The 56,997-nt window shown below is 72.4% G+C and carries 48 protein-coding genes, 1 tRNA gene, 1 other RNA gene and 2 pseudogenes (2 of these 52 running past the window's edge); 25 read left to right on the top strand and 27 right to left on the bottom strand.

Annotated features, from left to right (window positions below; all coding sequences use genetic code 11):
* The 6 genes from lipA to ABD652_RS06365 form a co-directional block, all read left to right on the top strand.
* A protein-coding gene (lipA, locus tag ABD652_RS06390) for a lipoyl synthase (RefSeq protein ID WP_344719378.1) crosses the window boundary here: on the top strand, nt 1-55 show its 3' portion. Its footprint begins 953 nt before the window's first position; 55 of the gene's 1,008 nt are visible here — the last part of the coding sequence; its start codon lies off the left edge, out of view; the stop codon is at nt 53-55.
* Between the two features lie 126 nt (nt 56-181).
* Nucleotides 182-988, top strand: coding sequence for a DUF4191 domain-containing protein (locus ABD652_RS06385; RefSeq protein WP_344719375.1), 807 nt, complete (start codon nt 182-184; stop codon nt 986-988).
* Between the two features lie 425 nt (nt 989-1,413).
* Complete coding sequence (gene rpsD / locus ABD652_RS06380) at nt 1,414-2,043, top strand: 30S ribosomal protein S4 (RefSeq protein WP_344719373.1); 630 nt, start codon at nt 1,414-1,416, stop codon at nt 2,041-2,043.
* Between the two features lie 211 nt (nt 2,044-2,254).
* Nucleotides 2,255-4,966, top strand: a complete 2,712-nt coding sequence (gene alaS, locus ABD652_RS06375) for an alanine--tRNA ligase (RefSeq protein ID WP_344719370.1) — start codon at nt 2,255-2,257, stop codon at nt 4,964-4,966.
* Nucleotides 4,967-4,968: 2 nt separating this feature from the next.
* Nucleotides 4,969-5,493, top strand: a complete 525-nt coding sequence (ruvX, locus tag ABD652_RS06370) for a Holliday junction resolvase RuvX (protein WP_344719368.1) — start codon at nt 4,969-4,971, stop codon at nt 5,491-5,493.
* A gap of 120 nt (nt 5,494-5,613) precedes the next feature.
* Complete coding sequence (locus ABD652_RS06365) at nt 5,614-6,534, top strand: hypothetical protein (RefSeq protein WP_344719366.1); 921 nt, start codon at nt 5,614-5,616, stop codon at nt 6,532-6,534.
* Here the strand turns inward: ABD652_RS06365 and ABD652_RS06360 are convergent.
* The 13 genes from ABD652_RS06360 to ABD652_RS06300 all read right to left on the bottom strand — a co-directional run bounded on the left by ABD652_RS06360 (nt 6,498) and on the right by ABD652_RS06300 (nt 21,396).
* On the bottom strand, nt 6,498-8,792 hold the full coding sequence (locus ABD652_RS06360) for a RelA/SpoT family protein (protein WP_344719447.1): 2,295 nt from the start codon (nt 8,790-8,792) through the stop codon (nt 6,498-6,500). The two genes, ABD652_RS06365 and ABD652_RS06360, sit on opposite strands and share 37 nt — an antisense overlap.
* Nucleotides 8,793-9,014: 222 nt before the next feature.
* The gene (secF, locus tag ABD652_RS06355; protein WP_344719363.1) at nt 9,015-10,202 is read right to left on the bottom strand and encodes a protein translocase subunit SecF; all 1,188 of its coding nucleotides are present in this window, start codon (nt 10,200-10,202) and stop codon (nt 9,015-9,017) included.
* A complete protein-coding gene (gene secD / locus ABD652_RS06350; protein WP_344719361.1) occupies nt 10,202-12,196 on the bottom strand; it encodes a protein translocase subunit SecD in 1,995 nt (664 codons plus the stop codon). Before secD ends, secF begins: the two co-directional genes overlap by 1 nt.
* A 118-nt stretch (nt 12,197-12,314) precedes the next feature.
* Complete coding sequence (locus ABD652_RS06345; RefSeq protein WP_344719359.1) at nt 12,315-12,689, bottom strand: preprotein translocase subunit YajC; 375 nt, start codon at nt 12,687-12,689, stop codon at nt 12,315-12,317.
* A gap of 156 nt (nt 12,690-12,845) precedes the next feature.
* On the bottom strand, nt 12,846-13,925 hold the full coding sequence (gene ruvB / locus ABD652_RS06340; RefSeq protein ID WP_344719445.1) for a Holliday junction branch migration DNA helicase RuvB: 1,080 nt from the start codon (nt 13,923-13,925) through the stop codon (nt 12,846-12,848).
* 71 nt (nt 13,926-13,996) lie between these two features.
* Nucleotides 13,997-14,641, bottom strand: coding sequence for a Holliday junction branch migration protein RuvA (ruvA, locus tag ABD652_RS06335; RefSeq protein ID WP_344719356.1), 645 nt, complete (start codon nt 14,639-14,641; stop codon nt 13,997-13,999).
* 87 nt (nt 14,642-14,728) lie between these two features.
* Nucleotides 14,729-15,445, bottom strand: coding sequence for a crossover junction endodeoxyribonuclease RuvC (ruvC, locus tag ABD652_RS06330; RefSeq protein WP_344719354.1), 717 nt, complete (start codon nt 15,443-15,445; stop codon nt 14,729-14,731).
* Nucleotides 15,445-16,203: a YebC/PmpR family DNA-binding transcriptional regulator gene (locus tag ABD652_RS06325; protein WP_344719352.1), complete on the bottom strand. Its 759-nt coding sequence runs from the start codon at nt 16,201-16,203 to the stop codon at nt 15,445-15,447. Before ABD652_RS06325 ends, ruvC begins: the two co-directional genes overlap by 1 nt.
* A gap of 224 nt (nt 16,204-16,427) precedes the next feature.
* Nucleotides 16,428-17,039 carry a phosphatidylinositol phosphate synthase gene (pgsA, locus tag ABD652_RS06320; RefSeq protein ID WP_344719349.1) on the bottom strand — a complete coding sequence of 204 codons (612 nt, stop codon included), beginning with the start codon at nt 17,037-17,039 and terminating at the stop codon, nt 16,428-16,430.
* On the bottom strand, nt 17,039-17,710 hold the full coding sequence (locus ABD652_RS06315; protein WP_425574550.1) for an HIT family protein: 672 nt from the start codon (nt 17,708-17,710) through the stop codon (nt 17,039-17,041). The genes pgsA and ABD652_RS06315 overlap by 1 nt, the downstream gene beginning before the upstream one ends.
* A 6-nt stretch (nt 17,711-17,716) precedes the next feature.
* Nucleotides 17,717-19,711, bottom strand: coding sequence for a threonine--tRNA ligase (thrS, locus tag ABD652_RS06310; RefSeq protein WP_344719440.1), 1,995 nt, complete (start codon nt 19,709-19,711; stop codon nt 17,717-17,719).
* Between the two features lie 263 nt (nt 19,712-19,974).
* Nucleotides 19,975-20,901 carry an Fpg/Nei family DNA glycosylase gene (locus ABD652_RS06305; protein WP_344719347.1) on the bottom strand — a complete coding sequence of 309 codons (927 nt, stop codon included), beginning with the start codon at nt 20,899-20,901 and terminating at the stop codon, nt 19,975-19,977.
* 21 nt (nt 20,902-20,922) lie between these two features.
* Complete coding sequence (locus ABD652_RS06300; protein ID WP_344719345.1) at nt 20,923-21,396, bottom strand: ribose-5-phosphate isomerase; 474 nt, start codon at nt 21,394-21,396, stop codon at nt 20,923-20,925.
* A 204-nt stretch (nt 21,397-21,600) separates the two neighbouring features.
* On the opposite strand from ABD652_RS06300, the pseudogene ABD652_RS06295 reads away from it, so the two are divergent.
* Both ABD652_RS06295 and ABD652_RS06290 read left to right on the top strand, forming a co-directional pair.
* A pseudogene (locus ABD652_RS06295) lies at nt 21,601-22,065 on the top strand (OsmC family protein); the annotation flags it as partial.
* 420 nt (nt 22,066-22,485) lie between these two features.
* Nucleotides 22,486-22,962 carry a globin gene (locus tag ABD652_RS06290; RefSeq protein ID WP_425574553.1) on the top strand — a complete coding sequence of 159 codons (477 nt, stop codon included), beginning with the start codon at nt 22,486-22,488 and terminating at the stop codon, nt 22,960-22,962.
* 114 nt (nt 22,963-23,076) lie between these two features.
* Here the strand turns inward: ABD652_RS06290 and ABD652_RS06285 are convergent, their stop codons facing one another.
* Nucleotides 23,077-23,757, bottom strand: coding sequence for a DUF8185 domain-containing protein (locus ABD652_RS06285; protein WP_344719342.1), 681 nt, complete (start codon nt 23,755-23,757; stop codon nt 23,077-23,079).
* Between the two features lie 75 nt (nt 23,758-23,832).
* On the opposite strand from ABD652_RS06285, the gene ABD652_RS06280 reads away from it, so the two are divergent.
* Together ABD652_RS06280 and ABD652_RS06275 are read left to right on the top strand one after the other, a co-directional pair.
* Nucleotides 23,833-24,867 carry an acyl-CoA thioesterase gene (locus ABD652_RS06280; RefSeq protein WP_344719340.1) on the top strand — a complete coding sequence of 345 codons (1,035 nt, stop codon included), beginning with the start codon at nt 23,833-23,835 and terminating at the stop codon, nt 24,865-24,867.
* Nucleotides 24,868-25,166: 299 nt separating this feature from the next.
* Nucleotides 25,167-26,636: a glyceraldehyde-3-phosphate dehydrogenase gene (locus ABD652_RS06275; protein ID WP_344719436.1), complete on the top strand. Its 1,470-nt coding sequence runs from the start codon at nt 25,167-25,169 to the stop codon at nt 26,634-26,636.
* 100 nt (nt 26,637-26,736) lie between these two features.
* Here ABD652_RS06275 and ettA read toward each other — a convergent pair whose 3' ends face one another.
* Together ettA and ABD652_RS06265 are read right to left on the bottom strand one after the other, a co-directional pair.
* Complete coding sequence (gene ettA / locus ABD652_RS06270; protein WP_344719337.1) at nt 26,737-28,419, bottom strand: energy-dependent translational throttle protein EttA; 1,683 nt, start codon at nt 28,417-28,419, stop codon at nt 26,737-26,739.
* A 207-nt stretch (nt 28,420-28,626) separates the two neighbouring features.
* Nucleotides 28,627-29,211, bottom strand: coding sequence for a single-stranded DNA-binding protein (locus tag ABD652_RS06265; RefSeq protein WP_344719335.1), 585 nt, complete (start codon nt 29,209-29,211; stop codon nt 28,627-28,629).
* Nucleotides 29,212-29,438: 227 nt separating this feature from the next.
* Here ABD652_RS06265 and ABD652_RS06260 point away from each other — a divergent pair.
* The 3 genes from ABD652_RS06260 to ABD652_RS06250 all read left to right on the top strand — a co-directional run bounded on the left by ABD652_RS06260 (nt 29,439) and on the right by ABD652_RS06250 (nt 32,441).
* Nucleotides 29,439-29,511 (top strand) — tRNA-Arg (locus ABD652_RS06260).
* A gap of 10 nt (nt 29,512-29,521) precedes the next feature.
* Nucleotides 29,522-31,054, top strand: coding sequence for a DUF2079 domain-containing protein (locus ABD652_RS06255; protein ID WP_344719434.1), 1,533 nt, complete (start codon nt 29,522-29,524; stop codon nt 31,052-31,054).
* A 112-nt stretch (nt 31,055-31,166) separates the two neighbouring features.
* Nucleotides 31,167-32,441 (top strand): glycosyltransferase, encoded by a 1,275-nt coding sequence (locus tag ABD652_RS06250; protein WP_344719333.1) that lies wholly within the window; start codon nt 31,167-31,169, stop codon nt 32,439-32,441.
* 23 nt (nt 32,442-32,464) lie between these two features.
* Here the strand turns inward: ABD652_RS06250 and rnpB are convergent.
* Nucleotides 32,465-32,880, bottom strand: an RNA gene (gene rnpB, locus ABD652_RS06245) — RNase P RNA component class A.
* Nucleotides 32,881-32,950: 70 nt separating this feature from the next.
* Nucleotides 32,951-33,820, bottom strand: coding sequence for a metal-dependent hydrolase (locus ABD652_RS06240; protein WP_344719331.1), 870 nt, complete (start codon nt 33,818-33,820; stop codon nt 32,951-32,953).
* A gap of 206 nt (nt 33,821-34,026) precedes the next feature.
* Between ABD652_RS06240 and ABD652_RS06235 the strand changes: the two genes are divergently transcribed.
* Entirely contained in the window at nt 34,027-34,800 is a 774-nt protein-coding gene (locus ABD652_RS06235) for a YaaA family protein (protein WP_344719329.1), read from the top strand.
* Here ABD652_RS06235 and ABD652_RS06230 read toward each other — a convergent pair.
* Together ABD652_RS06230 and ABD652_RS06225 are read right to left on the bottom strand one after the other, a co-directional pair.
* Entirely contained in the window at nt 34,787-35,236 is a 450-nt protein-coding gene (locus tag ABD652_RS06230) for a reverse transcriptase-like protein (RefSeq protein WP_344719327.1), read from the bottom strand. The genes ABD652_RS06235 and ABD652_RS06230 overlap by 14 nt on opposite strands.
* A 102-nt stretch (nt 35,237-35,338) precedes the next feature.
* Entirely contained in the window at nt 35,339-36,286 is a 948-nt protein-coding gene (locus tag ABD652_RS06225) for a Nif3-like dinuclear metal center hexameric protein (protein ID WP_344719325.1), read from the bottom strand.
* 133 nt (nt 36,287-36,419) lie between these two features.
* Between ABD652_RS06225 and msrA the strand changes: the two genes are divergently transcribed.
* The 3 genes from msrA (at nt 36,420) to epsC (ending at nt 38,724) form a co-directional block, all read left to right on the top strand.
* The gene (gene msrA / locus ABD652_RS06220; RefSeq protein WP_344719323.1) at nt 36,420-37,031 is read left to right on the top strand and encodes a peptide-methionine (S)-S-oxide reductase MsrA; all 612 of its coding nucleotides are present in this window, start codon (nt 36,420-36,422) and stop codon (nt 37,029-37,031) included.
* A 120-nt stretch (nt 37,032-37,151) separates the two neighbouring features.
* Nucleotides 37,152-38,084 carry a cysteine synthase A gene (gene cysK / locus ABD652_RS06215; protein ID WP_425574549.1) on the top strand — a complete coding sequence of 311 codons (933 nt, stop codon included), beginning with the start codon at nt 37,152-37,154 and terminating at the stop codon, nt 38,082-38,084.
* 52 nt (nt 38,085-38,136) lie between these two features.
* On the top strand, nt 38,137-38,724 hold the full coding sequence (epsC, locus tag ABD652_RS06210; protein ID WP_344719319.1) for a serine O-acetyltransferase EpsC: 588 nt from the start codon (nt 38,137-38,139) through the stop codon (nt 38,722-38,724).
* Between the two features lie 147 nt (nt 38,725-38,871).
* Here epsC and gndA read toward each other — a convergent pair whose 3' ends face one another.
* From gndA to zapE, 3 genes are all read right to left on the bottom strand, one after another.
* Complete coding sequence (gene gndA / locus ABD652_RS06205; protein WP_344719317.1) at nt 38,872-40,314, bottom strand: NADP-dependent phosphogluconate dehydrogenase; 1,443 nt, start codon at nt 40,312-40,314, stop codon at nt 38,872-38,874.
* A 265-nt stretch (nt 40,315-40,579) separates the two neighbouring features.
* Nucleotides 40,580-41,491 (bottom strand): polyphosphate kinase 2, encoded by a 912-nt coding sequence (ppk2, locus tag ABD652_RS06200; RefSeq protein WP_153143732.1) that lies wholly within the window; start codon nt 41,489-41,491, stop codon nt 40,580-40,582.
* 240 nt (nt 41,492-41,731) lie between these two features.
* Nucleotides 41,732-42,790 carry a cell division protein ZapE gene (gene zapE / locus ABD652_RS06195; protein ID WP_425574548.1) on the bottom strand — a complete coding sequence of 353 codons (1,059 nt, stop codon included), beginning with the start codon at nt 42,788-42,790 and terminating at the stop codon, nt 41,732-41,734.
* A gap of 168 nt (nt 42,791-42,958) precedes the next feature.
* On the opposite strand from zapE, the gene ABD652_RS06190 reads away from it, so the two are divergent.
* The gene (locus tag ABD652_RS06190; RefSeq protein ID WP_344719312.1) at nt 42,959-43,840 is read left to right on the top strand and encodes a sulfurtransferase; all 882 of its coding nucleotides are present in this window, start codon (nt 42,959-42,961) and stop codon (nt 43,838-43,840) included.
* 59 nt (nt 43,841-43,899) lie between these two features.
* Nucleotides 43,900-44,340, top strand: a complete 441-nt coding sequence (locus ABD652_RS06185; RefSeq protein ID WP_425574552.1) for a SufE family protein — start codon at nt 43,900-43,902, stop codon at nt 44,338-44,340.
* Between the two features lie 29 nt (nt 44,341-44,369).
* Here the strand turns inward: ABD652_RS06185 and ABD652_RS06180 are convergent, their stop codons facing one another.
* Nucleotides 44,370-45,839, bottom strand: a complete 1,470-nt coding sequence (locus ABD652_RS06180; RefSeq protein WP_344719308.1) for an alpha/beta hydrolase family protein — start codon at nt 45,837-45,839, stop codon at nt 44,370-44,372.
* Nucleotides 45,840-46,091: 252 nt separating this feature from the next.
* Between ABD652_RS06180 and msrB the strand changes: the two genes are divergently transcribed.
* The 6 genes and pseudogenes from msrB (at nt 46,092) to ABD652_RS06150 (ending at nt 52,455) form a co-directional block, all read left to right on the top strand.
* A complete protein-coding gene (msrB, locus tag ABD652_RS06175; protein WP_153143728.1) occupies nt 46,092-46,556 on the top strand; it encodes a peptide-methionine (R)-S-oxide reductase MsrB in 465 nt (154 codons plus the stop codon).
* Between the two features lie 7 nt (nt 46,557-46,563).
* A pseudogene (locus tag ABD652_RS06170) lies at nt 46,564-47,469 on the top strand (threonine aldolase family protein); the annotation flags it as partial.
* A 256-nt stretch (nt 47,470-47,725) separates the two neighbouring features.
* Nucleotides 47,726-48,460: a DUF3000 domain-containing protein gene (locus ABD652_RS06165; protein ID WP_344719304.1), complete on the top strand. Its 735-nt coding sequence runs from the start codon at nt 47,726-47,728 to the stop codon at nt 48,458-48,460.
* 7 nt (nt 48,461-48,467) lie between these two features.
* Entirely contained in the window at nt 48,468-49,712 is a 1,245-nt protein-coding gene (locus ABD652_RS06160; protein WP_344719302.1) for an HRDC domain-containing protein, read from the top strand.
* Between the two features lie 103 nt (nt 49,713-49,815).
* Nucleotides 49,816-51,945, top strand: a complete 2,130-nt coding sequence (locus ABD652_RS06155) for a 3-hydroxyacyl-CoA dehydrogenase NAD-binding domain-containing protein (protein WP_344719300.1) — start codon at nt 49,816-49,818, stop codon at nt 51,943-51,945.
* 51 nt (nt 51,946-51,996) lie between these two features.
* Nucleotides 51,997-52,455 carry a Rieske (2Fe-2S) protein gene (locus tag ABD652_RS06150; RefSeq protein WP_344719298.1) on the top strand — a complete coding sequence of 153 codons (459 nt, stop codon included), beginning with the start codon at nt 51,997-51,999 and terminating at the stop codon, nt 52,453-52,455.
* A gap of 13 nt (nt 52,456-52,468) precedes the next feature.
* Here ABD652_RS06150 and ABD652_RS06145 read toward each other — a convergent pair whose 3' ends face one another.
* The 3 genes from ABD652_RS06145 to acnA form a co-directional block, all read right to left on the bottom strand.
* A complete protein-coding gene (locus ABD652_RS06145; protein ID WP_344719296.1) occupies nt 52,469-52,972 on the bottom strand; it encodes a hypothetical protein in 504 nt (167 codons plus the stop codon).
* Between the two features lie 101 nt (nt 52,973-53,073).
* Nucleotides 53,074-55,125, bottom strand: a complete 2,052-nt coding sequence (gene dxs, locus ABD652_RS06140; protein WP_344719294.1) for a 1-deoxy-D-xylulose-5-phosphate synthase — start codon at nt 55,123-55,125, stop codon at nt 53,074-53,076.
* A gap of 293 nt (nt 55,126-55,418) precedes the next feature.
* Nucleotides 55,419-56,997, bottom strand: partial view of an aconitate hydratase AcnA gene (acnA, locus tag ABD652_RS06135; protein WP_344719292.1) — the 3' portion only. 1,244 nt of this gene lie beyond the right edge of the window; only the last 1,579 of its 2,823 coding nucleotides appear in the window; its start codon lies off the right edge, out of view — the gene reads right to left on this strand; the stop codon is at nt 55,419-55,421.

Raw genomic sequence — 56,997 nt, 5'->3', positions numbered from 1 at the left:
GCCCTCCGGGACCACCAAGCAGGAGGCCGCCACGCTGGTCGCCGCCGGTCACTGAGGTCCGGGCGCCGCGCCGCGGCGCCCCGCGTCCGACGACGGCGCGCGCGGCGGTCCGGGCGGCTGTCCGGGCGGCGTCGGCTCGGAGGCGGAGACCGCGGCAGTTCTCCGCTAGACTGGAGGGACTATGGCACCAGCTGACTCCCCCGAATCCCAGGTCTCCTCGCGCGCCGACGCCAAGGCCGAGCTCAAGAAGCTCCGGGCCCGGCAGAAGGCGGATCAGAAGGAGAAGAAGGCCCGGAAGAAGGCCAAGCCCTCGCAGAAGGAGGGCCTCTTCTCCCGCCTGAAGCAGGTCTTCTCGATGACGCGCGCCCACGACCCGAACATCGGGTGGTGGATGGCGCTGGCCTTCCTGGTCGCCTTCGGCGTCGTCGCCCTGCTGGTCGGCCTGCTGCTGAACACCCTCACCGGCGTCCTCGTCGGCCTGCCGGTCGGCGTCCTGGCGGCGATGTTCGTGATGAACCGGCGCGCCGAACGGGCGGCCTTCGCCCGCATCGAGGGGCGCCCGGGGGCGGCGGCCGCCGTGCTCGGGACGCTGCGCCGCGGCTGGGTGGTCACCGAGGAGCCGGTCGCGATGGACCAGAAGACCCAGGCGGCGGTGTTCCGCGCCGTGGGACGCCCCGGGCTGGTGCTGGTCACCGACGGCGGCACCCAGGCGGTGCGCAAGCTCGTGCAGAAGACCCGCAAGCGGTTCACCCCGATCCTCCGCGACACCGGGGTGCCGATCCACGTGATCGAGACCGGCAACGGCGACGGCCAGGTGCCGCTGCCGAAGCTGACCAAGGAGATGAAGAAGCTCGACAAGTCGCTGAGCAAGCACGAGGTCAGCGCCCTGGAGAAGCGCCTGGCGGCGCTGCCGATCAGCCGGCCCCCGGTGCCGCACGGCGTCGACCCGTATCGCGTCCGGCCCGACCGCAAGGCGATGCGCGGCTGAGCCCGACCGAGCCTGGCTGATCCTGGTCGGCACGGCGACGACCGGCCCGGGAGGCCGCGCCCCATCGGCGCGGACTCCCGGGCCGAGCTGTATCCGAGCGGAGTCCCGGGCGCTCAGGATCCATGCTAGGATGGTCTGCTGTCTGGCAGGCGCCGGACAACTCCGCAGCGGGTCGCCCCGGCGAGCCGCTCCTCGATCTCGCATGCTCCTCCTCCGATCCGTCGGGAGGATGTGTGCCGATCCGGCGCCGCAGGTCGGCGAGCATTCGGCAGCTCGCGCTCTCCGGCAGGGATCCCGGAGGCCAGGAGGCCGCCCGTCACGGCGTCGTGCAGTCCGCTCCTGAGGAGGAGTCCCTGGGCTGCCGCGTCGTGTGCCGCGGGCGGCGGATCAACACGATGCCGACGAACAGAAAGGCAACACAGACCATGCCCACCTCTCCCCTGCGCAGCCGCCGCACGGTGAAGGCGTCGCGCGCGCTCGGCGTCGCGCTGACTCCGAAGGCCCAGAAGTACCTGGACCGCCGTCCGTACGGCCCCGGCCAGCACGGCCGCACCCGTCGTCGCGCCGACTCCGACTACGCCGTCCGCCTGCGCGAGAAGCAGCGCCTCCGCGCCCAGTACGGCATCCGCGAGGTGCAGATGCTGCGGTACTACGAGGAGGCCAACCGGCGTGAGGGTCGGACCGGCGAGGTGCTCATCCAGCTGCTCGAGACGCGTCTCGACGCCCTGGTGCTGCGCTCCGGCTTCGCCCGCACCATCGCCCAGGCCCGTCAGTTCGTGGTGCACCGCCACATCACCGTCAACGGCAAGCGCGTGGACATTCCGTCCTTCCGCGTGAAGCCGGGCCAGACCGTCCAGGTCCACCAGCGGTCCGAGAAGTTCGAGCCGTTCCAGGTCGCCGCCTCCGGCGCGCACCAGGACGTCCTGCCGGCCGTCCCGGGCTACCTGACCGTCGAGATCGACAAGCTGCAGGCCACCCTCTCCCGCCTCCCCGAGCGGTCTGAGGTCCCCGTGACCTGCGAAGAGCAGCTGGTCGTCGAGTACTACGCCCGCTGATCCCCGTCGATCGGGACCGCACGGTCCCGGACGATCGCACGCAGGCCGAGAGCCCGTCGTGGACCGCCGTCGAGCGGCCCGCGGCGGGCTCTCGCCGTATCCGCCCGCCGGGCGACGAGCCCGGGAGGCGGGCGCGGTGGTGCACGGGTAGACTTGGCCGGGCGCCGTGGGCGCGATGACCGCTTCGTCAGCAGGAGGACTCCAGGAACCCATGAAGACTGAGGACATCACCCGGACGTGGTACGACTACTTCGCCGCGCAGGGCCATGAGCGCGTCCCCTCGGCGTCGCTGATCTCGCCGGACCCGTCGGTGCTGTTCACCATCGCCGGCATGGTGCCCTTCATCCCCTACTTCCTGGGCACCGAGAAGCCGCCCTACGATCGCGCGGTCTCGGTGCAGAAGTGCATCCGCACCGCCGACATCGAAGAGGTCGGCAAGACCGCCCGGCACGGAACCTTCTTCCAGATGTGCGGGAACTTCTCCTTCGGGGACTACTTCAAGGAGAAGGCCATCCCGATGGCCTGGGAGCTGCTGACGACGTCGCCGGACGGCGACCCGGAGACCGGCCGGCGCGGCTTCGGCCTGGACCCGGAGCGCCTCTGGATCACCGTCTACGAGGACGGCGAGGAGCGCGACGACGAGGCCCGCCGCATCTGGGAGGACGTCGTCGGCGTGCCCCGTGAGCGCGTCATCGGCACCGGCAAGGCGGACAACTACTGGAACACCGGCCAGCCCGGCCCCGGCGGCCCCTGCTCGGAGATCTACTACGACCGCGGTCCGGCCTACGGCGCCGACGGCGGCCCCGCCGTGGACGAGACGCGGTTCATCGAGCTGTGGAACCTGGTGTTCATGGAGGAGCGGCTCTCCGAGGTCCGGTCGAAGACCGACTTCGACGTGGAGGGCCCGCTGGACCGGAAGAACATCGACACCGGCCTGGGCCTGGAGCGGCTGGCGATGGTCCTGCAGGGCGTGGAGAACATGTACGAGACCGACCAGGTCCGCCCGGTGCTCGACCGTGCCGCGGAGCTGGCCGGGGTCACCTACACCTCCACCGAGGACCCCGCCGACCCGAACCATTCCACCGACGTGCGGCTGCGGATGATCGCCGACCATGTGCGCAGCTCGCTGATGCTCATCAGCGACGGCGTGCGTCCGTCGAACGAAGGCGGCGGCTTCGTGCTGCGCCGGCTCATCCGCCGGGTGATCCTCGGGATGCGGCTGCTCGGCGTCGAGGAGCCGGTCTTCGGAGAGCTCGTCCGCGTCTCCCGCGACTCCATGCAGGGCGTCTACCCGGAGGTCGCGACCACCTTCGAGACGATCCGCAGCGTCGCCGAGAAGGAGGAGCAGTCCTTCCTGCGCACCATCTCCGCCGGCACCGCGAAGCTCGAATCGGCCGTGTCCTCCGCGAAGTCCTCCGGCACCTCGCTCTCCGGCGCCGACGCCTTCGCCCTCCACGACACCTACGGCTTCCCCATCGACCTCACCCTGGAGATGGCCGCCGAGGCCGGGGTCAGCGTCGACGAGGGACAGTTCCGCGCGCTGATGGCCGAGCAGCGCGAACGCGCCCGCGCCGACGCCAAGGGCAAGAAGTCCGGCCACGCCGACACCGCGCTCTACCAGCAGCTGCTGGCCGGCCGGCCCACGCACTTCACCGGCTACACCGAGCACACCACGGAGTCTCGCGTCCGCGGCCTGCTGGTCGACGGCGCCTCGGTGGACCGCGCCTCGGCGGGCCAGGACGTCGAGATCGTCCTCGACGCCACACCGTTCTACGCCGAGGCCGGCGGACAGGCCCCGGACTCCGGCCTGATCACCGGCGACGGCTTCGAGCTGCGGGTCACCGACGTCCAGTCCCCCATCGGCGGACTCTCGGTCCACCGCGGCCGGGTCATCTCCGGCGAGGTGCCCGTCGGCGCCGAGGCGCTCGGCGCCATCGACGTCCGCCGGCGCCGGGACGCGCAGAAGGCCCACTCCGCCACCCATCTGATCCATGCGGCGCTGCACGATGTGCTCGGCCCCGAGGCCGTCCAGGCCGGCTCCTTCAACAAGGAGGGGTACCTGCGCTTCGACTTCACCGCCGCCGAGGCGATGAGCGACGGCGCCCGCCAGGAGCTCGAGGAGATCACCAACCTCGCCATCCGCGACGACCACGAGGTCAGCACCGAGGTGATGTCGCTGGACCAGGCCAGGGAGCGCGGCGCGATGATGCTCTTCGGCGAGAAGTACGGCGACCAGGTCCGCGTGGTGGAGATGAACGGGCCGTGGTCCCGCGAGCTCTGCGGCGGCACCCACGTCTCCTCCACTGCGCAGGTCGGCACGCTGGCGCTGCTCAACGAGGCTTCGGTCGGCTCGGGCAACCGCCGCGTCGAGGCGCTGGTGGGCATGGACGCCTTCCAGCACTTCGCCGCCGAGCGCACGCTGGTCAGCCAGCTCACCGACATGCTCAAGGTCCCGTCCGACCAGGTGCCCGACCGCATCTCCGCGACGCTGCAGAAGCTCAAGGACACCGAGCGCGAGCTGGAGCGGCTGCGCGCCGAGCAGCTGCGCGCCCAGGCGGGCCAGCTGGTCGAACGCGCCGTCGACGCCGACGGCGTCGACGTCCTCGCCCACGACGCGGGCGCGGTCTCCTCCGCCGACGACCTGCGCCAGCTGGCCATGGACCTGCGCCAGCGCTTCGGCTCCCGGCCGGCCGTCATCGCGCTGGCCGGCCGGTCGAACGACCGGCCGCTGATCGTCGTCGCCACCACGGCCGAGGCCCGCGAGTCCGGCGTCGCCGCCGGCGCGCTGGTCAAGGAGGCCTGCGGCGTGCTCGGCGGCGGAGGCGGCGGCAAGCCGGACCTCGCCCAGGGCGGCGGCCAGGACGTCTCGACGATCCCGGACGCGCTCGACGGCGTGGTGCGCTCGGTGCGGGCGCGGAGCTGACCATGGCCGAGGAGCCTGGCGACGGCCCGACGGCCGGAGAGCCCGGCCGTGCCGGGGTGCGGCTGGCCGTCGACGTCGGCGAGGCCCGCGTCGGGGTGGCCGCCTCCGATCCGGACGCGCTGGTCGCCACGCCGGTGATGACGCTGCGCCGGGATCCCCGCCGCGGCTCGGATCTGCGCATGCTCACCCGCATCGCCGCCGACCGCGGCGCGGCGGCGGTGTATGTCGGGCTGCCGCTGTCGCTCTCCGGCGAGGAGACCGAGTCCACGCGCAAGGCCCGCGAGTACGCCGCCGCGGCCGCCGGACGGTTCGCCGCGGCGGGGCTGGGCACCACAGTGCATCTGGTCGACGAGCGGCTCTCCACCGTCTCGGCGGCCCAGAAGATGCGCGACTCCGGGGTGGCCTCGCGCGATCAGCGCGAGGCCATCGACCAGGCTGCGGCGGTGGAGATCCTCACCCAGGCGCTGGAGATCCGGGCGGCCCAGGGGGTCGAGCCCGGGGCTCCCGTCGACGCCTCCGGCGGCTGAGCGACCGCGACGGCTCCGCACGGGCGCCGGCGTGCCGGCCCGACGGCGCGACACGCCGTGCTCTCCACAGGTTCGGTCCGGCCACTCCCCCGGTCATGATCTGTCCGGCACGATGGTGTCATGTCAGTCACACCATCGATCGCCGAGCACAGTCCTCCGCCCGCCCCGGCCGCTCGCCGCCGCGCGCTGGCCGCCGACGTCGCCGGTCCGGCGGCCTTCGGGCTCGACCCCGGAGGCCCCCACGGTGCACCGGCCCTCGATCCGACCGTCGCCGACGAGATCCCCGGCGTGGCGCCGACGATCATCGGCACCCGGCTCGCCGAGGGCACGCTGTATCGACCGGGCCGGCCCTTCACCGCCGCGGAGCTCCAGTCGCTCATCGCCGACGGGGCGCTGCATCGCGTCGTCGCCGACGTCCACGCGCCGATCGGGGTGCGCCCCTCGATGAGCCTGCGGGCGCGGGCGATGAACCTGCTGCTGGCCGATTCTCCGGGCGTGGACCCGATCGTCTGCGGCGAGGCCGCCGCCTGGGTCCATCACGGCGGCGCCGCGCCGTCGCGGCTGACTGTGGTGACCCGCACCGCCCACCGCGTCCGCCGCTCCGCCGGCCTGGCCTGGCAGTTCCATCAGGTCGGCCTGGACGACGAGGATGTGATGGAGGTGCGCGGCCTGCCGGTGACCACGCCGCTGCGCACCGCCGGGGACCTCTTCCTCGGCGTGGGCACCTCCGGCGGACGCCGGAGCCTGGACGACCATCCGAAGATGCCCCCGCTGCCGCCGTTGAGCTTCGAGTCGTCGGCGCAGGAGCGCGCCGCGCTGCTCGCCGACGCCCTGGAGGACACCCCCGGCGAGGCGTGGTCGCGGCGCGGCCATCTGCTCGGACGCATGCTGGACCCCGAGGAGGGCGCGGTGACCGTCGAGGAGCTCGTCGAACATCTCCTCGACCGCGTCTGCTCGCGCCGCGACGATCCGGCGCGGGCGGCCCGCATCGAGGAGACCGCGGCTCAGTGCGCCTCGCGCCGCTTCCCCACCGTCCGGTAGACGTCGTAGACGCCGTCGATCCGGCGCACCGAGTTCAGCACATGGTTCAGGTACCGCGGGTCGCCCATCTCGAAGGAGAAGCGCGAGATCGCCACCCGGTCCCGGGAGGTCTGCACCGTCGCCGAGAGGATGTTCACCCGCGACTCGGCCAGCACTCGAGTGACGTCGGAGAGCAGCGAGGTGCGGTCGAGCGCCTCGACCTGGATCTCGACCAGGAACACCGAGGACTTCGTCGGCGCCCACTCCACCTCGACCAGGCGCTCCGGCTCCTGGCGCAGCTGGTCCACGTTGCGACAGTCGGAGCGATGCACCGACACGCCCTGGCCGCGGGTGACGAAGCCCTCGATCTCGTCCGGCGGCACCGGAGTGCAGCACCGGGCGAGCTTGACCATCACGTTGCCCGCCCCCTTGACCACCACGCCGGCGTCCGAGTACTCCGAGGCCGGAGTGATGGGCCGGGTGATCGGCGTGGTGTCGTGCTCCTCGGACTCGTCCTCCTCCGTCTCGAAGAGGGCGGTCAGATGCTCGATCACGTTCTGCGTGGAGACGTGGTTGTCGCCCACGCCTGCGTAGAGCCCCGAGATGTCGGAGTAGTGCAGCTCCTCCGCGACGGCGGCGAGGACGTCCGGGTTCATCACCTTCTGCAGCGCCAGGTTGGACTTGCGGATCGCCTTGGTCAGCTCGTCCTTGCCGCGCTCGATCGACTCCTCGCGCCGCTCCTTGGAGAACCACTGACGGATCTTGTTGCGCGCCCGGGCGCTCTTGACGAACTGCTGCCAGTCGGCGCTGGGGCCCGCGCTCTCGGCCTTGGAGGTGAAGATCTCCACCCAGTCGCCGTGCTGCAGCTCGGAGTTCAGCGGCACCAGCTTGCCGTTGACGCGCGCGCCGATGGTCTTGTGGCCGACGTCGGTGTGGATCGCATAGGCGAAGTCCACCGGGGTCGCCCCCGCCGGCAGCGCCATGACTTCGCCCTTCGGGGTGTAGACGAAGACCTCTTTGGTGTTGATCTCGTAGCGCAGCGATTCGAGGAACTCGTCGGGATCGGTGGTCTCCGACTGCCAGTCCACGAGAGAGCGCAGCCATCCGATGTCGGCGGTGGTCTGGCTCTGCTGCGTCGCCGACTCCGGCGTGGGGCCGCCGGCGGTCGACGGGGCGCCCGCGGCGCCGGCTCCCGAGGCTCCGGCGGACTGCTTGTACTTCCAGTGCGCGGCCACGCCGTACTCGGCGCGCCGGTGCATCTCATAGGTGCGGATCTGGATCTCGACCGGCTTGCCCTGCGGGCCGATGACCGTGGTGTGCAAGGACTGGTACATGTTGAACTTCGGCATCGCGATGTAGTCCTTGAACCGCCCCGGCAGGGGGCTCCACCGCGCATGCAGCGTGCCCAGCGCGCCGTAGCAGTCGCGCACCGAGTCGACGAGCACCCGCACGCCCATCAGATCGTGGATGTCGTCGAAGTCCTTCCCGCGCACGATCATCTTCTGGTAGATGGAGTAGTAGTGCTTGGGGCGGCCGGTGATCGTCGCGGCGATGTTCGCGCCGTCGAGGTCCTCGGCGATCGTCGAGCGCACCTGGCCCAGGAACTTCTCGCGCTGCGGCGTCCGGTCGCCGACCAGACGCACGATCTCCTCATAGACCTTCGGATAGAGCGCGGCGAAGGAGAGATCCTCGAGCTCCCACTTGATGGTGTTCATCCCCAGCCGGTGGGCCAGCGGGGAGAAGATCTCCAGCGTCTCCTTCGCCTTGCGGGCGCTGGACTCGGCCGGCACATACCGCCAGGTGCGCGCATTGTGCAGGCGGTCGGCCAGCTTGATCATCAGCACGCGGATGTCCTTGGCCATCGCCAGGACCATCTTGCGCACCGTCTCCGCCTGCGCGGCGTCGCCGAACTTCAGCTTGTCCAGCTTCGTCACCCCGTCGACCAGCAGCGCGATCTCGTCGCCGAAGTCGGCGGTGAGCTGCTCGAGGCTGTAGTCGGTGTCCTCGACGGTGTCGTGGAGCAGCGCCGCGGCCAGCGTCGAGCCGGTCAGCCCCAGTTCGGCCAGGATGGTCGCCACCGCCACGGGGTGGGTGATGTAGGGGTCGCCGCTCTTGCGCTTCTGCTCGCGATGCCGCTCCTCGGCCACGGCGAAGGCCCGGCGGATCAGCGGGACGTCCTGCTGCCCGTCGTTGGCGCGCATCGCCCGCAGCAGCGGCTCCAGCAGCGGTTCCCCGCCGTCGGTGTCCACCACGCCCACCGCACGCGCACGTCGGGTCACCGGGGGCGAGGGCGGGCTGGCCGCCGTCACCGGATCGGCGTTTCCTGAGCGCGCAGGGCGGGCGCCGTCGTCGTTCACCAGTGCGTACCTGCTCTCCACGGACTCCGGGGGATCGACGGCCGGTCGACGCGAGGGACCGCGCCCCGCAGGACCGCGGCCGCGGCGCCGGCCGACCGGATGGTCTTCTCACGTGTGGCCGATTGTACCCCTGACCAGCGCCCCTCAGCGCACGGAGGGGCCGTCGGCGTCGTCCGCGGCGGGCCCGCCGTCGTCTTCGCGCGGCTCCTCGGAGCCCTCGGTCCCGGTGATGACGATCTCCAGCTCCGGCTCCTCGTCGTCCTCCTCCGGCTCCGGCTCCGGCAGCGGCGGGAACGACGTCACGCGCCCGTCGGCGTCCAGCGGGGTGCCCGAGGAGGTGACCCGGCCGATCTCGCGCTCCTCGCGCAGCGCCAGCACCTCGCGGGTGTGGGCGACGACGTCGGCATCCCGGCCGCGCATCCAGCCGTAGAGCGGCGCCTGCACGAAGAGCGTGGCGACCGTGCCGACGATGATGCCGACGAAGAGCGCCAGGGCGATGTCGCGCAGCGTGCCGGCGCCGAGCAGCCAGGCGCCGATGAACAGGATCGAGCCGACCGGCAGGATGCCCACCACCGAGGTGTTCAGCGAGCGGACCAGCGTCTGGTTCACCGCCAGGTTCACCCGTTCGCCGAAGGTCTGGTCCTTCTGGTCGAAGAGCCCGCGGACGTTCTCGCGGACCTTGTCGAAGACGACCATGGTGTCGTACAGCGCGTAGGACAGGATGGTCAGGAACCCGATGATCGCACTCGGGGTGACCTCGAACCCGGTGGCCGAATAGATGCCGGCCGTGGTGGCGACGACGAAGCCCAGTCCGACGATCGCGGCCACCGACATCTTCCAGGTGCGGAAGTACAGCGCCATGTAGAGCGTGACCATGATCAGGAAGATCGCCAGGCCCAGCAGCATCTGCTCGGAGACGTGCTCGCCCCAGGAGGGCCCGATGTAGTTCGAGGTCACCTGGTCCGAGCTCGCCGAGTAGGCCTCCTGCAGGGCGTCGGCGGCCTCGAGCGTCTGCTCGTCGTCGAGCTGGGCGGTGCGCACCTGGATCGTCCCCGGGGCGATGTTGGTGACCACGACCTCCTCGTCGGTCACCGGCTCCATCGCCTCCTCGCCGGGGGCGACGTCGGTGTTCGAGATGTCGGAGATGGTGAACTCCGAGCCGCCGGTGAACTCGATGCCCAGGTTGAAGCCGCCGCGGGCCAGCGGCACCGTCGCCGAGGCGAGCACCAGCAGCGCGGCGATGAGGAACCACAGCCGCGACCGCTGGATGAACGGATGCGACCGTTCGCCGGTGTAGAGCTGGTTGCCGACAGTGGCGAATCGCGCGGCCATCAGCGCTCCTCCTCTTCCTCGCCGGCAGTCGGAGACCGTCCGGCTCGTCTGCGGCGCAGCCGCCGCCGTTCGGCGATGGTCAGCGCGGACCAGTCCACCTCGTCCTCGACGTCCTCGGCATCGTCGGAGCCGCCGGCGTCCTCGGCGTCTCCGGTCCGGGCCGGCTCAGGGCCGGCGGAGGGCTCCGAGGCCTCGGTCCGCGTCCCGGCGGCACGCTCGGCGTCGCCGGCGTCGGCCTCCTCGTCCGGACGCGCCGAGGCGCCGACCGGCACCGGAGCCGGCGCATCCTCCGGCATGGTCGCCGCCCGCGGAGTGCGCGGCGTGCTGCGGAAACGGCCCGCGCCGCGGTAGAGCACCTCGACGCCGAGCTCGTCCGCCGACAGCCCGGAGAAGCGTCGTCCGGCGGCGAAGAAGCGTCGTCGGGCCAGCAGCTGCATCAGCGGGTGGGTGAAGAGGAAGACCAGGATCACGTCGATCAGCGCGGTCAGGCCCAGCGTGAAGGCGAAGCCGCGGACGTTGCCCACGGCCACCAGATAGAGCACGACGGCGGCGATGAGGTTGACCGCCTTCGAGGCCAGGATCGTCCGCCGGGCACGCTCCCAGCCGGACTCCACCGAGCCGGCCAGCGAACGTCCTTCGCGCAGCTCGTCCTTGATGCGTTCGAAGTAGACGATGAACGAGTCAGCGGTCAGACCGATCGAGACGATCAGTCCGGAGATGCCGGCCAGCGAGAGCCGGTAGCCTTCGGCCCAGCCCAGCAGCGCGATCGCCCACCAGGTCAGCACTCCGGCGACCACCAGCGAGGAGATGGTGACCAGGCCCAGGGCCCGGTACTGGACCAGCGCGTAGCCGGCCACCAGCACCAGGCCGATGATGCCGGCGATGAGCCCGTAGCGCAGCTGGTCGGCGCCCAGGGTGGCCGAGATCTGCTGCTCGGACTCGATGGAGAAGCTGATCGGCAGCGAGCCGTAGCGCAGCTGCTCGGAGAGGCTCTCCGCCTCGTCCTCGGTGAAGCTGCCGCTGATCTCGGCGTTGCCGTCGGTGATCACCGCATTCGAGCCGGGGGCCGAGACCACCTGACCGTCGAGGACGATGGCGAACTGGTTGCGCGCCCCCTCCAGCCCGGTGAGCCGCTGGGTGACCTGGTGGAAGTCCTCGGCGCCGGCTCCGTCGAAGCTGAGGTTGACCACCCAGCCGCCGGTGGTGTTGCCCTGCGGGCCGCGTTCCATCCCGTAGCTCGCGTCGTCGAGGTTCGTGCCGGAGACCTCCTGCGGGCCGAGCAGATAGGTGCGTCCGGTCTTCGGGTCGCAGCTGATCAGCGGCTCGTCGTCGGCGATCTCGGTGCGCTCCTCGACGCTGAGGTCGCGGGAGCAGGAGTGGTTCTCGAAGCGGGCGGCCAGCTCCGGAGTGACCCAGTTCGGGTCCGAGGCGTTCTCCGGCTCGGCGTCGGGCTCCTCGAAGTCCGAAGGCTGAGCCTCCTGGTCGGAGTCCTGGGACTCGGACTGGGCGACCTGCGCCTCGAGGCTGGCGCGCTGGTCCTCGGTGAGGACGCTGTCGTCCTCGTCGTCCTCGTCGAGCAGCTGCTGCATGTGCTCGGGGTCCGTGCCGGTCTGCAGCACCGGCCGGAACTGCATGTCGGCCGAGGCCTGGATGAGCTCGCGGGTCTCCGCGTCCGGGGTGCCCGGCATGCTGACCACCACGTTCTGGTCGCCCTGCGTGGCGATCTCGGCCTCGGAGACGCCGCTGCCGTCGACGCGCTGGCGGATGATCTCCACCGCCTGCTCGAGCTGCTCGTCGTCGAGCTGCTCATCGCCCTCGGTATGGGGCGAGAGCACCATCTGCGTGCCGCCCGAGAGGTCCAGGGCCAGCAGCGGCTCCCACTGCGCCTTGCCCTGGGTGGCGCCGTAGGTGAGCAGACCGCCCATCCCGAGGACGAGCACCAGCAGTCCGATCAGGGCGGCGCGTGCCCGCGTCGCCGGTGTGCTTCTGGCCATGTGGCTCGGTCAACCTTCCGCGTCACGAGGGAGTGGAATGCGGGGCGCGGCGGGATCCCGCCCGCACACGCACCACGGCCCGCGGCGGCGTCGCCGGCGGGCCGTGGTCAGGCGAGGATCAGCTGTGGTCCTCGTCGGTGCTCTGCCCGTCGGCGGCCTCGGGCGACGGCGCCGGGGTGAGCACGTGCTGGACGGCGGCCAGCTGCACGTCCACCCGGTCTCCGGAGCTGAACTCGAGGCTCACGCGCTGCCGCTCCTCGTCGCGGAGGACCACCGTGCCGACCATGCCGCCGGCCGTGGCCACCTCCGCGCCGACCACTGCGCCGCTGACCGCCGCCGCCTGGGCGTCCTTCATCTTCTTTCCGCGGCGGAAGGTGAGGATCATGAAGATCGCCAGGATGGCGATCATGATCAGGATGAAGGGGTCGAAGCCTCCCGCGCCGCCGTCGCCGCCGGCGGCGAGGATCTGGGTCGAGGTCGTCAGTGCGTTCACAGGTTCGGGCCAATCTGTCGAGGGGTCGTCTCGGTCCGGGCACCGCCCGGACGCTCCGGGCCGGGTATGCGAACCGGTCCGGTCAGGCCGCCGAGGCGCTCCCCGAGGCGGGGAGGATCATCGGCCGGGGCCTCTGCCATTCAACCGACGAGACTATCAGCCCTCGGTGGTCGGACCCGGGGAGCCGGCCGAACGTCCGCTGTGCGCGGACGACGGCGAGGCCGGCGGCGACGAGGCCGTGGACCCGGCCCCGCCGAGCGGCGCCCCCTGCTCCGGCGGCTCGAGACCCAGGTGCCGCCAGGCGGCCTCGGTGGCCACCCGGCCGCGGGGTGTGCGGGCCAGCAGCCCTTCGCGGACCAGGTAGGGCTCGGCGACGGTCTCCACCGTCTCGGTCTCCTCGCCGACCAGGATGGCCAGCGTCGACAGGCCGACGGGCCCGCCGCGGAAGGTCGAGCAGAGAGCCTCGAGCACGGCCCGGTCCAGCCGGTCGAGGCCGCGTCGGTCGACTTCGTAGGTGTCCAGCGCCTCGGCGGCCGCGTCGTCGTCGACCAGGTCGACCTCGTGCACCAGCGCCCAGTCGCGCACCCGCCGCAGCAGCCGATTGGTCACCCGGGGCGTGCCCCGGGAGCGCGAGGCGATCTCGGCGAAGCCGGCGTCGGTGGCCTGCACCTGCAGCAGCTCCGCGGAGCGGCGCAGCACATGCTCGAGCTCCCCGACGCCGTAGTACTCCAGGTGGCCGGTGAAGCCGAAGCGGTCGCGCAGCGGACCCGGCAGCAGCCCGGCCCGGGTGGTCGCCCCGACCAGCGTGAACTGCGGCAGCTCCAGCGGGATCGAGGTGGCCCCGGCGCCCTTGCCGACGACGATGTCGACCCGGAAGTCCTCCATCGCCATGTAGAGCATCTCCTCGGCCGGCCGCGCCATCCGGTGGATCTCGTCGACGAAGAGCACCTCCCCCTCGGTCAGCGACGAGAGGATCGCGGCGAGGTCGCCGGAGTGCTGGATCGCCGGCCCGGAGGTCACCCGCAGCGAGGCGTCCATCTCCGCGGCGATGATCATCGCCAGCGTCGTCTTGCCCAGCCCCGGCGGGCCGGAGAGCAGCACGTGGTCGGCCGCCGCGCCGCGCAGCCGCGAGGACTGCAGCACCAGCGACAGCTGATGGCGGACCGTCTGCTGACCGACGAAGTCCCCCAGCGCCTTCGGCCGCAGCGCGGCCTCCATGGCCTTCTCCTCCGCCATCGGCGCGGCGTCGACGACCTCGCGCGACGGGTCCCGCCCCTCCGTCGACGGCAGGGGCTGCTCCTCGGCGCTCATCGCGTCGGACCTCCCAGGCTGCGCAGCGTCTGCCGGAGCACCTCGGAGACGGCGGCCTCGGCGAGCTCGGGCCGGGCCTGCAGCTCCTTCTCCACCGCCGTGCGGGCGTCCTTCTCGGTCCAGCCGAGCGAGGTCAGCGCCTCGCGCACCTGCTCCCGGACCTGCTCGCCGGCGGCCTCGGCGCCGTCGGAGTCGCCCGCGGAGTCGCCGGCGGCAGAGGGCTCCTCCGCGGGCTGCTCGATGACCAGCTTGCCGGCCAGCTCCAGCAGGATCCGCTGGGCGGTCTTCTTCCCGATGCCCGGCACGCGGGTGAAGGCCGCCGTGTCGGACTCGGCGATGGCCGTGCGCACCTCGGCCGGGGTGTGCACGCTCAGCACCGCCAGCGCGAGCCGCGGGCCCACTCCGGAGATGGAGAGCAGGCTGGTGAAGATCTCCCGCTCGCCGGCCTCGGCGAAGCCGAAGAGCAGCGGGGCGTCGTCCTGGCGCGGCACGAAGCTGGTCAGCAGACGGGTCTCGGAGCCGGCCCGCAGCTCGGTCAGCGTCTGCGGGGTCGCGCTCACCTCGAGCCCGAAGCCCGAGACCTCGACCACGGCATGGTCGAGTCCCACCTGCAGCACCTCGCCGCGGATCGAAGAGATCATCGTCCACCATTCCTCGGAGACCATCGGACGGACATCATTCGCAGATGTCTTCGAACAGCCTACCGTCGCCGAGCGGATCGTCGCGGGTCAACGCGCCCGACGGCCCCGGGACACGCCGGGAGCTCCCGGCGAGGAGCGGCCGTCCGCGGCGCGCCGCTCGGCCTCGGCCCAGGCCCGCTGCGCCGGGGTGGCCTCGCGCGGCTGCCGCGCGGCGGCCTGCTGGGCGGCCGTCCGCGCCCCCTGGTGGGTCCGGGTGCCGGCGGACATGTCGTGCCGGGTGCCGACCCCGGAGCGCCAGGCGTGGCAGATGGCCACGGCATAGGCGTCGGTGGCGTCGACCGGCTTCGGCAGCTCGTCCAGCCGCAGGATCCGCTGGACCATGCGGGCGACGGCGTCCTTGGCCGCCGCGCCGTCGTCGGTCACCGCCGCCTTGACCTCCGAGGGCGTGTGCCAGGCGACGGGGATGCCTCGGGCTGCCGCGGCGGCGATGACCACGCCCGAGGCCTGGGCGGTGCCCACCACGGTCGGGGCGTTGTTCTGCGCGAAGACCCGCTCGATGGCGAGCACGTCGGGGGCGTGGACGTCGAGCAGCCGCTCGGCGGCGCGCTGGATCGCCAGGATCCGCTCGGCCAGATCCTGTTCCGAGCGCGTGCCGGCGACCTCGACGGCCACGGAGGCGCCGGTGCGGTCCGGGCGCATCTCCACCACGGCGAAGCCGCAGCGGGTCAGCCCCGGATCGACGCCGAGGATGCGCTGGGCGACCAGCGATCCGGCGGCGGTCCCGCGCACCGGCGCGGCGCTCATCAGCTCTCGGCGTCGAGCGCGGCCATCGTCTCCGCGCTCAGATCGGCGTTGGTGTGGATGTTCTGCACGTCGTCGACGTCCTCCAGGACGTCGTAGATGCGCAGGAACTTCTTCGCCGCGGCCAGGTCGAGGTCCACTGAAACGTCGGAGACGAAGGCGACGTCATCGTTGTCGTGCTCGATGCCGGCCTCGCGCAGCGCGCCGACGACGTCGCTGAGGTCCTGCGGCTCGCAGCGGATGTCGAAGGTCTCGTCGTTCTCGATGACGTCGTCCACGCCGGCCTCCAGGACCGCGGCGAGCACGTCGTCCTCGGACATCCCGTTCTTCGGCAGCGTGACGATGCCGCGCCGCTGGAACATATAGGCCACCGAGCCGGGGTCGGCCATCGTGCCTCCGGCGCGGTTGACGGCCGTGCGCACCTCGGAGGCCGCCCGGTTGCGGTTGTCGGTGAGGCACTCGACCATCAGTGCCGAGCCCTGCGGGCCGCGGACCTCGTAGAGGATCTCCTCGTACTCCACCGCATCGCCGGTCAGTCCGGCGCCGCGCTTGATCGCGCGGTCGATGTTGTCGTTCGGCACCGAGTTCTTCTTGGCCTTCTGGACCGCCGTCTCCAGCGCCGGGTTGCCGTCGGTGTCGGGGCCTCCGCTGCGCGCGGCCACCTCGATCTGCTTGGTGTAGCGCGCGTTGATCTTGGCCCGCTTGGCATCGACCGCCGCCTTGCGGTGCTTGGTGTTGGCCCATTTGGAGTGGCCGGCCATAGTTCTCCGTTCTCGACGAGGTGGAAGACAGGTCCGCGCCGGAGTGCGGCGCGTGCCGGGCGGGCGCACCGTGGCCGGTGCCGCGCCGCACCGGGCGCGCTCCCCGGCGTCGAGTCTGTCCTCCAGCCTACCGTCGTCGGCGAGTCGATGCCGAAGCGCGCGCCGCGACGGCGCCGACCGGACGGGATCCGCTCCGGGATCCGCTCCCGCTCCGGCCTGCGCGGTCAGTCGCGCTCCGCGGCCTGGGAGCGCACGGCGAGGATCCGCTGGAGGACGGTGGCCGCCGAGGCGGCGGCCAGCACGCACAGCACCACCAGCAGCACGGTGGAGGGCAGTCCCAGTCCGGTGAACCCGGTGAAGACCAGCGTGACCACCAGCCGCTCGGTGCGCTCGGCAAGGCCGACGTCGGCGGTGAAGCCCAGCGCCTCCGCCTTCGCCCGCACGTAGGAGACCAGATGGCCCAGCACCAGGCAGGCGCCGGCGGCGACGCCGATGCCCGGCTCGCCGCCGACGGTGAACGCCCAGATCAGCAGGCCCAGGAAGATCGATCCGTCCTGCAGGCGGTCCAGCGTCGAGTCCAGGAAGCCGCCCAGCACCGAGGCGCTGTCGGTGCTGCGCGCCAGCAGCCCGTCCAGCAGGTCGGAGAAGACGAACACCGTGATGACCACAGTGCCCCAGAACAGCTGATCCAGCGGATAGAAGATCAGCGCGCCCAGGCACACCCCGGCGGTGCCGATCAGCGTGACCATGTTCGGGGTGACGCCCAGCCGGTGCAGCTGCTCCGCGACCGGGCCGAAGACCCGGGCGGCGGTGCCCCGGGCGCGGCGCGAGATCATCAGCGCGGTCGCCCGTCGTCGGCGGACGCGTCGTCGCCCGCCGGCCCGGCGGCGAGGGTCTCCTCCGCCTGCTCCCAGGCGTCGCGGATCATCGCGTGGGTCTCCCCCAGCGTCTGCGCCATGTTCTTGGTGCGGGCGATGATCGGCAGGAAGTTGCCGTCGCCGCCCCAGCGCGGGACCACATGCTGGTGCAGATGCGCCGAGATCCCGGCGCCGCCGACCTTGCCCTGGTTGATGCCCAGGTTGAATCCGCCCGGCTCGGCCGTCGCCCGCAGCGCGGTCATCGCCACCTGGGCCAGTCGGGTGAACTCCACCGTCTCCTCGGGGGTCAGGTCGGTCAGGTCCGCCACATGCCGGTAGGGGCAGATGAGCAGATGCCCGGGGTTGTACGGGTACAGGTTGAGCAGCACGTAGCAGCTCCGGCCGCGGTGGACGATCAGCGCCTGCTCGTCCGCGCGCCGCGGCCCCTCGCAGAAGGGACAGTCCGCGGCCGAGGACACCTGGTCCTGGCCGCGCTGCATATAGGCGATCCGGTGGGGATTCCAGAGCCGCTCGAAGCCGTCGGGCACGCCGGCGGGGGTGAAGTCGTCCTCACCACCGCCGACGTCCTCGACGGCGTCGGCGGCGTCGCCGTCGTCCGCGCTCCCCTCAGTCTGCCGCTGGCTGGTCACCGCCGTTCAGACCTCCCGCTGCTCGATCGTGGTCACGATGCGCTCGATCGCCTCCTCGACCGGCACCTGGTTCTCCTGCTCGCCGTCACGGAAGCGGAAGGAGACGGCGTCGGCGTCGTGGTCGTCGCCGCCGGCGATGAGCACGAACGGCACCTTGTCCTTCGAGGCGGTGCGGATCTTCTTCGGGAAGCGCTCGGTGCCGTCGTCGAGCTCGGCGCGGACTCCGCGGGTCTTCAGCCGCTTCACGATCTCGGCCAGGTAGTCGTTGAACGGCTCGGCCACCGGCAGCGCGCGGACCTGGACCGGCGCCAGCCAGGCCGGGAAGGCGCCGGCGTAGTGCTCGACGAGCACGCCGAGGAAGCGCTCGATGGAGCCGAACTTCGCCGAGTGGATCATCACCGGCTCCTGACGGGTGCCGTCGGCGGCCTGGTACTCCAGGCCGAAGCGCGCCGGCTGGTTGAAGTCGTACTGGATCGTCGACATCTGCCACGTCCGGCCCAGCGCGTCGCGGGCCTGCACCGAGATCTTCGGCCCGTAGTAGGCCGCTCCCCCGGGGTCCGGGACGAGCTCGAGGCCGGTGTCCTCGGCCACGCGGCGCAGCACCTCGGTGGCCTCGGCCCACTGCTCGTCGGTGCCGATGAACTTGTCCGACCCCTCCTCGCGGGTGGACAGCTCCAGGTAGAAGTCGTCGAGGCCGAAGTCGCGCAGCAGCGAGAGCACGAAGCCCAGCAGGTGCTCGACCTCCGCCGGAGCCTGCTCGCGGGTGACATAGGAGTGCGAGTCGTCCTGGGTCATGCCGCGCACGCGGGTCAGCCCGTGCACCACGCCGGACTGCTCGTAGCGATAGACCGAGCCGAACTCGAACATGCGCAGCGGCAGCTCGCGGTAGGAGCGACCGCGCGAGCGGTAGATCAGGTTGTGCATCGGGCAGTTCATCGCCTTCAGGCGGTACTCCTGCCCCTCCTTGGTGACGGTGCCCTCGGCGTCGCGCTCCTCGTCGACATGCAGCGGCGGGAACATCGAGTCCGCGTAGTACGGCAGGTGGCCCGAGGTGTGGAAGAGCACGTCCTTGGAGATGTGCGGGGTGCCGACGTACTCGAAGCCCTCCTCGATGTGCCGGCGGCGGACGTAGTCCTCCATCTCCCGCTTGATGATCCCGCCCTTGGGGTGGAACACCGGCAGACCCGAGCCCAGCTCGTCGGGGAAGGAGAACAGGTCCAGCTCGACGCCGAGGCGGCGGTGGTCGCGCCGCTCGGCCTCGGCCAGCCGCTCCTTGTAGGCCGTCAGGTCCTCCTTGGTCGGCCACGCGGTGCCGTAGAGGCGCTGCAGCTGCTGGTTGTTCTGGTCGCCGCGCCAGTAGGCGGCGGCCGAGCGCATCACGGAGAAGGCGTTGGCGATGAGCTTGGTGTGCGGCAGGTGCGGCCCGCGGCAGAGGTCGGCCCAGACGCGCTCGCCGTTCCGGTCGACGTTGTGGTAGATCGTGATCTCGCCGCCGCCGACCTCGACGCCGGCACCCTCGGCGGCCTCGTCGGCGTCGTCGCCGGCGCCCAGCAGCTCGAGCTTATAGGGCTCGGCGGCCATGGCCCGCTTCGCCTCCTCCTCGGAGACGACCTCGCGCTCGAAGCGCTGGCCCTGGTTGATGATCTTCTGCATCGCCTTCTCGATCTTCTTCAGATCCTCCGGCGTGAAGGGCTCGGCGACGTCGAAGTCGAAGTAGAAGCCGTCGGTCACATAGGGTCCGATCCCCAGGGTGGAGCCGGGGAAGAGCTGCTGGACCGCCTGGGCCATGACGTGCGCGGCGGAGTGGCGCAGCACGTTCAGTCCGTCCTGCTCGGTGATGTCCACCGGCTCGACGGCGGCGCCGGCGGGGATCTCACGGGAGAGGTCCTGCAGCTCGCCGCCCACCCGCATGACCACTGTGGTCTTCTGACCCGCGAACAGCGCGGCGCCGGTGGTGCCCGCCTCGACGCTGGTCTCCTCCCCGGAGACGGTGATGGTCATGCTCTCGGACCCGGCGTGCTGCGACGCGGGGCTGGCGGACACGTTCTCGGACACTTGGAACGGTTCTCCTCACGGTTCGACCGATGCTGGCGTTTCTCCCCCTGGGGCGGCGGGCCGCGCGGCGCGACGGCCGACGCCGGCGACAGCGGCCGCGGACGGCGCGCACGGGGGACGCCGACGATTCTACGGGACGCGCCGTCGGCATGCGTCCTCGAGGCCCTCCGTCCGGCGCTTGTCCGGCGGCGCGTCTGCGGCGCAGCGGCTCATCCCTGGCAGCCGGGGCACCAGTACAGCGAGCGCCCCTGCAGCTCGCGGACCGCCAGCACCGTCCCGCAGCGCAGACACGGGCTGCCCTGGTGCTGGTAGACCCAGTGGCGCCGGGCGGGGTCGTGGCGCGAGGCGTCCTCGGGCCGCAGCGTGCGGATGACGCCCTCGGCGACGCCGTCGCGCAGCTGGGCGCCCAGGCGCCGCCAGAGTGCGGCCACCGACTCCGCGGAGAGCTCGGCGGCCGGCAGACTCGGGTCCAGCCGTTCCAGGAAGAGCGACTCGGCCCGATAGATGTTGCCCACTCCGGCGACGATCGACTGGTCCATCAGCGCCTGGGCGATCGGGATCCTCCGGCGGGCGAGCCGGCGGGCGAAGGTCTCGAGGCCCGACGGTCCGGGATCGGGGTCGGCGGCGTGGGCCTGTGCGGCGTCGGGATGGGCGACGTCGGCACGCTCGCGGAGCGGATCCGGGCCCAGCCGGGCGACGACGCGCTCATACTCCGGCACGCTGAGCACCGCGCAGGTGGCCGGTCCGCGCAGGTCGGCCCAGCCGTGCTCGGTGCGGAGCCGGGCGCGCACCGCCCCGCGCGGCGGCTCGGGGACGACCCAGCCGTCCTCGTCGCGGCGCACCGTCGGGGGCTCGAGCCGGGCCCGCGGGGCGCCCAGCGTCGGGGCGCCGGCGAAGTGCTCGTCGCCGCGGAAGCTGACGGCTCCGTAGAGCCCGAGGTGGACCTGCCAGATGTCGGGGCCCAGATGGACGAAGAGCTGCTTGCCCCAGGCCTCGGCGCGCTGCGGGACGCGGTCGTCGAGCCGCCCCGCCCCGGCGGCGAAGCGCCCCTGGGGCGAGCTGACGCGCCAGCGCCGTCCGACGAAGAGGTCCTCGATCTGGGCGGCGAGGCGGTGGAGGGTGTGACCTTCAGGCATGCGGCGGGCGGGTCGGGGCGATCAGTCCAGGATCTCGCCGGTGCGCTCGTAGTGGGCGATCTTGCCGAGGCGCCGGGCATGGCGATCCTCCCCGCTCCAGGCGGCGCCCAGGAAGGCCTCGACGATCGCGGCGGCCTCCTGCAGGGTGTGCTGGCGGCCGCCCAGGCCGACGACGTTGGCGTCGTTGTGCTCGCGCGCCAGACGGGCGGTCTCCACGTTCCAGGCCAGCGCCGCGCGGATGCCGCGGACCTTGTTGGCGGTGATCTGCTCGCCGTTGCCGGAGCCGCCGAGCACGATGCCCAGCGCCTCCCGCCCCTCGGCCTGCTCGGCGGCCACCGCCTCGGCGGCGCGGAAGCAGTAGGCCGGGTAGTCGTCCTCGGCGTCGTAGACCGCGGGGCCGTGGTCGACCATCTCGTAGCCCCGATCCGCCAGATGCGTCACCAGATGGGCGGAGAGCTCCATGCCGGCGTGGTCGGTGGCGATGTGGACGCGCATGTCAGATGAGTTCCTCTCGGAGCCGGGATTCGGACCACTGACATCCTATGCGCACCCCGGCCCCGCCGCCGCGTCCCCGGCCGCCGCCCGTTCTCCGGAGCGTCCGGTCCCTGCGAGTCGTCACCGACGCCGGTCTCGGCGGTATCGTGGGCCCACCCCCGACGACGGTCCGCGGCCGTCGCACGACCCCGCCACGAGGAGAGCATGGACATCCAGCAGCACACGTTCGCCGTGGAGGTCAGCTGGTCGGATCCGGCCGGCACCGCCGACCCGCGCGGCTACACCCGGGAGCACGCCGTGCGCGCAGTGCTCGGGCCCCGCGACGTCGAGCGCGGACTGCGCGCCCCCGAGCCGCTGACCGGCTCGGCGGCCCGCGCCTTCCACGGCGACGCCGAGCAGTGGAATCCCGAGCAGCTGCTGCTCGCCGCGCTGGCCCAGTGTCATGCCCTGTCATATCTGCACGCCGCGGCCGAGGCCTCGCTGGTCGTCACCGCGCTGACCGTCACCGGCTCGGCGGAGCTGCGCATGGAGCCCGGCGGCGGAGGGCGGGTCACCGGGGCGGTGCTGCGCCCGGCCGTGGAGCTGGCCGACGCATCCCGCCGCGCCGAGGCCGACGCGCTGCACGCCGTCGCCGCCGAACGCTGCGTGATCGCCCGCAGCGTCGACTTCCCGGTCACCCATGAGCCGGTGACGCCGGCGTCGCAGGCCTCGCGGCGGCCGGCCGCGTCGACGACGCAAACGGGCTCAGCATCGGGCACAGCATCGAGCACGGCATCGAGCACGGCCGACGACCAGCAGCTGCCGACCTTCTCCCGCCGCCTGGGCGCGCCGATCGCCACGCTGGCCCCGGTCGGCAAGCCGCCGTCGCAGGTCACCGGCCTGCCCGCGCGCGGCCAGGACGAGGAGGCCCGGCGCCGCGGCGCCGAGCACGACCAGCAGACGCGACAGGATGGAGCACCCATGGCCGACGACGACCGTCGCGACGACGCGCAGGAGGCCGAGGCCGCCCCGGGCCCGTCGGGCACGACCGGCGGGCCGGGACCCTCCGGCCCGTCGGGTTCGTCCGGTTCCTCCGGATCCTCCGCCGACCTGGGGTACCTCCCGCCGCCCGGCGGCGGGTCCGGCCCGCAGCCGATCCGCCCGACCGCGCCGTCGCGCTCGGCGGAACCGGCCTCCGGGGCGACCCCCGGCGGCGAGCAGCAGTCGTTCTACGAGGCCGTCGGCGGGCACGAGACCTTCGCCCGCATCGTCGAGGTCTTCTACGAGCAGGTGGCCGAGGATCCGGACTTCCGTGCGCTCTATCCCGAGGAGGATCTGGAGCCGGCCAAGCGGCGGCTGCTGATGTTCCTCGAGCAGTACTGGGGCGGGCCGCGGACCTACCAGGAGGAGCGCGGCCACCCGCGGCTGCGGATGCGCCACATGCCGTTCCAGGTGGATGCCTGGGCGCGCGACACCTGGCTGCGCTATATGCGCCGCGCCGTCGACGCCGTCGAGCTCTCGCCGCTGCACGACGAGATCCTCTGGGACTATCTCTCCCGGGCGGCGCACTCGATGGTCAACAGCTGAGCCGAGACGCCTCCGGGCCCGGCGGCACCCTGCCGGCCCCCGACTGCCGGCCCCCGGCTGCCGGAGCCTGGCTGACGGGCTCTGCCTGACAAGCCCGGACGGACCCGGCCGGGCTCAGAGCCCGCCGGAGGTCCGGCAGAGCACGAAGCCGCCGGCCGAGGACAGCCGCACCCAGCGGCCCAGCCGGTGGACCACAGTGGTGCCGCCGGCGCCGCGGGCGGTCAGGAAGCCCAGCGCATGGGAGCCGAAGGCCGCCCCGGCGGGGATCTCGACTTCGGCGACGGCGTCCTGCGCGCCGGGCTCCATGCCCCGGCCCCAGACGCGCTCGCGGACCTGCTCGACGACGGCCGCGCCGGCGGTGTCGGGGACGACGTCGGTGATCTCGGAGACGCCGGACTCGGCGGCGTCGCGGACGGTGTCGTCGGAGAGCGTGCCGGCCGGCTCCCACCCCGAGCGCGGCGGGGTCACCGCCGCCCAGGGCACTGTCATCCGGCTCGGCGGCAGGGGCAGCTCGACGTCGGCCGGATCGAGGCGGGCGATCCGCTCGGTGACGGCGTTGAGCTCGACGGTGACGTCGGCCTCCGAGGTCTCGGCCAGCGCCATGGTCCGCAGCCCCAGCACCGCCGGCAGCCGGCCGACCAGCGAACTGGGCGTCATCACCGGCACCCAGGCGGCCAGCACCGACCCCACCGCCTGCAGGCGGATCCCCTGCTCCTGGATGCGGCGGGCGCGGCCCACATAGGTCGACAGGTCCTGCAGGGAGACGGCTTCGGCGAATCGCAGCGCTTCGGTCATAGGATTGATTCTGTCATCCCCGCCCGCACCCTGGCCCGCCGAGGCCCCGATGAGACCCCTCCGGAAGGACGTCGCATGCCCTCCCCCCGCTATCAGGTCCCCTCGCCCGACGAGGCCGTCGCCCAGCTGGTGGGGATGCTGGACCTGGAGGAGCTCGAGCCGCTCTCCGGTCCGCGCGGCTCCGAGGACCGCTTCCTCGGTCCGGTCTTCGACCAGGCGTTCTGGCGCGTCTTCGGCGGTCAGGTCGTCTCGCAGGCGGCGATCGCGGCGATGCGCACCGTCGACCCGGAGCGGGTGATCCACTCGGTCCACGGATACTTCCTGCGACCCGGCGATGCGACCCAGCCGATCGAGATCGCCGTGGAGCGGCTGCGCGACGGCGGCTCCTTCTCCGCCCGGCGCAGCCAGGCCTACCAGGGCGGCAAGCCGATCCTGTCGATGATCGCCTCCTTCCAGCGCCCCTCGCCCGGGCCCTCGCACCAGCGGGAGATGCCCGCCCACATCCCGGATCCGGATCAGCTGCCGACGCCCGACGAGCTGGTCGGCCACGTCGACCATCCGGTCATGCAGGAGTGGGCCCGCGGCCGCCCCTTCGAGATCCGCCATGTCGACCGCCCCGTCTATCTGGAGGCCGACCGGACCCCGCGGGCGGCGAACGCAGTGTGGATGCGGGCGCGGGCCCCGTTGCCCGACGACCGCCGGCTGCACCGGGCGGCGATCCTCTACGCCTCCGACTACACGCTCCTCGAGCCCATCCTGCGCCGCCACGGGCTCTATTGGGCCAAGCCCGGGATCAAAGTCGCATCGCTGGACCACGCGATGTGGTGGCATCGCGAGGCCCGCGCCGACGAATGGCTGCTCTACGTCCAGCAGAGCCCCAGCGCGCAGAGCGCCCGGGGGTTGGCGACCGGCTCCATCTACAACCGCGACGGCGCGCTGGTCGCCTCCGTCGCCCAGGAGGGCATGGTGCGCCGTCCGCAGGGGCTGAAGCCCCGTGTCCGCGAGCGGCTGCAGCGGTCGATGACCCGCAGCTCGGCGGTCCAGCGCAGTCTGGAGCAGCAGTACGGCCCGATCTGGGACGCCCGCGCCGCCCACGAGCCGCTGCAGTGAGCGCGGCCGGTCCCGGGCACCGCGGGGCCGGCCGCTCCCCCGCGGTCCCGACACATCCGACGCGCCGTGCACTCGTCGCCCTCCCGTCGCCCTAGACTGGTCCCCGGCGATGGTGCCGATGCTTCTCCGTCCGTCTGCGGCCCTGCCGCGAGCCGGCCGGGACGAGTCTGCCCGCGCCGACGCCGCGGCGGCTCGACGGCGAGCCGCCGGCACCGCGGACGGGCCCTCCGTCCGCGACGCACCGGGCGGCGACCGCCGCCCCTGACTCCGACAATGACGTCGTGCAGGAAGGACGAACTGTGCTCGACCGCGCAGATGAGCATCTTCGACGCTGGCAGCAGCGCGAATCCACGGCCGAAGAGATGATCCCGCTGATCGGCCGCCTCTACCGGGACAACAACGTCGTCACCAGCATCTACGGACGGCGGCTGGTCAATCAGTCCGCAGTGGACATCCTCCGCGCCCACCGATTCGCCCGGCAGGTCGACGAGACCGAGCTGCCGATGGAGCAGACGCTGCCGCTGATGCAGGCGCTGACCCGGTTGGATCTGGGGGCGGCCCGCCTCGACATCGCCCGGCTCAACGCCCGCTTCCAGGCCTCCGGCCGCGAGGACCTGGAGCAGTTCCTCCGCGAGGAGCTCGACGAGCTGATCGGCCGGGGCGGCCAGGGACGCGCCGCGCCGCAGGACGTCGTCCTCTACGGCTTCGGTCGCATCGGCCGGCTGATCGCGCGGATCCTCATCGGGCGGGCCTCCTCGGCCTCCGGGCTGCGACTGCGGGCCATCGTGGTGCGGAAGGGCTCGGAGGACGACCTCGCCAAGCGCGCCTCGCTGCTGCGCCGCGACTCGGTGCACGGGCCCTTCGACGGCTCGATCCGGCTCGACGAGGAGCGCGGGGCGATCATCGCCAACGGCACCTGGATCCAGGTCATCCACGCCGAGGACCCCGCCGACGTCGACTACACCGCCCACGGCATCGAGGATGCGGTGGTCATCGACAACACCGGCCGGTGGCGCGACGAGGAGAACCTCAGCCGGCATCTGCAGTCCCCCGGCGCCTCCCGCGTGGTGCTCACCGCTCCGGGCAAGGGGTCGCTGAAGAACATCGTCTACGGCGTCAACCACGATCAGATCGACGACGAGGACCGGATCCTCTCGGCGGCCTCCTGCACCACGAATGCGATCACGCCGATCGCGGCCGTGATGCACGATCGTTTCGGCATCGACCACGGCCATGTCGAGACGGTGCACTCCTACACCAACGACCAGCACCTGATCGACAACTTCCACCGCGGCGAGCGTCGCGGCCGCTCGGCGGCGCTGAACATGGTGCTCACCGAGACCGGCGCGGCGAAGGCCGTGGCCAAGGCGCTGCCGGAGCTCTCCGGGAAGCTGTCCGGCAATGCGATCCGGGTGCCCACCCCGGACGTGTCCATGGCGATCCTGAACCTGGAGCTCGACGAGAGCCCCGGATCGGCCGAGGAGCTGAACCGGCTGCTGCGCCGCGAGTCGCTGGAGGGCACGATGCATCGGCAGATCGACTACATCGACTCCGCCGAGGTCGTCTCCTCCGATCTGGTGGGCTCGCGGGCCGCCGGCGTCGTCGACGGGCTGGCGACCATCGTCAACGGCGACCAGGCCATCCTCTACGTCTGGTACGACAACGAGTTCGGCTACTCCTCGCAGGTCGTCCGGGTGGTCGAGCACATGACCGGCTCGATCCCGGAGAAGTACCCGGCCGTCGAGCAGCTCGAGGGCGTCGGCGCCTGATCACCGGGCGCGGCGCAGGCCGTGGTCCTCCGCAGAGACGGCTCGGGCCCCGCCGACCATCGTGATGGTCGGCGGGGCCCGAGCTGTCGGTGCCGGAGCCTCAGCCGCGGGTGAGCTTGCGGTGGGTGACCCGGTGCGGCCGGGCCGCGTCGGCGCCGAGCCGGTCGATCTTGTTCTCCTCGTAGGCCTCGAAGTTGCCCTCGAACCAGTACCAGTTCGCCGGATCCTCCTCCGTGCCCTCCCAGGCCAGGATGTGGGTGGCGACGCGGTCGAGGAACCAGCGGTCGTGGGAGACGACCACGGCACATCCGGGGAACTCCAGCAGCGCGTTCTCCAGCGAGCCCAGCGTCTCGACGTCGAGGTCGTTGGTCGGCTCGTCGAGCAGCAGCAGGTTCCCGCCCTGCTGCAGGGTGAGCGCCAGGTTCAGCCGGTTGCGCTCACCGCCGGAGAGGACTCCGGCCTTCTTCTGCTGGTCCGGCCCCTTGAAGCCGAAGGCCGCGACGTAGGCGCGGGAGGGCATCTCCACGTTGCCGACCTGGATGAAGTCGTGCCCGCCGGAGACGACCTCCCAGAGGCTCTTCTCCGGATCGATGCCGCCGCGCGACTGGTCGATGTAGGAGGTCTTCACCGACTCGCCGACGGTCATCCTGCCGCCGTCGAGCTCCTCCTGGCCGATGATCGTCTTGAACAGCGTGGACTTGCCGACGCCGTTGGGGCCGATGACGCCGACGATGCCGTTGCGCGGCAGGGAGAAGGACAGTCCGTCGACCAGGATCCGGTCCCCGAAGCCCTTCTGCAGGTTCTCGGCCTCGATGACCTGGGTGCCCAGCCGCGGGCCCGGCGGGATCTGGATCTCCTCGAAGTCGAGCTTCTTGGTGCGCTCGGCCTCGGCGGCCATCTCCTCGTAGCGGGCCAGACGAGCCTTGGACTTGGTCTGCTTGCCCTTGGCGTTCGAGCGGACCCACTCGAGCTCCTCGCTGAGGCGCTTGGCGAGCTTGGCGTCCTTCTTGCCCTGGACCTCCATGCGCGCGCGCTTCTTGTCCAGGTAGGTGGAGTAGTTGCCCTCGTAGGGGTAGAGCCGGCCGCGGTCGACCTCGCAGATCCACTCGGCGACGTGGTCCAGGAAGTAGCGGTCGTGGGTGACGGCCAGCACGGCGCCCTCGTAGTCGGCCAGGTGCTGCTCGAGCCACAGCACCGACTCGGCGTCGAGATGGTTGGTCGGCTCGTCGAGCAGCAGCAGGTCCGGCTTGGAGAGCAGCAGCTTGCACAGCGCCACACGGCGCCGCTCACCGCCGGAGAGCACCGTTACGTCGGCGTCGCCGGGCGGGCAGCGCAGCGCGTCCATGGCCTGCTCCAGCTGGGAGTCGAGGTCCCAGGCGTTGGCGGCGTCGATCTCGCCCTGGAGCGTGCCCATCTCCTCCAGCAGGGCCTCGAAGTCGGCGTCCGGATCGGCCATCTGCGCCGAGATCTCGTTGTAGCGCTGCAGCTTCTCGAAGATCTCGCCGACGCCCTCCTGGACGTTGCCCAGGACGGTCTTCTCCTCGTTCAGCGGCGGCTCCTGCCGCAGGATGCCCACCGAATACCCCGGGGACAGGCGAGCCTCACCGTTGGACGGCTGGTCCAGTCCCGCCATGATCTTCAGGATCGTGGACTTTCCGGCCCCGTTGGGACCGACGACGCCGATCTTCGCTCCGGGGTAGAACGACATCGTGACATCGTCGAGGATGAGCTTGTCGCCCACCTTCTTGCGGGCTTTGACCATGGTGTAAATGAACTCTGCCATGCCCCCAGGCTAGTCGGCCCGACCCGGCTGCGGCGAACGCCGCACCGGCTCGCCGGCTCGGGCCGACCGGCCGGGCGTGCTCCAGGCGTGCTCCGGGCATGCTCCGGGCATGTTCCGGAGCCCGCTCCGCCGGCGTCGGCGACTCCGTGCGACGACGATGCGGCGCCCCACGACGCCCCACGACGCCCGCGCACGAGCGGCGGACGCTCAGAACGGGGCCGGCTCCCGCTCTCCCGCAGGTGCGGCGTCCCAGGCCGAGGCCGCCGCGGAGTCGCCGGATGCTCCCTCGGCGCCGGGCCCGCCGGCGGACGCCGCCTCCTCCCCGCCGGACTCTGCGCCGCCGTCGGGCCCTGCCGGCCCCTCGCTCGGGCCTTCGCCCGGTCCTTCGCTCGGTGCCCGATCGGCGCCGCCCCGGGCGCCCTCGCCGGGCCCGGTGCCCAGCCGGACGAAGGATCCGGTGCCGAAGGTCAGGTCATGGCCCACCCCGTCGGCGTCGATGTCCACTGCGGTGCCGCGCTGGCCGTGCTCGTTCTCCCAGCGGCGGACCTTGAGTCTGCCGGTGACCACGACGGGATCGCCCTTGCCGAGCGTGGCATGGGCGTTCTGCGCCAGCGAGCGGAAGCAGGCGACGCTGTACCAGTTGGTCTCCCCGTCCACCCACGTCTGACGCTCGCGGTCGAAGCGGCGCGGCGTCGAGGCCAGCCGGAAGGTCGCGATCGGCAGTCCGCGGTCTGTGGTGACCAGGCGGACGTCTCCGCCCAGGAAGCCGCGCACAGTGATGGTCTCAGTCATGATGGTGCTCCGTCCTCCACGGCCCGTTGCCCGTCTCGGGCCGATCGACGCCGGGCCGTGGTCGTCGCGTCGACCGTGCGGCCAGTCTGCTCGGCGCGGCATGCCTCCGGGAGTCGGGAGCGGGCGCCTGTGGAGACGACGGCGTGTCGCGCATCCGGCGACGTCGCCTGTGCAGGAGCCGAGCCGGTAGACTGTGGCGTCGAGCCGTCGCCCGCGACGGCCCGCCCGCCTCGGTAGCTCAGGGGATAGAGCAGCGGCCTTCTAATCCGCCGGTCGGGGGTTCGAATCCCTCCCGAGGCACTTGACGCGTGTGCAGAGGATCCAGCTGACGGCCGCGATGGCGGCGGCCTCCGTGCTGTACCTGGTCCATTCCCTGCTGCGCTACGCGACCTTCTCCGCCAAGGGATTCGACCTGGGCATCTTCGACCAGGCGGTGCGGCAGTACGCGCTGTTCAAGGCACCCATCGTGCCGATCAAGGGCGAGGACTTCCATCTGCTGGGCGACCACTTCCACCCGGTGCTGGTGGTGCTGGCGCCGCTGTACTGGATCTGGGACGACCCGCGCATGCTCAACATCGCGCTGATCCTCCTGCTCGCCTCGGCGGCGCTGCCCACCTACCTGGTCGCCCGCGGCTGGTTCGGGCATCGCACCGGGATGGTCGCCGTGGGCGCGCTGCTGCTGGGCTGGCCGTTCCAGGCCATCGTGAACTGGGACTTCCACGAGATCGCCGTCGGGGTGCCGCTGATCGCCTGGATCATCTGGGCGACGGAGCGCGGCCGGATCCGGCTGACCGTCGGCCTCTCGGCCGCGCTGCTGCTGGTCCGCGAGGACATGGGCGTCACCCTGGTCGCGATCGCGCTGGTGCTGCTGCTGCGCCGTCGCTGGACCGCCGCGGCGCTCACCGCGGCCCTCGGCGTCGCCGGCTACTGGTTCGCCACCGACGTGGTCATCCCGCACTTCTCCCCCAGCGGCGACTTCGGCTACTGGGAGTTCACCGCCCTGGGCGCCTCGGCGGGCGCGGCGGTGGTCTTCCTGCTCACCCAGCCCTGGCACGCGGCGACCATCCTGGTCGACCATCCGCTGAAGATCGCGCTGTGGCTGCTGCACTTCGTGCCGCTGTGGCTGCTGCCGCTGGCCTCGCCCTACGCGATCCTCGGCGCCCCGATCCTGCTCTCCCGGCTGTTCAACGACCGGCTCAACGTCTGGTCGCCGGTCTACCAGTACGACGCGATCCTCGCCCCGATCTTCCTGCTGGCCGCACTGGACACCGTCCGCCGCATCCAGGCCGTCCGCGCCCGCCGTGCCCGCCGGACCCGATCGCCGGCGCGGCAGGCCTCGGAGCACGCCGCATCGTCGACCCCAGCGGCGACCACGGCGGCGACCACAGCGCGGAACCGCCGCTGGGGGACCGCCGTGCCGGCCACGGCGCTGGCGGTCTCGGTGGTCGGGACGCTGTTCTTCCCGCAGGTCTTCCCGCTGCAGCGCACGGTGACCGCCTCCTGGTCCTTCGACGAGCGCGTCGCCGCCCATCAGCGCGCAGTGGAGGCCGTCCCGGACGGCGTCTGCGTCGAAGCCGCCGACACGGCCGCGCCGCATCTGGTCGACCGCACCCGCGTGGGGCTGAACGGCACCACCGATGCGAGCCGGCTGAGCTGGCTGATCATCGACGACACCGTCTCCGAACTCGGCGGCAACGATCCGCTCACCCCGGAGGAGGCCTTCGACCGCGCCGATCGCCTGGGCTTCGAGCCGGTCATCTCCGACGACGCCGGCCTCTGGGTGCTCCACCGCGAGGTCGACGACGCCGTGGACGCCTCCTGCGCGGAATACCTCCGCCGCTGAACGCCTTATGCCCTGAGCGGACGGGATGACCGCGACACCGACGAGCCCCTCGGCCGGGCTCCCGCTCCCGACCGTCCGGACCGCCCGACCGCCGCCGAGCCCGGAGGACCCGATGCCCGCCTCCCCCGCCACCGCCTCCCCGCCGCGGGTGGTCATGGTCAGCCTGCACACCCATCCGCTGGATCAGGCGGGCACCGGCGACGCCGGCGGGATGAACGTCTACATCGACGCGCTCTCCCGGGCCCTGCAGGCCTCCGGCCTCGCCGTCGACCTCATCACCACGGCAGTCGCCGGGCGGCACGCCGCCCCCGACTCCCCCGGCGAGGACGACACGCTGGTCACGCTGGGCGACGGGCGCCGACTGCACACCCTGACGGTCCCGCCGCAGGCGCGCGGGACGAAGAACGATCTGGTCGACGCCGTCGACGAGCTCGCCGAGCGGGCGCTGACGAGCCTGGCCGCCGTCGCCGAGCGCGTGGACGTGGTCCACTCGCACTACTGGATCTCCGGGCTGGCCGGGCTGCTGCTGGCCGAGCGGCTCGACGCGCCGCTGGTGCACACCATGCACACGATGGCCGCGGTGAAGCACGAGCGCGATCCCCACGCCGCCGAGGACCCGCGCCGCCACGCCGCCGAGGCCCGGATCGTCGCCGAGGCGCAGGCGGTGACCGCCAACACCGAGGCGGAGGCCGGCGATCTGCGGCGCCTCTTCGACGTCGACGACGCGCGCCTGCAGCCGCTCCGGCCCGGCGTCGACCTCTCCGTCTTCCACCCGCCCCAGGATCCGGATCCGCGCGCCGAGCTCGCGGGGCGGCCGCTGCGGCTGGCCTTCGCCGGCCGGCTGCAGCCGCACAAGGGGCCCCAGGTGGCGATCGAGGCGCTGGGGCTCTTCCACCGCCGCATGCCCGAGGTCCCGGTGGAGCTGACCATCGCCGGCGAGCAGAGCGGGGAATGCCGCGTCGACATCGCCGAGCTGGCCGCACGCCACGGCGTCTCCGAGCTGATCCGTCGACGTCCGCCGCTGCCGCACGGCGAGCTCGCCGAGCTCTTCCGCGCCAGCGACGCAGTGCTGATGCCCTCGTGCAGCGAGTCCTTCGGCCTGGTCGCCCTGGAGGCGATGGCCTGCGGCACCCCGGTGCTCGCCCACGAGGTCGGCGGGCTGAGGGAACTGGTGCACCACCGCCGCACCGGACGGCTCATCGGGAGCCTGGATCCGGACGGCTGGGCCGCGCAGATGCACTGGCTGGTGCTCCACCGCCGGGCCTGGATCCGCTACAGCGCCACCGCCGCGCAGCGCGCCCGCGAGCATTCCTGGGAGGCGACGACGGCGCCGGCCGCCGCCGCGCTCTACGCGCGCCTGGCCGCGGCGCGCGTGCTGTCCGGCTGAGGCGCACGCCGGCGGGGAGAAGGGGGACGGGCCGACCTGTACGCCGGATTCTGTGCCGGCCGGCTCGCGTCGGCGCGACGGCCATCATCCATCTGGGTCGCGTGTCGCCACGCGCCTCGAGCAGTCAACCCGGATGCCTCGGGCGGGCAGCCCTGGTCGCGCATCCTGTTCGACCTTGCTCCGGATGGGGTTTGCCGAGCCGCGGCAGTCACCTGCCGCGCTGGTGGTCTCTTACACCACCGTTTCACCCTTGCCCGGCCGGCGTGAGCCGACCCGGCGGTCTGTTCTCTGTGGCACTGGCCTGCGGGTCTCCCCGAGTGGGCGTTACCCACCATCCTGCCCTGCGGAGTCCGGACGTTCCTCGACGCCGCAGTTATCCGCTCGTCACGTCCTGCGCGACAACGGGGCCTTGCGGCGGCGCGATGGCCCGGTCGACCCGTCCCGGAGGTCCATCGTACGCCAGCGAGCAGCTCTGCGCCGATCCGCCTCCGGAACGGGTGACGGGTCTCTCAGCGAGCCAGCAGCAGACGCACCCCGTCCCCGAGGGCGCCGACCAGCGCCGCGAGCATCCCGACGGCGGCCACGGCGGAGACCGCCACGGCCGCGATCCACTCGCGCGCCGAGCCCGAGCGCCCCAGCAGCGGCAGCGCCATCCGGCCTCCGCTGCTCCACAGCGCCCCGAGCACCGGCAGGCGGCGGAATCCCTTCGGCGGGGTGAGCGCGACCGGCCAGAGCAGGTTGCACCCGCCGTCGGTGAGCATGTCGCCGGCGATGTGCACGGCGGCGCCGAGGCCGACGGCGAGGACGAACCACCAGCTCTGCTCCCCCAGTCCGACGGCGACGAGGCCGCCCAGCAGCAGGCCGAGCAGCCAGGGGGCCTTCCGCGCGGCCTCGGGGAGGAAATGCAGCGTCTTCGCCGCGAAGGAGGCCAGCACCACGGTCATCGCGCCGGCTCCGATCTGCAGGGCCCCGGATTCGACGGGCACGGAGATCCGGGAGAGCAGCCAGGCGACGAGCATGAACGCGCCCACCCCCAGCAGCGAGTGCGTGCCGTTGCGGTGCCCGCCGGAGATCCGGCCGATCACGCGGCAGAGCCATTCCGAGACCGGCGGCAGCGAGTGCGCGATGGAGGCGTTGTGGTGGTCGGCGTCCGGCAGCAGCGCCGCGCCGGCGGCGACGACGGCGCCGGCCAGCACGCCGAGGTCGGTGATGCCGTCGAGCAGCCCGAAGCCCAGCGGCAGCGTCTCCGGCAGCCCCGCGGTCGCGGTCTGGAGCACGGGGATCTCCAGTCCGGCCGGCGGGCGGATCGGCAGCTGATGGTCGGCGGCGATCAGCACCCATCCCGCCGCTCCGCAGGCGGCGTGGTGGGGTCCCATCATGGTCGTGCTCCCGTCGTCGGCGTGTGCGAAGGATCTCGGCCCGTCCTGGGGGACGAGGCGGTCGCGCGCCGCCGTCGTCGGACGCCGCCCGCCGCGACCGTCCATCGCATCATGCAGGGGTGACACGGCCGACGACACGCGCGGGACGAGGGCGGCCGCCGCGACGGCTCCTCCCGGCAGTCCGACGACGCCGGTACGATGGATCGGTGCTGATCCACCTCCCGCCCTCCGAAGGAAAGACCCCGCCGGCCGACGGCGGAGACGCCCTCGATCTCTCGGCGCTGACGCTGCCCGAGCTGGCGGCGCCCCGCCGCGAGGTCCTCGACGCGCTCGCCGCCGCCAGCTCCCGCGAGGACGCGCAGAAGGTCCTCAAGGTCGGCGCCAACGTCATGGGCGAGGTCGCGGCCAACACCCGGCTGGACACCGCTCCCACGGCCCCGGCGCACCGGCTCTACACCGGGGTGCTCTACGACGCGCTCGACGCCGACACGCTGGACGAGGCCGCACGGGCCCGCGCCGAGGACCAGGTGCTGATCTTCTCCGGGCTGTTCGGCGTGACCGGCTTCAGCGACCCGATCCCGGCCCACCGCCTGTCGATGGGCGTCACTCTGGCTCCCGAGGGGCGCGGCCCGGGGCGGCTGTCGACGTTCTGGAAGCAGGCCCTGGCCGAGCCGCTGGACGCGGTGATCGGCGACCAGCTCGTCGTCGACTGCCGGTCCTCGGCCTATGCCGTCCACCGCGCGGCGGCGGAGCAGACTCTGACGGTCAACAGCGTCACCGAGCGCGACGGCGAGCGGAAGGTGGTCACCCACTTCGCCAAGCACGCCCGCGGCCGGCTCACCGGCATGCTGCTGCGCGCCGAGCGGCCGGCGGAGACGATCGACGACGTCGCCGAGATCGCCGCCTCCGTCTGGGAGGTGGAGGTGCGCCCGGCCGCCGGGCGCACCCCGCATCAGCTGGATCTGATCAGTCGGGAGTGATCCGGCTGGCGGCCGGATCCCACTCGGTGCCGGCCGCCGAGGCGTCCATGGCCTCGTTGCTCAGCGCGTCGGCGTCGCCGTTCTGCTTCCGCGGGATCCAGGTGTAGCGCACCTGGGTCGGCGGCAGGATGGCCGCGGCCTGTGCGGCGAGACGCTTCATGTCCTCATGCTTGATCCGCCAGCGTCCGCTCATCTGCTCGACGACGAGCTTGGAGTCCAGCCGCACGTCGACCTCGGCCTGCGGGTCGATCTCGGCGGCCAGCGTCAGCCCGTCGATCAGGCCGGTGTACTCGGCCACGTTGTTGCTGGCCTTCCCCAGCGGGGTCGCGCGGGTCGCCAGCACGCGGCCGGAGGCGTCGCGCACCAGGGCGCCGGATCCGGCGATGCCGGGGTTGCCGCGGCTGCCGCCGTCGGCTTCGACGATCAGTGTGGTCACAGTTCTCCTGTCGGGGTGTCCGAAGTCGGGATGTGAAGTCGGGATGTCTCGAGTCGCGGGATCGGGCCGCGGGCGGCCGGGGCCGGCGCGCGGCGGACGGGTTCAGCCGCCCGGAGTGAGCACGAAGTCCCACGGATCAGTGGTGATGCCGCTGACCACGACCTCGACATCGTAGCCGCGATCGGCCAGCGCCCGCTGCAGCGCCTGGGCGGCGGTGGGCAGCCAGAGCCATTCGCTGGCGAAGTGCGAGACGTCGATGAGGTAGGGCCGGCCGTCGCGCACCGCCTCACGGGCCTCCGAGGCGGGATGGTGGCGCAGGTCGGCGGTGATGAAGACGTCGGCCTCGGCCTCCCGCGCGACGTCGAGCAGGCTGTCGCCGGCGCCGCCGCAGAGCGCGACGCGCTGCACGATGCCGTCCCGGTCCCCGGCGACGCGGACTCCCCCGGCGACGGCCGGCAGCAGGCCGAAGAGCCGGCCGGCGAGCTCGCCCAGCGTGGTGCCGACCTCCAGCGTGCCGAGGCGTCCCAGACCTTCCGGGGCCACCCCGCCCTCGGCCGGCTTCAGCGGTGCGGTCTGTTGCAGGCCCAGCATGCCGGCGAGCACGTCGTTGACGCCGCCGACGGCGGAGTCGCCGTTGGTGTGGGCGGTGAGCAGCCCGCAGGAGGACTCGATGAGCCGGTGGACGATCTCTCCCTTGTACCCGGCCGCGTCGACGCTGTGCACTCCGCGCAGCAGCAGCGGGTGATGGGTGATCAGCAGGTCCGCGCCGGCGTCGCAGGCCTCCTCGACGACGGCGCGCACCGGGTCGACGGCGAAGTGCACGGTGCGCACCGGCCGTTCGCGGCGGCCGGCGACGAGTCCGACGGCGTCCCAGGGTTCGGCCAGGCCGGTGGGCCAGAGCTCCTCGGCGAGGTCGACCACCTGCTGCAGCGTCGGGGCGGGGCCCGCCGCGCGCGCCGCGGAGTCCGGGGCACCGTCGCCGTCCTTGTCCTGGTCCTTGTCCTGGTCCTTGTCCTGCGCTTCGTCCTGGTCCTCGGGCGTGGTGTCCATGCCCTCCGTTGTATCGCGTCGCGCCGGTCCGACGCTCCGGACACGCTCGGGAGACGCACGGACGGCGCACGGACGACGCGCGGTCCCGGCCGCGGCGAGGAATGTCGCGGCGGCCGGCGCGGTTGGACCGGACATGAGTTCTCCCTCCGATCCCGAGGCCCCGACCCCTGATCCGGCGGCGCAGGTCGACCCGGCCGAGCAGGCCGGCCCCGCCCGCACTCTGGTCCTCGGCGCCGGCTGCTTCTGGTGCCTGGATTCGCTGGCCCGGCGGCTGCGCGGCGTCGTCCGGGTGCGCAGCGTCTACACCGGCGGCACCGGCCCGGCGACCTACGAGGCGGTGTGCACCGGCACCACCGGCCACGCCGAGGCGGTGGAGGTCACCTTCGACCCCGCCGAGCTGCCCGTCGACGTGCTCTACGACGTCTTCTTCTCCGCGCACGACCCGACGTCGTGGAACCGGCAGGGCCACGACGTCGGCCCGCAGTACCGCTCGGCGATGTTCTACGCCGACGACGCCGAGCGTGCCGAGATGCAGGCGGCGATCGAGCGTGCCCAGCAGTCCTACGACGCGCCGATCGTCACCACGCTGGAGCCGCTCGGCGCGGTCTTCGAAGCCGAGCCGGTCCACCAGGACTTCCATTCCCGCCGGCCCGACGTCGGCTACTGCCGGGTCATCATCGACCCCAAGGTCGCCGCGCTGCGCCGGAATTACGCCCCGTGGCTGACGGAGCAGCCGGTCGGCTGACGAGCCGATAGGCTGGCCCCGACCCGTGTCGGCGCCCGACGGCGCCATCGACGGCACGGCCGCTTCCCCGCAGTCCCCGCAGAGACGCAGACACACCGCACGGAAGGGTTCGACTCCATCATGGCGATTCTCGACAACATCACCGAGGCCGTCGGCGGCACTCCGCTGGTCCGGCTCAACCGGCTCGACGCCGACCTGCCCGGCGACGTCGCGGTCAAGCTCGAGTTCTACTCCCCGGCCAGCTCGGTCAAGGACCGCATCGGCACCGCCATCGTCGACGCCGCCGAGGAGGCCGGCGTGCTGAAGTCCGGCGGCACCATCGTCGAGGGCACCTCGGGCAACACCGGCATCGCCCTGGCGATGGTCGGCGCGGCCCGCGGCTACCGCGTGGTGCTGACCATGCCGGAGACGATGTCCACCGAGCGGCGCGTCATGCTGCGCGCCTACGGCGCCGAGATCGTGCTGACCCCGGGCGCCGACGGGATGCGCGGGGCGGTGGAGAAGGCCAAGGCCATCGTCGAGGAGACCGACAACGCGATCTGGGCCCGGCAGTTCGCCAACGAGGCCAACCCGCAGGTCCACTACGACACCACCGGCGAGGAGATCTGGCGCGACACCGAGGGCGCCGTCGACATCCTGGTCGCCGGCATCGGCACCGGCGGCACGATCACCGGCGCCGGACGGAAGCTGCGCGAGCACAAGCCGGAGATCGGCATCGTCGCCGTCGAGCCGGAGGACTCGCCGATCCTCTCCGGCGGCGCGGCCGGACCGCACAAGATCCAGGGCCTGGGGCCGAACTTCGTCCCGGAGATCCTCGACCGCGAGATCTACGACGAGGTGCTGACCGCCGACCTCGACAAGTCTGTGGAGACCGCGCGCGAGCTGGGCACCCGGGAGGGCATCCTGGGCGGCATCTCCACCGGGGCGAACATCGCCGCGGCGCTGGAGGTCGCCTCGCGCGAGGAGAACCGCGACAAGCTCATCGTCACCGTCGCCACCGACTTCGGGGAGCGCTACATCTCCACGCTGCTCTACGAGGACATCCGCGGCTGATCCTCCCGCACGTTCCCAGACGCGACCGCCGACCGAAAGGCATCGATCGACAGTGGGCATCCTGAAGCGCCTGCGCGAGGACATCGACTCCGCACGCGAGCACGACCCAGCCGCACGCAGCTCCACGGAGATCGTGCTGGTCTACTCCGGCCTCCACGCCATCTGGGCCCACCGCCTGGCGCACCGGATGTGGCGGCGCCGGCCGCTGCAGACGCCGGCGCGGGCGCTGTCCCAGGCGGTGCGCACGCTCACCGGGATCGAGATCCACCCGGGGGCGCAGATCGGCCGGCGGTTCTTCATCGACCACGGCATGGGCGTGGTGATCGGCGAGACCACCGAGATCGGCGACGACTGCATGCTCTACCAGGGAGTGACCCTCGGCGGGCGCTCCCTCGAGCAGGTCAAGCGCCACCCCACGCTCGGCGACGGCGTCGTCGTCGGCGCCGGGGCGAAGGTCCTCGGGCCGGTGGAGCTCGGCGAGGGGGCGACCGTCGGAGCCAACGCCGTGGTCGTCAAGTCCGCCCCGGAGCACTCGATCCTCACCGGCATCCCCGCCCACGCGCGCAGCCGGACGGAGACCGAGCGGAAGCCGGCGGTGGATCCGGCCGAATACGCCCTGGATCCGGCGCTGTTCATCTGAACCCGACCGGCTGAACCCGACCGGCCGGTCGACGACGCCGGAGACGACGAAGGGCCCGGCCCCGGAGATGATTCCCGGGGCCGGGCCCTTCGTCGTGCCGCGGACGCGGATCGGACGATCGGCGGATCCGCGCAGCGGGTCAGCCGATCAGGCCTCCACCTCGCCGCGGTCGCCGGACCACAGTGTGTGGAAGGTGCCCTCGACGTCGGTGCGCTGGTAGGTGTGCGCGCCGAAGTAGTCGCGCAGCCCCTGGGTCAGCGCGGCCGGCAGGCGGTCGCGGCGCAGGCTGTCGTAGTAGGCCAGCGAGGAGGAGAAGACCGGGGCCGGCACGCCGTGCTCGGCGGCGGCGGCCACCACCCGGCGCCAGGCCGGCAGGCACTCGTTGAGGGCCTCGGTGAACTCCTCGGCCAGCAGCAGGTTCTTCGGCAGGCGGGAGGACTCGCCGTCGAAGGCCTTCATGATGGTGTCCAGCAGGTCGGCGCGGATGATGCAGCCGGCGCGCCACAGCGAGGCGATCTCCTTCAGGTCCAGGTCCCAGCCGAACTCCTCGCCGGCGGCGACGAGCATGTCCATCCCCTGGGCGTAGGCGACCAGCTTGGAGGCGTAGAGCGCCTTGCGCACGTCCTCGACGAACTCCGGGCCGAATTCCTCGTCGGCGGCGGTGGAGTCCACGCCGTCGCTGAAGACGCGGTTGGTCTCGGCGCGCAGCTCGCGCTGCGAGGAGATCGAGCGGGCGAAGACCGACTCGGCGATCGCGGTCACCGGCGAGCCGACCTCCAGCGCGGAGATGGCCGTCCAGCGGCCGGTGCCCTTCTGGCCGGCGGAGTCGACGATGACGTCGACCAGCGGCCGGCCGGTGCGCTCGTCCTCGTGCTCGAGGACCTCGGCGGTGATCTCGATGAGGTAGGAGGCCAGGTCGGTGGTGTTCCACTCACGGAAGACCTCGCCCTGCGCCGCCGGCTCCAGCCCGGCCAGGCTGCGCATCAGGTCGTGGGCCTCGCCGATGACCTGCATGTCGGCGTACTCGATGCCGTTGTGGACCATCTTCACGTAGTGGCCGGCGCCGTCGGTGCCGACCCAGGTGCAGCAGGGCTCGCCGTGGTAGTCCGCGGCGATCTTCTCCAGCATCGGACCCAGCGTCCGGTAGGACTCCTCGGAACCGCCGGGCATGATCGACGGGCCGTTCAGCGCACCCTCCTCGCCGCCGGAGACGCCGACGCCGACGAAGTGCAGGCCCTTCTCGCGCAGCCGCTCCTCGCGGCGGCGCGTCTCCTCGAAGAACGAGTTGCCCGCGTCGATGACGATGTCGCCCTCGTCGAGCAGCGGCAGCAGGTCGTCGATGACGGCGTCGACCGGAGCGCCGGCCTTGACCATGATCAGCACCCGGCGCGGCCGCTCGAGGGACTCGACCAGCTGGACCAGGGACTCGGTGCGGACGAACTCGCCCTCGGAGCCGTGGGCCTCGAGAAGCGCATCGGTGCGCTCCACCGACCGGTTGTGCAGGGACACGGTGTAGCCGTTCCGAGCGAGATTCCGTGCCAGGTTGGCCCCCATCACGGCCAGTCCGGTCACTCCGATGTCGGCGCTCATGCAGTCTCCTTGTTCGGGGTCTGGGGTCGAGATCCGTGCACGCCGTCTGTCGTCGTGCACGGTGCTCGACGCCGGTCGGCGGGGCGAGGCCGACGATCGGCATGGCGGAGCGACGCCGTCGCGGACCGCCCGCGCCGGCGTCGAGCGCCTCCCACTCTATCCCGAGCGAGGCTCTTCGTGGGGCGGGCGTTGCACCGGGCGACGACAGGCCCGCCGCCGGAGGCCGGAGCGGGCGCCGGGGCGCGCGTCGGACCGGGCGCCCCGATCAGTCGCCGACGGCCTCGCGTCCGCGGCGCACGATCAGCGGGTCGGGCTCGCCGACGACTTCGTGGTCCTTGCCCTCGTACTCGAACTGGGACAGGAAGTAACGCATGGCGTTGAGCCGGGCGCGCTTCTTGTCGTTGGACTTGATGGTGATCCACGGCGCGTGGTCGGTGTCGGTGCGCCGGAACATCTCCTCCTTGGCCTCGGTGTAGGCCTCCCAGCGGTCCAGCGACTCCAGGTCCATCGGCGAGAGCTTCCACTGCCGCACCGGGTCGATCTGCCGGATCGCGAAACGGGTGCGCTGCTCCTTCTGGGTCACCGAGAACCAGAACTTCGTCAGGTGGATCCCGGCGTCGACGAGCATCTGCTCGAACTGCGGCGCCTGGCGCATGAAGATCTCGTACTCGTCGTCGGAGCAGAAGCCCATGACCCGCTCGACGCCGGCCCGGTTGTACCAGGAGCGGTCGAAGAGGACCATCTCGCCGGCGGTGGGCAGGTGGTCGATGTAGCGCTGGAAGTACCACTGCCCCCGCTCGCGGTCCGAGGGCTTGCTCAGCGCGACCACGCGGGCGGTGCGCGGGTTCAGATGCTCGGTGACGCGCTTGATCGTGCCGCCCTTGCCGGCGGCGTCGCGGCCCTCGAAGACGATCACGTGCTTCAGCCCGTAGTCCTCGGCCCAGTACTGGAACTTCAGCAGCTCCACCTGCAGGTGATACTTCTCCAGCTCGTAGATGTCGCGGTCGAGGCGCTCGGCGTAGGGATAGTTCTCCTGCCAGGTCTCGACGGCATTGCCCTGCGGGTCGATGAGGTCGGGGTCCGGCGTGTGCCCGTCCAGGACCCGGTAGCCGCCGTCGCGCAGGCGGTCGATGAACTCCCGCAGGTTCTCCCGCGGCGCCTCGTCGAGGTCGTGCATATGGTTCCTCCGCCTCTCGTCTGCGCCAGGTGTGCTCGACGCCGGACGTCGTGCGTCGGCGTCGTGCCAGAACATCTCACCAGGGATCTGTGAACGGCCGGTGAACGTCCCGTCGTCGGACCCGTGGTCCGGCCCGTCGTCGTGGCCGCCCGGCTCACGGCCCGGCGGGCACCCGTCGGCACGGACCAGCTTACGCCGCTCCGCCGACGCGGAGCACCGGACCGCGCCGAGGCGACGGCGTCAGAGCGCCTGCTCGCCCATCTGGCCGGCCCGGGCCAGCGCCGTCAGTCGAGAGACGGTCCGGTGATACTTCTTCATGTAGCCGCCGGACATCATCTCCTCGGTGAACAGCGCGTCGAAGGGCTTGCCCGAGGCGACGATCCGCACGTCCTGGTCGTAGAGCCGGTCGGCCAGCACCACGAAGCGCAGCGCCAGCGCCTGCGACTCGATGGTCTCGACGTCCCGCAGCACCAGCACGTCGACGTCGGCGACCAGCTGACGGTATCGGCTCGGGTGCACGACGGTGAGGTGCTCGGCCAGCGCGGCGAAGTCGTCGACGGCGATCCGCGAGCCGGCGAACTCCCGGGCGGCGAACTCCTCGACCTGGTCGGCGGGCAGCGGGTCGGGGGCCTGCGGGAGTCCGCGGTGCCGGTAGTCCTCGCCGTCGACGCGGACTGTGGTGAACTGGTCGGCCAGCACCTGGATCTCGCGCTGGAAGTCCGCGGCGGCGAAACGTCCCTCGCCCAGCGAGCCGGGCAGCGTGTTCGACGTCGCGGCCAGCTTGACCCCGGCGTCGGCCAGCTCGCGCATCAGCCGCGACATCAGCACCGTGTCGCCGGGGTCGTCGAGCTCGAACTCGTCGATGCAGACCAGCGCATAGTCGCTGAGCACGTCGACGGTGCGGCGGAAGGACAGCGCGCCGACCAGGTTCGTGTACTCCACGAAGGTCCCGAAGGCCTTCGGCCCCTCGACCGCGTGGTACAGCGAGGCCAGCAGGTGGGTCTTGCCGACGCCGAAGCCGCCGTCCAGGTAGATCCCGGCCGCGCGGCGCGCCGGCGCCCCCGACCGGCCGCGGCCGACGAGCCGCGAGAGCAGCCCGCCGCCGCGCCGCCGGCCGACGGTGGTCGCGAACGCCCGCAGGGCCTCCACCGCCTCGGCCTGCGAGGGATGATCGGGGTCCGGGATGTAGGAGTCGAAGGAGACCTGGGAGAAGCGGAAGGAGGGCGTCAGGCCCTCCAGCAGCTCCCCCACTCCGACCTGGGGCGTTCTCTGGCTCAGCGGTGCGACGTCGGACGGCATGCGCCCCATGCTACTGCGCGGCGCCGTCGGCGATGACCTCGGATGGCGAGGAGCGGCTCCCGCCTGGAGGCACTGCGGTGGACGGGTCTAGGCTGGAGACGTGTCCGTCGACCACGTGCCGAGCGCGGCGGCGGACCCCTCGAGCCTCCGATCGAAAGGCGATGCTCCATGACCGCTGAGAAGGACCATTCCCAGTACGCCCGCCCCGAGACGCTGGTGACCACCGAGTGGGTCGCCGCGCACAAGGACGACGCCGACGTCGTGGTGGTGGAGTCCGACGAGGACGTGCTGCTCTACGAGACCGGCCACATCCCCGGCGCGGTGAAGATCGACTGGCACACCGAGCTCAACGACCCGGTGACCCGCGACTTCCTCGACGGCGAGGCCTTCGCCGCCTTCGCCGCCTCCAAAGGCATCTCGCGGGACACCACAGTGGTCTTCTACGGCGACAAGTCGAACTGGTGGGCCGCCTACGCGCTGTGGGTCTTCACGCTCTTCGGCCACGAGGACCTGCGCCTGATGGACGGCGGCCGGCAGAAGTGGACCGACGAGGGCCGCGCGATGATCACGGATCGGCCGGAGATCACCGCCGGCGACTACCCGGTGGTCGAGCGCGACGACGCCACGCACCGGGCCTTCCGCGAGGACGTGCTCGACCACCTCGGCAAGCCCCTGGTGGACGTCCGCTCCGCGCTGGAGTACTCCGGCGAGCGGACCCACATGGAGGGCTACGAGCAGGAGGGCGCCCTGCGCGGCGGGCACATCCCCACCGCCGCCTCCGTCCCGTGGGGACGGGCGGTGGACTCCGACGGGACCTTCAAGTCCCGCGAGGAGCTCGAGGCCATCTACCGCGACGAGGCCGGCCTGGGCGCCTCCGACGACGTCATCGCCTACTGCCGCATCGGCGAGCGGTCCTCGCACACCTGGTTCGTGCTGCAGCACCTGCTCGGCTACGAGCAGGTCCGCAACTACGACGGGTCCTGGACCGAGTGGGGCAACGCGGTCCGGCTGCCCATCGCCGCCGGCGAGGAGCCGGGTGAGGCCCGATGACCGCCGCGCAGCACGCTGACGCCGTCGGCGGTCCGGCCGCCGAGCCGGGCGCCGATCCGATGCCGGGGGCGCTGGCCGAGATCATCGAGGAGTTCCAGGCCGTCGAGGATCCGCAGAAGCTCGAGCTGCTGCTGGAGCTCTCCCGCGAGCTGCCGGAGCTGCCGGAGGAGTACGGCGACGGCTACGAGCAGATGGAGCAGGTCGTCGAGTGCCAGTCGCCGCTGTACCTGACGCTGGAGTTCGACGACGGCGCCCGCACCGTCCGGCTGATCTTCGCCGCGCCGCAGGAGGCACCGACCACCCGCGGATTCGCCTCCATCCTGCACCAGGGGCTCGACGGGCTGACGTATGAGCAGATCCTGGCGACTCCCGACGACGTCGCGGCCCGCCTGGGGCTGGCCAAGGCCATCACCCCGCTGCGGCTGCGCGGCATGGAGGCGATGCTCGCCCGGGTGAAGCGCAACGTGCGCGAGCATGTCGCCTCGCTCGACGCCGGCTGATCCCGACCGACGTCCGACCGGCACCCGGGTCAGCGGTCGGGACGGCGGTCGGACGTCGCGGTCGCCTCGGCGGGGGTGACCGTCGGCAGGGTGCCGGTGGAGGCCAGATGCGGCGGCGCGTCCGCGGTGAACAGCTTCGTCGCCCATTCGGCGACCTTGCCCTCCCACCGATCGGGGTCGGCGTTCCGCTCCTTGATGTGCCGGGCCCGGGCGAAGGGCACGAAGCTCACCATCGGGCTGCGTTCGGCCAGATCGCGGGAGGGGCCGTACGGCACGACATTGTCGTCGACACTGTGCAGGATGAGCGTGCGCACATGCAGCTCATCGGCCCGCGCCGTCCAGTTCAGCGCCTTCAGGTCCACTGGTGCCGCCAGGCCTGTCACACGCTTCCCCGAGGAGTTGGAGATGATCCACTGCCCCATCCGTCCCACCCGGTCCGGGATCCGATTCTCCCGGGCCTGGTGGGCCAGCACGTCGATCCAGTCGACCACCGGACCGGTGAGCACGAGTCCGCGGATCGCCGGTGCGAGCCGGGACCGGTCGGCCGTCTGCAGGGCGATCGCCCCGCCCATCGACCAGCCGAAGAGCAGGACGTCCTCGGCCCCGTGGTCGAGCGCGTACTGCACTGCGGCCTCGACGTCCTCCCACTCGGTGACGCCCAGCCCGTAGCGGCCGTCCGGGGCGTCGGGCGCCTCGCCGTCGTTGCGATAGGAGATCAGCAGCGAGTCGAGGCCCAGTCGATCGGCCACGGCCAGTCCCCGGATGCCCTCCGCGCGGCGCCCGCCGCGGCCGTGGACCATGATGGCCCAGATACCGCGCCCCGCCAGCACGCCGTCGCCGCGCTGCGGCGGCACGTGCCAGGCCGGCGCCGGACCGTCGGGGAGCTCGACGACCACCTCGCGGCTCGGGAAGCCGGCACTGTCCGGATCCGGATGGGTCACCGAGGTCCACCAGCCGCGGACCGCGCTGCGCAGGTCCCCGCGATAGATCTCCTCCACCCGGCGGGTGATGGTCCCGTCGCGGGGCGAGAAGGCGGTGATCTCCCCGATCCGTGCATGCGACTGCCCGCCGTGGAAGTACAGCCCGTAGGTGCCCTCGACGATGGTCTCCGGCGTCGCCGGCAGCACCACCTCGTCGCCGCGGGAGCCGCGCACGACCGCCAGGATCTCGAGGTCCTCGCGATGTTCGCGGACGGGGGTGACCACCATCCGCGCGAAGTAGCCGGCCAGCGCCGAGGCCCCGGCGGCCGCAGCGAGTCCGGCGCCCAGCCCCGTGCCGGCGCCCAGCACTCCGGCGCGCACCCAGGGCGTGCGCGGCTCGCGCTCACGACGCACCCGCCGGATCACCGCCGATGCGCGGCGCCCGATCGGGCTCTGGACGGCCGGCGGGGCGCCGGACCGGCGGGCCAGCCGGCCGACGCCGCGGCGCGCTCGGCCGACCTGCTCGCCGAGGAGATCCACGGCTTCTGCCACGGACGGCTGACGGTCACGCGATGCCATGGGGCGGCGCCTCCCACACTGTCTCGGATGCGATGCTGGTTCCCCGGCCGAGCTCCGGACCGGCGCCTGCGGCCGCGCGGCCCGTCCGGCCCTCCGCTCAGCCTACGCGGCGGCGCCGACGAGCGGAATCCGGCCCTGACTCCGGGAAGCAATGCGGCCGCCGGCGCGTTGACCCCGGATGCGGCCGCGTCGCGCCGGGTGCGCCCGCCGGCGGGGCCGCGACGTCCGAGCTGACAGCGGCGAGAGGAAGCGATGACGATGAGCGAGCAGCACGAGCAGCAGCCGGCGACGCCGGAGCAGGACGCCTCGGCGGCGTTCGCCCGTCGGCTCACCGACGAGCAGTGGCGCGAGCGCCTGTCCGCCGAGGAGTACTACGTGCTGCGGCGCGGCGGCACGGAGCGGGCCTACACCGGCGAGTACTGGGACAGCACCGACGACGGCGTCTTCACCTGTCGCGCCTGCGGGGCCGAGCTGTTCTCCTCCGAGACCAAGTTCGACTCGCACTGCGGCTGGCCGAGCTTCTACGAGCCCTCGTCCGGGGCGAACGTCACCCACCTGCGCGACGCGAGCCTCGGCATGGAGCGCGTCGAGGTGCGCTGCGGCAGCTGCGACTCCCACCTGGGGCACGTCTTCTCCGGCGAGGGCTTCGACACGCCGACCGACCAGCGCTACTGCATCAACTCGCTGTCCATCCGGCTCCACCCGGCCGAGGGATGAGCCGACCATGACCGATCCCTCGACGCCCCAGATGCCCGAGGCCCCCGAGACGCCCGACCTGCCCGACCTGCCCGGGGCGGCGGAGCCGGCGGCCGCGCCGGACGCCTCCTTCGCCTCCGACAACGTCGCCGGCGTCGCGCCCGAGATCCTCGAGTCCCTGGCGCGCATCGGCGGCGGGACGGCCCTGCCCTACGGCGACGACCCCGTCACCGCCCGGCTCGCCGACGTCGTGCGGGCCGAGTTCGGCGCCCGCGCCGAGGTGCTGCCGGTCTTCAACGGCACCGGCGCCAACGTCGTCGCCCTGCAGGCGCTGCTGCCCCGCTGGGGCGCGGCCATCTGCGCCCGGCAGGCGCATATCAACACTGACGAGGGCGCGGCGCCGGAGCGGCTGGGCTCGCTGAAGCTGCTGCCCCGCCCGACGGCGGACGGCAAGCTCACCGTCGACGACGTCGATGCCGAACGGCGGGCGACCGGCTTCGTCCACGCCGCCCAGCCGCTGGCCGTCTCGCTGACCGAGTCCACCGAGGTGGGCACCGTCTACACCCCCGCGGAGATCGCCGCCGTCGCCGAGCGCGCCCATGCCGCCGGGATGGGCGTCCACCTCGACGGCGCCCGGCTCGCCAACGCCGCCGCGGCCCTCGGCGTCGGACTCGGCGAGCTCACCGCCGCCGGCGTCGACGTCGTTAGCCTGGGCGGGACGAAGAACGGGGCGATGGCCGCCGAGGCGGTGGTCGTGATCGACCCCGACCGGGTCGCCGGCGTCGACTACATCCGCAAGTACTCCATGCAGCTGGCCAGCAAGCAGCGCTACGTCTCCGCCCAGCTGCTGGAGCTCTTCGGCACCGACCTGTGGCGGCGGAACGCCGAGCGGGCCAACGCCCAGGCCGCGCGGCTGGGGCGCCGACTGGCCGAGATCGACGGCATCCGGCTCTCCCGGCCGACCGAGGTCAACGCCGTCTTCCCGGAGATCGACGCCGCGATCCTCGCCGAGCTGCGCCGACGCTACCTGGTCCACACCTGGGACGCCGCCGCCGACGGCACCCCGGTGGCGCGGCTGATGTGCTCCTTCGACACGCGCGACGAGCAGATCGACGAGCTCGTGGAGACCGCCCGACGAGCCTCCGCGGCGCCTGGCGCCGCGGAGCTGACCCCCTCCGTAGGGTGGTCTCGTGACGATTCTCGGCCCAGCGGGTTCCGGGACGGGCGCCGGCGCCGGACATCCGGCGCGGCCCTCCCCTCCCGGCCTCGACGAGCTTCCGGAGCCGTTCCGCACCGCTCTGGGAGAGCTTCGGCGTGCGCGCACGCGCCGCGAGGCGCTGGTCGAGGAGATCCCCGCGCCGTCGCGCCTGGCTCCCTACGCCGTCGCGCTGCGCGCCGAGGTGCCCGATCCCGCGACGATGCCCGACCATCCCTCGCCGAATCACCCGGCCCACGCCGCCCGAGCATCCCGCAGCCCGCACGCCGGAGGCTCCGGGCCCGTCCCTGACGACGCCGAGCTGCTGGCCGCCGGCCGCTTCGTGCTGCTGCACGAGCCCGCCGGCCACGAGACCTGGGACGGGACCTTCCGCGTGGTCATCTACATCCGTGCCGAGCTCGACGCCGAGATGGGCGACGATCCGCTGCTGGCCTCCGTGGCCTGGACCTGGCTGCGCGATGCGCTGGGCCAGTACGGCGTCGAGCACCACCACGCCGGCGGCACCGCCACGCGGATCCTCTCGGAGAGCTTCGGCAGCCTGGAGGACCGCGGCCCGAGCAACACGGTGGAGCTGCGCGCCTCGTGGACGCCCACCGGCCGCCGCTTCGACGCCCACCTGGAGGCCTGGGCGGACATGGTCTGCTCCTTCGCCGGCCTGCCCGCCCTGCCCGACGGCGTCGTCGCCATGCCCCATCTCAGGAGGAACTGACGACTCGATGCCCGACTGCCCCGCTGAGGACGCCGAGGACACGCTCCCGCCGCTGCTGACCGAGCCGGCCGAGGGCGTGCCCTTCGTCATCGACACCGACCGGGGGCTGCAGCGCTGCGCCGAGGCCCTGGCCGCCGGCTCCGGCCCCGTGGCCGTCGACGCCGAGCGCGCCTCCGGTTTCCGCTACGGCCAGCGCGCCTTCCTGGTCCAGCTCAAGCGCGCCGGCTCCGGACTCTGGCTGATCGATCCCGAGCCGTTCGACACGCTGGCGCCGATCCAGCAGGCGCTCGACGGCGCCGAGTGGATCCTGCACGCCGCCTCCCAGGACCTGCCCTGCCTGGCCGAGCTGGGGATGCACCCCCATCGGCTCTTCGACACCGAGCTGGCCGCCCGCATGGCGGGACTGCCCCGCGTGGGACTCGGCGCCGTCGTCGAGACGCTGCTGCACGTGCGGCTGGCCAAGGAGCACTCGGCCGCCGACTGGTCCCGCCGGCCGCTGCCGAAGGACTGGCTGCGCTACGCCGCCCTCGACGTCGAGCTGCTCGTCGAGCTGCGCACCGAGCTGACCCGGATGCTCGACGAGCAGGGGAAGCACTCCTGGGCCGAGGAGGAGTTCGAGCACCTGCGCACGCATCGCCCGCCGACGGTGCCGCGGAAGGACCGGTGGCGGAAGACCTCCGGCATCAACAAGGTGAAGTCTCCGCGCCGGCTGGCGGTGCTCCGCGAGCTCTGGCGGGCGCGCGACCACCTGGCCGAGCGGCGCGACGTCGCCCCCGGCCACATTCTGCCCGACTCCGCCCTGGTCGCCGCCGCGGCGGCGGTGCCGCGCACCGTCCCGGAGCTGCTGGCGACTCCGGGCTTCCACGGCCGGGCGGCCAAGCGCGAGGCGCCGCGCTGGCTGCGCGCGATCAAGGCCGGCAGCTCCTCCGAGGACCTGCCCGAGCTGCAGCGGCGCAGCGCCGGACCGCCGCCTCCGCGCGCCTGGAAGGACCGGAACCCGCTCGCCTACCGGCGCTACCGGACCGCCCGCGACTGGCTGGCGGCCCGCGCCGAGGAGCTGGCGATGATGCCCGAGACTCTGCTGACCCCGGCGGTGCTCAAGCAGCTGTGCTGGGAGCCGCCGGCGCAGATCGACCTCGACGCCGTCGCCGGCCGGCTCGCCGAGCTCGGCGCCCGCAGGTGGCAGATCGACCGGACTGCGGCCGTGGTCACCGTCGCGCTGCTGGATCCGGATCCGCTCGAGGCGAGCTGAGCCGGGCTGAACCGGGTGGCGGCCGAGGCGCCCCGCCGCGATCGAGCCGTGCGGTCGGTGCGCCGGGTGACAGACTGAGTTACCCGCCAGTAAGCTGTGGGCCATGGCACACACTACGGACTTCTCCGGCTACCGCCCGCTGATCGAGGCCTTCGGCGACGAGGTCGTCACGCACAGCCACCTCGAGGACGTCGCCCTGCCCCACGGCGCCGGCACGCTGGCGCTGATCCGCCTGGACAATGGCGAGCAGCGGCGCCCGTCCACGCTCGGCCCCCGGTCGCTCGTCGAGCTCGGCGAGACTCTGGCCGCCCAGATCCCCCGGGCCGAATCCGGCGAGATCGTCGGACTGGCCGTGACCGGCACCGGGCCGCATCTCGCCGCCGGAGCCGACCTCGGCGCGGTCAACGCCATCGAGGACCGCAGCCTCGGACGGATGATGGCCGAGCTGGGCCACCAGGCCTACGCCCTGCTGGAGGACTTCCCCGCTCCGACCTTCGCCTTCATCAACGGCACCGCCCTCGGCGGCGGCCTGGAGATCGCCCTGGCCGCCCACCACCGCACCGTCTCCGACGGCGCGAAGGGCCTCGGCCTGCCCGAGATCTTCCTCGGGCTGGTCCCCGGCTGGGGCGGCATGCACCGTCTGCCGCGGATCGCCGGCCCGGAGAACGCCGCGACGGTGATCTTCACCAATGCGCTGGCCGAGAACCGCACGCTGCGCGGTCCGGCCGCCCACCAGCTCGGCCTGGCCGACGTGCTGCTGGAATCCGCGGACTTCGAGCGGCAGTCGCTGGACTTCGCCGCCCGGATGATCGCCGGCGACGAGGAGCTCGCCCGCCAGGTCGACGAGCACCGCGCGCACGCCGACGACTCCGAGGCCTGGCATCAGGCGCTCTCGGCGGCCCGGCGCGCAGTCGCCGCGAAGACCGGCGACTCGGCCCCGGCGCCGCTGCGGGCGCTGGAGCTCTTCGAGGAGGTCCCGCGGCGCGACCGCGACGCCGCCGTCGAGGCAGAGTGCGAGGCGCTGGCCGATCTGATGGTCACCGACGAGTTCGCCGACACCGTCTACGCCTTCCTCGAGCTGGTCCAGAAGCGGGCGAAGCACCCCGCCGGAGTGCCGGAGGCCGAGCCGCGCGAGGTGACCTCCGTCGGCGTCGTCGGCGCCGGGCTGATGGCCACGCAGCTGGCGCTGCTGTTCGCCGAGCGGCTGCAGGTGCCCGTGGCGCTGACCGACGTCGACGACGAACGGGTCTCCCGGGGGCTGGAGCGGATCCGCGCCGAGCTGGACCGCCGCGTGGAGCGCGGCCGCCTGGAATCCGCGCAGGCCGAGGACCTCCGCGGACTGATCACCGGCTCGACGGACAAATCCGTCTACGTCGGCTGCGATCTGATCATCGAGGCGGTCTTCGAGGAGACCTCGGTGAAGAAGCAGGTCTTCGCCGAGCTCGAGGAGATCGTCCGGGCCGAAGCCGTGCTGGCCACCAACACCTCCTCACTGTCGGTCAGCGCCATGGCCGAGGATCTGCGGCATCCCGAGCGGGTCATCGGGTTCCACTTCTTCAACCCGGTCGCGAAGATGCCGCTGATCGAGATCGCCCGCACCCCGCGCACCGCCGACGAGCCGATCGCGACGGCCTTCGCCCTGGCGGCCCGACTGGGCAAGTCCCCGGTGCTGACCCGCGACACCACGGCCTTCGTGGTCAATCGGGTGCTGCTGCGGCTGATGTCCGAGGTCCAGCGCGCCGTCGACGAGGGCACCGACCCCGAGACCGCCGACACGGCGCTGCGGCCGCTGGGGCTGCCGATGTCGACCTTCGACCTGCTGGCCATGGTCGGGCTGCCGGTGGCCCAGCACGTCACCGAGTCGCTGCATGCGTCCTTCGGCGCTCGCTTCCACGTCTCGGCGAACCTGCAGCGCCTCATCGACCACGGCGTGACCGGGATCTGGGCGGCCGACGACGACGGCGGCGCCCGCCGCATCCCCGAGGAGACCGCCGCGCTGCTCGAGCAGGGCGACGCGCCGCGGACCGCCGAGCAGCTGCTGCACGACGTCGAGGACGCCCTCGCCGAGGAGATCTCGCTGATGCTGGACGAGGGCGTGGTCAGCTCCCCGAAGGACATCGACCTGTGCATGATCCTCGGCGCCGGCTGGCCGATGCACCGCGGCGGCATCACCCCGCACCTCGACCACATCGGGGCCTCCGAGCGGGTCGCCGGGCGCCGGTTCCACCGCTGAGCGGCGTGGGCCCCGGCCGCGGGATGCGGACCGAGGAGTAGACTCGCGGCCATGGACACCACCTGCCGCTGCGATCGTCGCACCGTCCTGCACCACACCGCCGTCGGCGCGGCCGGGGCCTCGGCCCTGGCCCTCTCGGCCTGCGGAGGCTCGGACTCCGGATCCGACGCCGGCTCCTCGGGAGCCGAGTCGGACGCGGCCGCGGGCACCTGGCGGACCGCCGTCGAGGCGGACTCCCTGCCGGAGGTCGGCACCACAGTCTCGGCCTCGGCCGGCGAGTCGGATCTGCTGGTCCACCGGTCCGCCGAGGACGAGGTGCTGGTCTACTCCTCAGTCTGCACCCACCAGGGCTGCACTGTCGGGCCGGGCGACGAGGAGTTCACCTGCCCCTGCCACAACTCGACGTTCGCCGCCGCCGACGGCTCGGTGATCTCCGGGCCGGCGCAGAGCCCGCTGCCGACGGTCGAGGCCCGGATGACCGACGACGGCGCCGTCGAGGTCAACGTCTGACCGCTGCGGGCGCTCAGCCCTGCGGGCGTCGGGAGACGCGGACCCGGGTCGGCTGCACGTCGGTGCTGCGCACGGCGGCGGCGACCGTCTCCGTCGCCTTGCGCCGGTGCAGCGTGTCCAGCGCCATGACCATGGCCTGGGATCCGTCGCGCTCGGTCTGCTCGGGATCCTGCAGCGCCCCCAGGCCCCGCCAGGCGAGCCAGGTCAGCGCCGCAGTGTGGACCTGCGTGACGTTGCGCTCCTCGGCGGCCCCCGGCGTCGTGCCCTTCAGCGGGTAGACGACCTCCAGTCGGATCAGTTCCGCGGGGTCGGGCTCGTCGAAGCCGTCCGCGGCGCACTGGGCGCGGAAGCTCTCCAGCAGGCCCTCCGCCTGCTCCGCCCCGGCGGTCTCGGCGGTGATGGTGCCGTTGCGCCCGACGGTGCCGTGGTGGACGACGAATTCGCCGGCCTCCTCGTCGAACCAGGCTTCGCGGTACTCCCAGCCGCCGTCGTCGGTGTGTCGGTTCAGCGTCAGCATAGGACCTCCAGAGGGGCGGGCACGGGTCGTGCCCGGGATGGTGGGTCGTGCAGGTCCGCAGGCGGCGACGCCGCCGGCGGGTCAGGGGCGCTCGCGACGCCTCAGGCGCGCGGTCCGAACCGGTCGTCCCCGGCCTCGGCGCGGCCCTCGGCCCCGGGCCGCGGCGCGTGGAAGGCCGGGATCTCGCCGGTGGGCGACTCCTCGCCGGGCAGCGGGCGGGCGAAGGGCACGCGGGTGCCCATCACCTGCTCGACCGTGTCCCGGGTGATGTCCTGGGCGGTCAGTCCGACGCGCTCGAGCACCTCGGCGCGGCTGCCGTGGGCGAGGAAGTCCACCGGCAGGCCCACCTCGTTGAGTGCGGTGTCCACGCCGGCCTCGCGCATCGTCTGGCGGATCCGGGACCCGACGCCGCCGGCCTTCACGCCGTCCTCCACGCAGATCACGATGCGGTGGCGCGCGGCGAGCGAGATCACCGACTCCGGCACCGGCAGCACCCAGCGCGGATCGATCACCGTCGCCCCGATCCCCTGGGCGGCCAGCCGCTCGGCGACGTCCAGCGAGATCTCGGCCATCGCGCCGACGGAGACGATGAGCACGTCGTCGGCGTAGCGCGGCGCGCCGTCCTCGCCGGCGTCGGCGTGCAGCACGTCCACGCCGTCGTCGAGGCGTTCGCGCGCGTCGATCTCGCCGTTGACCGAGCCCTTGGAGAAACGGACCACCGTCGGCGCGTCGTCGACGGCGACGGCCTCGCGCAGCTCCTCGCGCAGCCGCGAGGAGTCCCGCGGCGCCGCGATCCGCAGCCCCGGCACGATCTGCAGCAGCGACAGGTCCCACATGCCGTGATGGCTGGGCCCGTCGGGGCCGGTGACCCCGGCCCGGTCGAGGACCACCGTCACGCCGGCCCGGTGCAGGGCGACGTCCATCAGCAGCTGGTCGAAGCCGCGGTTGAGGAAGGTCGCATACAGCGCGACCACCGGATGGTAGCCGCCGTAGGCCAGCCCTGCCGCCGAGGTCAGCGCATGCTGTTCGGCGATGCCGACGTCGTAGACCCGCTCGGGATGCCGTGCCGCCATCGTGCTCAGTCCGACCGGGATGGTCATCGCTCCGGTGATCGCGACGAGGTCGTCGCGCTCGTCGGCCAGGGCGGTGATCTCCTCCTCGAAGACCGAGGTCCAGGAGCGGGCCGCGCCGCGGTGCACCGGCTCGCCGGTCTCCGGATCGATCTTGCCGACGGTGTGGAACTGGTCGACCTCGTCGGCACGGGCGGGCGCATAGCCGCGGCCCTTCTCGGTGAGCGCGTGGACGATGACCGGGCCGCCGTAGTTGCGCGCGTCGGCCAGCGCCTCCTCCAGGGCCTGCTGGTCGTGGCCATCCACCGGGCCGATGTACTTCATGCCCAGGTCCTCGAAGAGGCCCTGCGGCGCCCAGAAGTCCTTGGCGCCCTTCTTCGCGGCGTGCAGGCTCCGGTAGACCATCTGCGAGAGCGGGCCGCCGTGCTGCAGCCGCCGCTTGGTGCCGTCCATGGCGCGCTCATAGGCGTGGTGGGTGCGCACCTTGTCCAGCACGCCGCGGCGCAGCCCGTCGAGCTGCCGGGCGATGCCGCCGACCGTCGGCGCGTAGGAGCGGCCGTTGTCGTTGACCACGATCACCACGCGGCGGTCCTTGTCCGCGGCGATGTTGTTCAGCGCCTCCCAGGACATCCCGCCGGTGAGCGCGCCGTCGCCGATCACCGCGACCACGCAGCGGTCGGACTCGCCGGCGAGCACCCGGGCCTTGGAGATCCCGTCGGCCCAGGACAGCGAGGACGAGGCGTGCGAGGACTCGACGATGTCGTGGTCAGACTCGGAGCGGTCCGGATAGCCGGCCATCCCGCCCTGCTGACGCAGCGTGGAGAAATCGCCCCGGCCGGTGACCAGCTTGTGGATGTAGGACTGATGGCCGGTGTCGAAGATGACCGAGTCGCGCGGCGAGTCGAAGATCCGGTGGATCGCCAGAGTCAGCTCGACCACGCCCAGATTCGGACCGAGATGGCCTCCGGTGCGGGAGACGCTGCTGACCAGGAACTCGCGGATCTCCTCGGCGAGTCGAGCCAGCTGCTCGGCGCTGAGCCGGCTCAGGTCCTGCGGGGACCGGATCGTCTGCAGAATGCCCATTCCCCCAGTCTAGCCGTCCTGGCCGGACCCGTCCCACGACCGCGGGGACGTGCGACCGTCGTCTGCCTGCCTGGTGTGTCATGACGGGAGCCTGCGGCGGGGTCCTGCGGCACATCAGGTGTGCAGTCGCGCGTCAGCGGTCGGCCGAGGGAAACATCCTCAGGTCGTCGCCGAGACGTCCCCGCAGACGGCCGCGGGGCGGCCCCGACGCGATGTCGGGACCGCCCCGCGGTCCTGGTCGAGCAGTCGTCCCGCCCGGCGGGGCGGGACGACTGCTCGTGGCTCTGCTCAGCTCACGAGTTGACCAGCTGGCGCAGCACGTACTGCAGGATGCCGCCGTTGCGGTAGTAGTCCGCCTCGCCGGGGGTGTCGATCCGCACGACGGCCTCGAAGGAGACGTCGGTGCCGTCCTCCTTGGTCGCGGTCACCGTCAGCGTCTTCGGGGTCACGCCCTCGTTGAGCTGGGTGATGCCGGTGATCGAGAAGGTCTCGACGCCGGTCAGCCCCAGCGAGTCGGCCGACTCGCCCTCCGGGAACTGCAGCGGCAGCACGCCCATGCCGATCAGGTTCGAGCGATGGATGCGCTCGAAGGACTGGGCGATGACGGCCTTCACGCCCAGCAGCCGGGTGCCCTTGGCCGCCCAGTCGCGCGAGGAGCCGGAGCCGTACTCCGTGCCGCCGAGGACGACCAGCGGGACGCCGGCCTCCTGGTAGTTCATCGCCGCGTCGTAGACGTAGGCCTGCGGGCCGCCCTCCTGGGTGAAGTCCCGGGTGAAGCCGCCCTCGACGCCGTCGAGCAGCTCGTTCTTGATCCGGATGTTGGCGAAGGTGCCGCGGATCATCACCTCGTGGTTGCCGCGGCGCGACCCGTAGGAGTTGAAGTCCTTGCGGGCGACGCCGTTCTCCAGCAGGTACCGGCCGGCGGGCGTGTCCGACTTGAACGCGCCGGCGGGCGAGATGTGGTCGGTGGTGACCGAGTCGCCCAGCTTCAGCAGCACCCGCGCGCCGGTGACGTCCTCGACCGGGGCCGGCTCCAGGGTCATGCCGTCGAAGTACGGGGCCTTGCGGACGTAGGTGGAGTCCGGATCCCAGTCGAAGGTCGTGCCCTCCGGAGTGTCCAGCTCCTGCCAGCGGTGGTCGCCGGCGAAGACCGACTCGTACTCGGAGGTGAACATCTCGGTGCTGATGGAGGCGTCGATGATCTTCTGCACCTCGGCCGGGTCCGGCCAGATGTCGCGCAGGTAGACGTCCTGGCCGTCCTCGCCCTGGCCCAGCGGCTGGTTCTCGAAGTCGAAGTCCATCGTCCCGGCCAGCGCGTAGGCGACCACCAGCGGCGGCGAAGCCAGGTAGTTCATCTTCACGTCCGGGTTGATGCGGCCCTCGAAGTTGCGGTTGCCCGAGAGCACCGAGGTCACCGCGAGGTCGTTGTCCTGCACGGCCTGCGAGACCTCCGGCTCCAGCGGGCCGGAGTTGCCGATGCAGGTGGTGCAGCCGTAGCCGACGATGTAGAAGCCGACCTTCTCCAGGTACTCGATGAGCCCGGACTTCTCGTAGTAGTCGGTGACGACCTTCGAGCCCGGGGCGATGGAGGTCTTGACCCAGGGCTTGTTGGTCAGACCCTTCTCGACGGCGTTGCGGGCGAGCACGCCGGCGGCCATCATCACGTTCGGGTTCGAGGTGTTGGTGCAGGAGGTGATCGAGGCGATCGAGACCGCCCCGTGGTCCAGCTCGAACTCGCGGCCGTCCTCCGTGGTGACCCCCACCGGCTTCGACGGCCGGCTCGAGGCGTGCGCATGGCCGTCGTGCCGGGAGCGGTCCTTCACGTCCTGGCTCTCCGTGGCCTCATGGGCCGGCGCGTCGGAGGCCGGGAAG

The organism is Nesterenkonia halobia (assembly GCF_039536005.1).
GTDB classification, from domain to species: Bacteria; Actinomycetota; Actinomycetes; order Actinomycetales; family Micrococcaceae; genus Nesterenkonia; species Nesterenkonia halobia.
The sequence above is the reverse complement of the archived record's forward strand: the minus strand, read 5'-3'. Positions and strand labels throughout refer to the sequence as shown.

Coding starts and splice junctions, on each gene's coding strand:
- ABD652_RS06385 (WP_344719375.1), top strand. CDS start 182: ATGGCACCAGCTGACTCCCCCGAATCCCAGGTCTCCTCGCGCGCCGAC.
- rpsD (WP_344719373.1), top strand. CDS start 1,414: ATGCCCACCTCTCCCCTGCGCAGCCGCCGCACGGTGAAGGCGTCGCGC.
- alaS (WP_344719370.1), top strand. CDS start 2,255: ATGAAGACTGAGGACATCACCCGGACGTGGTACGACTACTTCGCCGCG.
- ruvX (WP_344719368.1), top strand. CDS start 4,969: ATGGCCGAGGAGCCTGGCGACGGCCCGACGGCCGGAGAGCCCGGCCGT.
- ABD652_RS06365 (WP_344719366.1), top strand. CDS start 5,614: ATGTCAGTCACACCATCGATCGCCGAGCACAGTCCTCCGCCCGCCCCG.
- secF (WP_344719363.1), bottom strand. CDS start 10,202: ATGGCCGCGCGATTCGCCACTGTCGGCAACCAGCTCTACACCGGCGAA.
- secD (WP_344719361.1), bottom strand. CDS start 12,196: ATGGCCAGAAGCACACCGGCGACGCGGGCACGCGCCGCCCTGATCGGA.
- ruvB (WP_344719445.1), bottom strand. CDS start 13,925: ATGGCGGAGGAGAAGGCCATGGAGGCCGCGCTGCGGCCGAAGGCGCTG.
- ruvA (WP_344719356.1), bottom strand. CDS start 14,641: ATGATCTCTTCGATCCGCGGCGAGGTGCTGCAGGTGGGACTCGACCAT.
- ruvC (WP_344719354.1), bottom strand. CDS start 15,445: ATGAGCGCCGCGCCGGTGCGCGGGACCGCCGCCGGATCGCTGGTCGCC.
- ABD652_RS06325 (WP_344719352.1), bottom strand. CDS start 16,203: ATGGCCGGCCACTCCAAATGGGCCAACACCAAGCACCGCAAGGCGGCG.
- pgsA (WP_344719349.1), bottom strand. CDS start 17,039: ATGATCTCGCGCCGCGCCCGGGGCACCGCCGCCCGGGTCTTCGGCCCG.
- thrS (WP_344719440.1), bottom strand. CDS start 19,711: ATGACCATCACCGTCTCCGGGGAGGAGACCAGCGTCGAGGCGGGCACC.
- ABD652_RS06305 (WP_344719347.1), bottom strand. CDS start 20,901: ATGCCTGAAGGTCACACCCTCCACCGCCTCGCCGCCCAGATCGAGGAC.
- ABD652_RS06300 (WP_344719345.1), bottom strand. CDS start 21,396: ATGCGCGTCCACATCGCCACCGACCACGCCGGCATGGAGCTCTCCGCC.
- ABD652_RS06285 (WP_344719342.1), bottom strand. CDS start 23,757: ATGACCGAAGCGCTGCGATTCGCCGAAGCCGTCTCCCTGCAGGACCTG.
- ABD652_RS06280 (WP_344719340.1), top strand. CDS start 23,833: ATGCCCTCCCCCCGCTATCAGGTCCCCTCGCCCGACGAGGCCGTCGCC.
- ettA (WP_344719337.1), bottom strand. CDS start 28,419: ATGGCAGAGTTCATTTACACCATGGTCAAAGCCCGCAAGAAGGTGGGC.
- ABD652_RS06265 (WP_344719335.1), bottom strand. CDS start 29,211: ATGACTGAGACCATCACTGTGCGCGGCTTCCTGGGCGGAGACGTCCGC.
- ABD652_RS06250 (WP_344719333.1), top strand. CDS start 31,167: ATGCCCGCCTCCCCCGCCACCGCCTCCCCGCCGCGGGTGGTCATGGTC.
- ABD652_RS06240 (WP_344719331.1), bottom strand. CDS start 33,820: ATGATGGGACCCCACCACGCCGCCTGCGGAGCGGCGGGATGGGTGCTG.
- ABD652_RS06225 (WP_344719325.1), bottom strand. CDS start 36,286: ATGGACACCACGCCCGAGGACCAGGACGAAGCGCAGGACAAGGACCAG.
- msrA (WP_344719323.1), top strand. CDS start 36,420: ATGAGTTCTCCCTCCGATCCCGAGGCCCCGACCCCTGATCCGGCGGCG.
- cysK (WP_425574549.1), top strand. CDS start 37,152: ATGGCGATTCTCGACAACATCACCGAGGCCGTCGGCGGCACTCCGCTG.
- gndA (WP_344719317.1), bottom strand. CDS start 40,314: ATGAGCGCCGACATCGGAGTGACCGGACTGGCCGTGATGGGGGCCAAC.
- ppk2 (WP_153143732.1), bottom strand. CDS start 41,491: ATGCACGACCTCGACGAGGCGCCGCGGGAGAACCTGCGGGAGTTCATC.
- zapE (WP_425574548.1), bottom strand. CDS start 42,790: ATGCCGTCCGACGTCGCACCGCTGAGCCAGAGAACGCCCCAGGTCGGA.
- ABD652_RS06190 (WP_344719312.1), top strand. CDS start 42,959: ATGACCGCTGAGAAGGACCATTCCCAGTACGCCCGCCCCGAGACGCTG.
- ABD652_RS06185 (WP_425574552.1), top strand. CDS start 43,900: ATGCCGGGGGCGCTGGCCGAGATCATCGAGGAGTTCCAGGCCGTCGAG.
- ABD652_RS06180 (WP_344719308.1), bottom strand. CDS start 45,839: ATGGCATCGCGTGACCGTCAGCCGTCCGTGGCAGAAGCCGTGGATCTC.
- msrB (WP_153143728.1), top strand. CDS start 46,092: ATGACGATGAGCGAGCAGCACGAGCAGCAGCCGGCGACGCCGGAGCAG.
- ABD652_RS06160 (WP_344719302.1), top strand. CDS start 48,468: ATGCCCGACTGCCCCGCTGAGGACGCCGAGGACACGCTCCCGCCGCTG.
- ABD652_RS06155 (WP_344719300.1), top strand. CDS start 49,816: ATGGCACACACTACGGACTTCTCCGGCTACCGCCCGCTGATCGAGGCC.
- ABD652_RS06150 (WP_344719298.1), top strand. CDS start 51,997: ATGGACACCACCTGCCGCTGCGATCGTCGCACCGTCCTGCACCACACC.
- ABD652_RS06145 (WP_344719296.1), bottom strand. CDS start 52,972: ATGCTGACGCTGAACCGACACACCGACGACGGCGGCTGGGAGTACCGC.
- dxs (WP_344719294.1), bottom strand. CDS start 55,125: ATGGGCATTCTGCAGACGATCCGGTCCCCGCAGGACCTGAGCCGGCTC.